The organism is Streptomyces sennicomposti (genome assembly GCF_019890635.1).
GTDB lineage: Bacteria > Actinomycetota > Actinomycetes > Streptomycetales > Streptomycetaceae > Streptomyces > Streptomyces sennicomposti.
Genome location: NZ_JAIOAB010000051.1, coordinates 1 through 52,443 on the forward strand (window position 1 = coordinate 1; position 52,443 = coordinate 52,443).

Here is a 52,443-nt window from a genome sequence, read left to right on the forward strand (position 1 = left end):
AACTGGCTGAGTGCAAAAACCATCGCGCCTTCCCCGAGAAACTGCCCCGTTACCGGGAGCGGTGATGAAGGGCGACGAGTTACGGTCCCGCCTCGACCGGCGGGGGACGGCTGAAAATCCGTGGTGAGGCCTCGGTGCGGTGCCGGCCGAGGTGATCGGGCACGTGCTCGGGTGTCGGCTGGTGACCGCCGAGTAGACGCGGGGCCCCGAACATCGGGCTCGGGTGGTTCACCCCCCCGCACCGTGGCCCCGTCAGTGTGCGGCTGGTCTTTCGTCGGGACGATGAACCGCGGGCCCGCCGGGCCTAGCAGGCCATCGAACGGCTGCGGGCGGGGAAACCGTTGATGCCCGAGGCGGAGACGCCGGCACCCCGCCCCTCCGCCCCGTCACGGGCGGCCTGACGCCCCCTCACCCCAGCGGCTTCACCAGTGTGTACTCCGTGTGGCCCGGGGGGTAGTCCGGGAGGGCGCAGATGATTTTGTAGCCGTGGCGGCGGTAGAAGGCGGGGGCCTGGAAGTCCCAGGTCTCCAGGCGGGCGCCGGTGCAGTCGCGCTGGTCGCGGGCGATGCGTTCCGCGCGGACCAGGAGGCGCGAGCCGAGGCCCGCGCCCCGGTGCCGGGCGTCCACCCACAGGTACGTCACATGCAGCCACGTCGCCCAGGTGTGGCCCACCAGGCCGCCCGCCAGCGCCCCCGCCGGGTCCAGCGCCCACACGTGCAGGGGCGCCTCGCGCTCCGCCGGGGTGCCGCGCAGCGCCGCCAGTACGGGGGAGGCCGCCGTGTTCGTCTCGCGGAGCCGGGAGCGGAGCAGATTGCGGCGCTCGTTGTCGACTCCCGCCTCGATACGGAACATGCGGCACACCCTAAACGCGACGACCGATCAGTTCTGCGAATTGTCTTCCCCTTCCGGCCGCCGTCCGTACTCTGAGGAACGGTGCCGGTGGGGGCCGGCGCCGTTCAGGGGGCGAGACGGCCGGGTAGGGCGCCCGCAGTGGGGGTAGCACTCCCGCAGGGCGGCGGCCGTGCGGTCGTACCGGCCCCGGGCGCCGTACCCGCACCCGAAGCGGCAGCGGCGGCGCCGCAGCTGCGTGATGTGCGTCTGCGACGACGGGAATCCCCTGCTCCGCCGGGAGCTGGGGGAGGGGGGTTCAGTGGTTCGAGTCCGAGTCCTGGTCGTCGACGACCACCGGATCTTCGCGGAGTCGCTCGCCGCCGCGCTGGCGGCCGAGCCGGACGTCGACGTGTCCGCGGCCGGTTCCGGACCGGCCGCGCTGCGCTGCCTGGAGCGCGCCGCCGCCGAGGGCCGCCGTTTCGACGTCCTCCTCGTCGACGCCGACCTCGGCGGGAACGTCCCCGGCGAGCGGCCCGCCGTGCCCGTCCAGGACGGCAACGCCGACGGGCTGGTGGACGGCATCTCCCTGGTGGCCGGGGTGCGCACCGCCCAGCCGGGGGTGCGGACCGTCGTGCTCGCCGAGAAGGACGACCCGCGCCGGGCCGCGCTCGCCCTCCAGGCCGGGGCCTCGGGCTGGGTGGCCAAGGACTGCTCGCTGTCCCGGCTGCTCACCGTGATCCGGGGCGTGCTGCGCGACGAGACGCATCTGCCGCCCGCCCTGCTCACCGGCGTCCTGCGCGAGCTGACCGCGGCCCGCAAGCACCGCACCGAGAGCGAGCGGCTGGTGGCGTCGCTGACCCCGCGCGAGCGGGAGGTGCTGCGCTGCATGGTCGCCGGGCTCGGCCGCAAGGCCGTCGCGGAGCGGCTGTTCCTCTCCCCGCACACCGTCCGCACCCATATGCAGAATGTGCTGGGCAAGCTCGGCGTGCACTCCACGCTGGCCGCCGTCGCCCTGGCCCGCCGCGCCGGCGTCGGCCCGGCCGAACTGGGTCCCGCCGCCGGGCGCATCGACGTCGAGGAGAGCAGCAGCGCCTGACCAGCTCCGGGCGCCGGAGGCAGGCCCGTGGCCCCTGCCTGGCCTGCCCTCGGCGGCCCGCGACGCACCAGGCAGGTCCACTGCCGGTCCGCCGCCCGCCCTCAGCCCGGGATGTTGTCGAACGGCGCCGTCAACTGCCGCAGCAGCCCGGCCAGTTCCGTGCGCTGAGCGGCGGAGAGTTCGCCGAGGATCGCTCGTTCCTGGGCCAGCAGGCCCGCGAGCGACTGGTCGGCGCGGTCGCGGCCCTCGTCCGTGAGCCGGACCAGCACCCCGCGCCGGTCGCTGGGGTCGGGCAGCCGTTCGACCAGGCCCTTCTTCGCCAGCCGGTCGATGCGGTTCGTCATCGTGCCCGAGGTGACCAGGGTCTGGGTCAGCAGTTGTCCGGGGGAGAGCTGGTACGGCGCCCCCGCGCGCCGGAGCGCGGTCAGCACGTCGAACTCCCAGGGCTCCAGACTGTGCTCGGCGAAGGCCAGCCGACGCGCCCGGTCCAGGTGCCGGGCCAGCCTGCTGACCCGGCTCAGCACCTCGAGCGGTTCCACGTCGAGGTCCGGGCGCTCCCGCCGCCACGCCGCGACCAGCCGATCGACCTCGTCCTCCATGCGATCAGTGTAGTGGTTGTGTCGATGTGAAGTCTCTTGACATCAACATTCTTGACATGGAGAGAAGTTCGGGGAGACAGTGGAACCGCTCCAGCGTGTCGCCGACGACGAGCCCGAGGAGGCCGCCATGTCCGAGTCCAGGTCCCCGTCCAGGTCCGAATCCAGCCGGTCCGAATCCAGCCGGTCCGAATCCAGCCGGTCCGGGGCCGGCCAGCCCGGGGCCGGCCAGCCCGGGGCCGGCGCCCCCGCCCCCGTCTGGGACCCCGCGCAGTACCTGCGCCACGCCGGCCACCGGGCCCGCCCGTTCGCCGACCTCCTCGCCCGCGTCCCGCCCCCGCCGACCGACGCGCCCCGCATCGCCGACCTCGGCTGCGGCCCCGGCAACGTCACCGCGCTCCTCGCCGACCGCTGGCCCGCCGCGCACATCACCGGCTACGACAACTCCCCCGAGATGCTCGACAAGGCCGTCGTGGAGCACGCGGGCCCGACCCCCGGCGGCGGCCGGCTCGACTTCGCCCCCGCCGACGTCCGCACCTGGACGCCCCCGGAGCCGTGCGACCTGATCGTCAGCAACGCCACCCTTCAGTGGGTGCCCGGGCACGCCGGCCGGTTCGCCGACTGGGTGGCGGCCCTGAAGCCGGGCGGCGCCCTCGCCTTCCAGGTGCCCGGCAACTTCGCCGCCCCCAGCCACACGATCATGCGCGCCCTGGCCGGCTCCGCCCGCTGGCGCGACCGCCTGGACGGCGTCCTGCGCCACGACGACGCCGTGCTCGGCCCCGGGGAGTACCTGGAGCGCCTGACCGCCCTCGGCTGCGCTGCGGACGTGTGGGAGACGACGTACGTCCATCTGCTCCAGGGCGAGGACCCGGTGCTGGACTGGGTCAAGGGGACCGGGCTGCGGCCCGTGCTCACCGTCCTCGCCGACGATCCCGGGGCCCGCGACGCGTTCCTCGCCGAGTACCGGACCGCCCTGCGCGAGGCCTACCCGGCCGGGCCGCACGGCACCCCGTTCCCGTTCCGCCGCATCTTCGCCGTCGCCCGCAAGGAGGCGTGACACGTGCTCACCGCCGTCGACCATGTCCAGCTCGCCGCCCCGCCCGGCTCCGAGGACGACCTCAGGGCGTACTACGCCGGTGTCCTCGGCATGACGGAGATCCCCAAGCCGCCGGTGCTCGCGGCGCGCGGCGGCTGCTGGTTCCGGGCCGGGGCCGTGCAGCTCCATTTGGGGATCGAGACCGACTTCCGGCCCGCGAGGAAGGCCCATCCCGGGCTGCGGGTGACCGGCATCGAGGCGTACGCGGCCCGCCTGGCCGAACGCGGCGCCCCGGTCACCTGGGACGACGACCTGCCGGGCCACCGCCGCTTCTACTCCGAGGACCCGGTGGGCAACCGCCTGGAGTTCCTGGAACCGACCGGGTGACCTCAGGAGGGGGTGCGGCCCAGGTGCGTGACGAGGATCTGGATGACCTCGGACTCGATGACGTACAGGACTCGGTAGTCGCCGATGCGCAGGCGGCGAAGGTCGGGCGAGCCGTACGGACTCGACCCTGCCGGGCGTGGATCGTCGGCCAACTTGTCGATGGTGTCCAGGACGACGGCGAGACCGCCGGGGTCCTCCGCCAGGAATCGGGTCGCCGCATCGAGGGCGTGCGGTTCGAAGAGGATCTCGTAGGTCACTTTTGCTCAAGCCCCAGACGCTTGCGCACCTCATCCATCGGAATGCCCGGCCCGAGCGTCCCCTCCGCCTTTCGCCGCTGGTAGTCGGCGACGGCCAAGGCGTCCTCCAGATCCTCTATCACCTGCGGTGACACCAGCAGTGCGGCCACGTGTCCGTGGTCGGTGAGGGCGATGGTCTCGCGGCTGTGGGCGGCCCTGCGGACCAGGTCGCCGAGCTGGGAACGGGCAGCGCTGATCGCGATCTCAGTCATAGGCGAATCATGCCACAAGATTAATCTTGAGCCCTCTAGGTATCACTCGATCGGGTGACGCCAACCCGATGGTCACCCGATCGAGTGCCCTCAGCTCTTGCGGTGCCCGATCAGCCGCGGCTTCGGCTCCAGGCCGTCCAGGCCGTGCCAGGCCAGGTTCACCAGGTGCGCGGCGACCTCCGCCTTCTTCGGGCGGCGTACGTCCAGCCACCACTGACCCGTCAGCGCGACCATGCCGACCAGGGCCTGCGCGTACAGCGGGGCGAGCTTCGGGTCGAAGCCGCGGGACTTGAACTCGCGGCCCAGGATGTCCTCCACCTGGGTGGCGATGTCGGAGATCAGGGAGGCGAAGGAGCCCGTGGACTGGGGGATCGGGGAGTCGCGGACCAGGATGCGGAAGCCGTCCGTGTACTCCTCGATGTAGTCCAGCAGCGCGAAGGCCGCCTGCTCGCACAGCTCCCGGGGGTGCCCGGCGGTCAGCGAGCTGGTCACCATGTCCAGCAGCCGCCGCATCTCGCGGTCCACCACCACCGCGTACAGCCCCTCCTTGCCGCCGAAGTGCTCGTACACCACCGGCTTGGAGACCCCGGCCTTGGCCGCGATCTCCTCCACCGAGGTGGCCTCGAAACCCTTCGCCGCGAACAGGGTGCGACCGATCTCCAGCAGCTGCTGGCGGCGCTCGGCACCGGTCATCCGGGTGCGGCGCGCACGCCGCGGCTTGTCATTGCTGGGGGTGCTGGAGTCGGTCGCCACGGCGTCAATCATGCCGCCTTCGCGGTCTCCCTCCGGCGGCGGGAGCCGCGTACGTCGGTGTTGCGGCGGGAATCGATACGCGAGCGTGACGGCCAGCGCACGTCATAGGCCCAGCCCAGCCGCTCGCACCAGCGGATGATCCGCGCCGAGGAGTCCAGCTGCCAGCGCTCCACACCGTGCCGCGCGGAGGTCGGGTCGGCGTGGTGCAGGTTGTGCCAGGACTCGCCGCAGGACAGGATCGCCAGCCACCACACGTTGCCCGAGCGGTCCCGCGACTTGAACGGCCGCTTGCCGACCGCGTGGCAGATCGAGTTGATCGACCAGGTCACGTGGTGCAGCAGCGCCACCCGGACGAGTGAACCCCAGAAGAACGCGGTGAACGCGCCCCACCACGACATCGTCGCCAGCCCGCCGATCAGCGGCGGCAGCCCCAGCGACACGATCGTCCACAGCACGAACTGCCGGGAGATCCGCCGCATCGCCGGGTCCCTGATCAGATCCGGCGCGTACTTGTCCTGCGGGGTCTGCTCCTCGTCGAACATCCAGCCCACATGCGCCCACCACAGGCCCTTCAGCAGCGCGGGCACGCTCTCCCCGTAGCGCCACGGCGAGTGCGGGTCCCCCTCGTGGTCGGAGAACTTGTGGTGCCGGCGGTGGTCGGCCACCCAGCGCACCAGCGGCCCCTCCACCGCCATCGACCCCGCGATCGCCAGCGCGATCTTCAGGGGCCGCTTGGCCTTGAAGGAGCCGTGGGTGAAGTGCCGGTGGAAGCCGATGGTGATGCCGTGGCAGCCCAGGAAGTAGAAGAAGACCAGCAGACCGAGGTCCAGCCAGCTCACCCCCCACCCCCACGCGAGCGGCACCGCGGCGACCAGCGCCAGGAACGGAACGGTGATGAACAGCAGCAGCGTGATCTGCTCGATCGAACGCTTCTGCTCGCCGCCCAGGGTGGCGGAGGGCGTCTGGCCGGCCGCCGCCTGAGGGGCTTCGTCGATCACATCGGAGGAGCTTGACGTCATGGGCGTCCCCTGTGGGGTCGAGGGTCGAGACAGGTGCCGGAGGCCGTTTCCGGGAGCGGCCGGCTCCCTACGGTTGCGTAACCTACGGCAACGTAAGTATGGCAGTGCGTCGCCGCGCGGCAAGAGCCCCTGGCCTGCGCGTCCCACCCGACACCTAGACTTGGTACCGGTCGGACAGCGCGGTCCGCTGAAGAAGATGACTTCCCGGATGCCCGGCCCGTATGCGGCCCACGCCGCGCGGCACCCTTCCGGGTTCCCTCCCAGACGAGCTTCAACACTGCAAGGAGCCGCACCTGTGAGCAGTGCCGACGACCAGACCACGACCAGCAGCGAGCTGCGCGCCGACATCCGCCGACTGGGCGACCTGCTAGGGGAGACCCTGGTCAGGCAGGAGGGCCCGGAACTCCTCGACCTGGTCGAGAAGGTCCGCCGCCTCACCCGCGAGGACGGCGAAGCCGCAGCCGAACTGCTGCGCGGCACCGAACTGGAGACGGCGGCCAAGCTGGTCCGCGCCTTCTCCACCTACTTCCACCTCGCCAACGTCACCGAGCAGGTGCACCGGGGCAAGGAACTGCGCGCCCGCCGCGCCGCCGAGGGCGGACTGCTCGCCCGTACGGCCGACCGGCTCAAGGACGCCGACCCCGAGCACCTGCGCCAGACCGTCCAACACCTCAACGTCCGCCCGGTGTTCACCGCGCACCCCACCGAGGCCGCCCGCCGCTCGGTGCTCAACAAGCTCCGCCGCATCGCCGCGCTGCTGGAGACCCCGGTCCTCGAGTCCGACCGCCGCCGCCTGGACACCCGGCTGGCCGAGAACATCGACCTCGTCTGGCAGACCGACGAACTGCGCGTCGTGCGTCCCGAACCCACCGACGAGGCCCGCAACGCCATCTACTACCTGGACGAACTCCACGCCGGCGCGGTCGGCGACGTCCTGGAGGACCTCACCGCGGAACTGGAACGCGTCGGCGTCAAGCTGCCCGACGACACCCGCCCGCTCACCTTCGGCACCTGGATCGGCGGCGACCGCGACGGCAACCCCAACGTCACCCCGCAGGTCACCTGGGACGTGCTGATCCTCCAGCACGAGCACGGCATCAACGACGCCCTCGACATGGTCGACGAACTGCGCGGCTTCCTGTCCAACTCGATCCGCTACACCGGCGCCACCGAGGAACTCCTCGCCTCTCTCCAGACCGACCTGGAGAACCTGCCCGAGATCAGCCCCCGCTACAAGCGGCTCAACGCCGAGGAGCCCTACCGGCTCAAGGCCACCTGCATCCGGCAGAAGCTCGTCAACACCAAGCGCCGCCTGGCCCGCTCCACCGCCCACGAGGACGGCCGCGACTACCTCGGCACCGCCGAACTCCTCGCCGACCTGCGCCTGCTCCAGGACTCGCTGCGCCAGCACCGCGGCGGCCTGTTCGCCGACGGCCGGCTCGCCCGCACCATCCGCACCCTGGCCGCCTTCGGCCTCCAGCTCGCCACCATGGACGTCCGCGAACACGCCGACGCCCACCACCAGGCCCTCGGCCAGCTGTTCGACCGGCTCGGCGAGGAGTCCTGGCGCTACGCCGACATGCCCCGCGACTACCGGGCCAAGCTGCTCGCCAAGGAACTGCGCTCCCGCCGCCCCCTCGCCCCCACCCCGGCCCCCGTGGACGCCGCCGCCGCCAAGACCCTCGGCGTCTTCGAGACCGTCAAGCGCGCCCTGAGCGTCTTCGGCCCCGAGGTCATCGAGTCGTACATCATCTCCATGTGCCAGGGCGCCGACGACGTGTTCGCCGCCGCCGTCCTCGCCCGCGAGGCCGGCCTCATCGACCTGCACGCCGGCTGGGCCAAGATCGGCATCGTGCCGCTGCTGGAGACCACCGACGAACTGAAGGCCGCCGACACCATCCTGGAGGACATGCTCTCCGACCCCTCCTACCGGCGCCTGGTCGCGCTGCGCGGAGACGTGCAGGAGGTCATGCTCGGCTACTCCGACTCCTCCAAGTTCGGCGGCATCACCACCAGCCAGTGGGAGATCCACCGCGCCCAGCGCCGGCTGCGCGACGTCGCCCACCGCTACGGCGTCAGGCTGCGCCTCTTCCACGGCCGCGGCGGCACCGTCGGCCGCGGCGGCGGCCCCTCCCACGACGCCATCCTCGCCCAGCCCTGGGGCACCCTGGAGGGCGAGATCAAGGTGACCGAACAGGGCGAGGTCATCTCCGACAAGTACCTGATCCCCTCCCTCGCCCGGGAGAACCTGGAACTGACGGTCGCCGCCACCCTCCAGGCCTCCGCCCTGCACACCGCGCCCCGCCAGTCCGACGAGGCGCTCGCCCGCTGGGACGCGGCCATGGACGTCGTCTCCGACGCCGCCCACGCCGCCTACCGACGGCTCGTCGAGGACCCCGACCTGCCGACGTACTTCCTCGCCTCCACACCGGTCGACCAGCTCGCCGAGCTGCACCTGGGCTCGCGGCCCTCCCGCCGCCCCGGCTCGGGGGTCTCGCTCGACGGCCTGCGCGCCATCCCGTGGGTGTTCGGCTGGACCCAGTCCCGGCAGATCGTGCCCGGCTGGTTCGGCGTCGGCTCCGGCCTCAAGGCACTGCGCGAGACCGGCCTGGACACCGTGCTCGGCGAGATGCACGAACAGTGGCACTTCTTCCGCAACTTCATCTCCAACGTCGAGATGACGCTCGCCAAGACCGACCTGCGCATCGCCCAGCACTACGTCGACACCCTCGTCCCCGACGAGCTGAAGCACGTCTTCGACGTCATCAAGGCCGAGCACGAACTCACCGTCGCCGAGGTACTGCGCGTCACCGGCGAGAGCGAACTCCTGGCCGCACAGCCCGTGCTGAAGCAGACCTTCGCCATCCGCGACGCCTACCTCGACCCGATCTCCTACCTCCAGGTCGCCCTGCTCAAGCGGCAGCGCGACACGGCGGCGGCCGGCCAGGAGCCCGACCCGCTGCTCGCGCGGGCCCTGCTGCTGACCGTCAACGGCGTGGCCGCCGGCCTGCGCAACACCGGCTGACCGGCACAACGCACAGGGCGCGCCCCCGGGTTCACACGAACCCGGGGGCGCGCCCGTTCGCGTCACGGCGCACGGCGGCTCACGGCGCACGGCGGCCGGAAAGCCCTGCGCGCCTCACAGCGCCAGGAACGCCCCCGTCAGCAGCGCCACCCCCGCACCGGCCAGCACCCAGGCCGCCCGGATGCGGCGCAGCCCGCCCGCCACCACCACGGAGGCCAGCAGCAGCGCGCCGCCCAGCGGCGCCCACGCGTACAGGATCCCGGCCGGACCCGTCCTGAGGACCTCGCCGCCGCCCGGCTTCACCACCACGTCGTAGGTGCGCCCCTTGCGCACCGCCGCCGAGTCGATCTCCACCCGGGCGCGCGCCGCGGACCCCGGCGTGCGCGGCGTGTACGGCCCGCTGCACGCATCCCGGGCGCACGCCGTCACCTCGACCGTGCCGCGCTCGCGCCCCTTGGTCAGCATCACGTACGGCGCGGTGCTCCAGGACGCCCAGACGCCCGCGATCAGGATCAGCACCGCGACCGCGCCCATCGAGGCGACCCGGCCGAACCGCAGCGCGGCGACCGAGGCGGTGCGGGCGGCCTCACGGGGCGGGCGGCCCTTGCCGGTGGCCGTACGGCCCCGGCGGGAACGGCGGGCGGTGGCTGCGGCGGCGGGCATGGCCGGGATCATTGGCCATACCCGCACGCCCGGTCAACTCGCGGGCGGCCGGGACCCGGACAAGTCAGGAGTTGTACGCACTCTGAGCCCGCTCCAGACCCTCGGCGAGCAGACACTCCACGGCGTCCGCCGCCCGGTCCACGAAGTAGTCCAGCTCCTTGCGCTCGGCCGAGGAGAAGTCCTTCAGCACGAAGTCCGCGACCTGCATCCGGCCCGGCGGCCGGCCGATCCCGAACCGCACCCGGTGGTAGTCGGGGCCCATCGCCTTCGTCATCGACTTCAGGCCGTTGTGCCCGTTGTCGCCGCCGCCCCGCTTCAGCCGCAGCACCCCGTAGTCGATGTCCAGCTCGTCGTGGACGGCCACCACGTGGTCGAGGGGCACTTTGTAGAAGTCGCGCAGCGCGTTCACCGGGCCGCCCGACAGGTTCATGTACGACATCGGCTTGGCCAGCACCACCCGGCGGCTCGCCGGCCCCGGCGGGCCGATCCGCCCCTCCACGACCTGCGCCTGCGCCTTGCCGGCCCGCTTGAACCGGCCCCCCATGCGGTCGGCCAGCAGATCCGCCACCATGAACCCCACGTTGTGCCGGTTCATGGCGTACTCCGGTCCGGGATTGCCGAGCCCCACGATCAGCCAGGGGTCGCTCGCGGAACTCACCGGGGTGCTCACGTCCATGTCTCCTTGATACGCGCCTGCCCACAGCGGCCGATGATGACTACCGCTGTGGGCAGGCGTTCCGCAGGGCGGAACGGGTGGGCACAGCCATACCGCCGGGTGCCCGGTAAAGGGGCGGCGGGGACAGCTGCGGTCAAACGGCCGGTCAGGCCTCCGCGGCCTCTTCGCCCTCGCCCTCTTCGCCCTCCGGGGCCTCCTCGGCCTGGGCGGCCAGGACCTGGAGGACGACCGCGTCCTCGTCGACGGCCAGCGAGACACCGCTGGGCAGGGTGATGTCCTTGGCGTGGATGGAGGCGCCGGCCTCCAGGCCCTCCACGGACACGGTGACCTGCTCGGGGATGTGCGTGGCCTCGGCCTCGACCGGCAGCGAGGACAGGACGTGCTCCAGCAGGTTGCCGCCCGGGGCCAGCTCGCCCTCGGCGACGACGGGGATCTCGACGTTGACCTTCTCGCCGCGCTTGACCAGCAGCAGGTCGACGTGCTCCAGGAAGCCCTTCAGCGGGTCGCGCTGCACGGACTTCGGGATCGCCAGCTCGTTGGACTTGCCGTCGATGTCCAGGGAGATCAGGACGTTCGGCGTGCGCAGCGCCAGCAGCAGCTCGTGGCCCGGAAGCGTAAGGTGCAGCGGGTCCGTGCCGTGCCCGTACAGAACACCGGGGACCTTGTTGTCACGGCGGATACGGCGGGCGGCGCCCTTGCCGAACTCGCTGCGCGTGGCGGCGGAGATCTTCACCTCGGACATGCTCATCACTCCTCGTAGAAGTAGGGACTGTGGTCACCCGGCCTACGAACGGCCTGCTACGAAGAGCGCGTCGATTACGGACCGCCGCGTCCGCGCAAACGGAAACGGCCTCCCTCGCCGAGCAACTGCAGCAGTCTACTCGGGGAGGGAGGCCGAACCCAAAACGATCTCGAACCGACGCCTGACGGACGCCAGAATGATCGTTACTGCTCGTCGAACAGGCTCGTGACGGAACCGTCCTGGAACACCTCGCGCACCGCGCTGGCGATCGTGGGCGCGATCGACAGCACCGTGATCTTGTCCAGCTCCAGCTCGCCCGGCGTGGGCAGCGTGTCCGTGAAGACGAACTCGCTCACCTTCGAGTTCTTCAGCCGGTCGGCGGCCGGACCCGACAGCACACCGTGCGTGGCCGTCACGATGACGTCCTCGGCGCCGTGCGCGAACAGCGCGTCGGCGGCGGCGCAGATCGTGCCGCCGGTGTCGATCATGTCGTCCACCAGCACACAGATGCGGCCCTCCACATCACCGACGACCTCGTGCACGGTGACCTGGTTCGCCACGTCCTTGTCGCGCCGCTTGTGCACGATCGCCAGCGGCGCGCCCAGACGGTCGCACCAGCGGTCGGCGACCCGCACCCGGCCGGCGTCCGGGGAGACGATCGTCAGCTTGGCGCGGTCCACCTTGCTGCCCACGTAGTCCGCCAGCAGCGGCAGCGCGAACAGGTGGTCCACCGGGCCGTCGAAGAAGCCCTGGATCTGGTCGGTGTGCAGATCCACGGCGAGGATGCGGTCCGCGCCCGCGGTCTTCATCAGATCGGCCACCAGACGCGCCGAGATGGGTTCACGGCCCCGGTGCTTCTTGTCCTGCCGCGCGTAACCGTAGAACGGCACGATCACGGTGATGGAGCGGGCCGACGCGCGCTTGAGCGCGTCGATCATGATCAGCTGCTCCATGATCCACTTGTTGATCGGGGCGGTGTGGCTCTGGATCAGGAAGCAGTCCGCGCCGCGGGCCGACTCCTGATACCGCACGTAGATCTCGCCGTTGGCGAAGTCGAACGCCTTCGTCGGGACGACCCCGACACCCAGCTCGTGGGCGATCGCCTCGGCAAGCTCGGGGTGGGCGCGGCCGGAGAAGAACATCATCTTCTTCTCGCCGGTCGTCTTGATCCCGGTCACAGCACTGTCTCCTCAGAGGGTGTTCGCAGCTGGGTGTCGAGATGACCTCGTCAACCGTGCGCGAGAGGCCGTCTCAGCTGGTGGGGTGCGGGTGTGCACTTATCACGGTACGCCGTCCCAGACGCACCTGTTTCCGGTCAGGCTTCGCCTTCCGCCTTCGGGGTGGCCGCCTCGGCCGCCTTCGCGGCCGCGCTCCCGGGACGCTTGCGCGCCACCCAACCCTCGATATTCCGCTGCTGGCCGCGGGCCACGGCCAGCGAACCCGGCGGCACGTTCTTCGTGATCACCGAGCCGGCGGCGGTGTAGGCGCCGTCCCCGATCGTGACAGGAGCCACAAACATGTTGTCCGAACCGGTACGGCAGTGCGACCCCACCGTGGTGTGGTGCTTGTCCTGCCCGTCGTAGTTCACGAACACGCTCGCCGCGCCGATGTTCGTGTACTCGCCGATCGTCGCGTCGCCCACGTACGACAGGTGCGGCACCTTCGTGCCCTCGCCGATCCGCGCGTTCTTCGTCTCGACGTACGTGCCGACCTTCGACTTCAGCCCCAGCCGGGTCCCCGGCCGCAGATAGGCGTACGGCCCCACCGACGCCTCGGGACCCACCACGGCGCCGTCGGAGACGGTGTTGTCCACCCGCGCCCCGGCGCCCACCTTCGTGTCCGTCAGCCGGCTGTTCGGGCCCACCACGGAGCCCGCCGCCAGATGCGTGGCCCCGTGCAGCTGCGTGCCCGGCAGCACCGTGACGTCCTGCTCGAACGTCACCGTCACGTCCACCCACGTCGTCGCCGGATCCACCACGGTCACCCCGGAGAGCATCGCGGCGGTCAGCAGCCGGTCGTTGAGGATGCGGCGCGCCTCGGCGAGTTGCACGCGGTTGTTGATGCCCGCGATCTCCCGGTGGTCGCCGGCCACGCTCGCGCCGACCCGGTGCCCGGCCTCGCGCAGGATGCCGAGGACGTCGGTGAGGTACTCCTCGCCCTGGCTGTTGTTCGTGCGGACCTTGCCGAGCGCGTCGGCGAGCAGCCGCCCGTCGAAGGCGAACACCCCGGAGTTGATCTCCCGGATCGCCCGCTCCGCCTCGGTGGCGTCCTTGTGCTCCACGATCGCGGTCACGGCGCCCGTCTCCGCGTCCCGCACGATCCGGCCGTACCCGGTGGCGTCGGGGACCTCGGCGGTCAGCACCGTCACGGCGTTGCCGTCCCCGGCGTGCGCGGCGGCCAGGTCGCGCAGGGTCCCGGCGGTGAGCAGCGGGGTGTCGCCGCACACCACGATGACGGTGCCCTCCACGGAGCCGCCCAGCTCCTCCAGCCCCATGCGGACGGCGTGCCCGGTGCCCTTCTGCTTCTCCTGCACGGCGGTGCGCGCCGCGGCGTCCACCTCGGCGAGGTGCGCGGTCACCTGCTCGCGGGCGTGCCCGACCACGACGACCAGGTTCTCCGGGTTCAACTCACGCGCGGCGGCCAGCACATGGCCGACCAGGGAACGGCCGCAGATCTCATGCAGGACCTTGGGTGTGGCCGACTTCATACGGGTGCCCTCACCCGCTGCGAGAACTACGACGGCTGCCGGGCGAATGGCGCTCACGGGATGCCCTTCGGCTTCTGGGTGGGGTGGACATCCGCAGGATACCGGGGCGGCCGTGGGGGGAGACGAGAGCGGGTCCCGGCTGCGACAACCAGGACCCGAACTCAGCTTGCTCCCGGGGGAGGACTCGAACCCCCATGATCAGAACCAAAATCTGACGTCTTGCCCTTAGACGACCCGGGATTGCCGTTATGTCCGATTCCCTGAGTCGGTCACCGGTGCGGCAGCCCCTACTATGCCGTACCACCAGCCCTCGATGCGACGGTACAGCTCGGCGCTTGGGAGGACGCCGATCACGAGGCAGCCGCGGTAGTCCTCGCCGACGTTCCTGCGCGTGGTCTTGGGGTTGTGCTTCTTGAGCGTGGTCCTCGGGAACTGGGAGGCGTCGGCCTCGAGCAGGTCGGACCAGTAGCGCTCGGCCCCCTCCACGTCGCCCGTCTCGTGAATCATGACGCGGTACCGCGGGCGCTCGTCTTCGATGCGGTCGTTTTCGCCGTCGTTCGATTACGCGCCGTGCTCGGCGTCGGTGCGCGAAACTCGTCGGAAAAGCCGGTGGGCGCGCCCGTAGGCTGGAGGCATGACCACGACGGGGGAAGAGCACGCCACCGCCCTGACCGGGCCGTGGTGGTGGACGCGATGGCGCAGCGCGTTGTTCGACGGAAGTCTGGCGCTGGTGTCGGCCGTGGAGTGCGGGGCGGAGGGGCGGTCCTTCGCGCGGGACGCGGGGCTGCCGCTCGTCGTGGGGGTGGTGTTCGGGCTGCTGGCCGGTTCGGTGCTGCTGGTGCGGCGCCGCTGGCCGATAGCCGTGGTGCTGGTGGCGATCGCCGTCACACCGGCCCAGATGGGTTTCCTGATGGGCATCGTCGGGCTCTACACCCTCGCCGCCTGCGAGCTGCCGCGCCGGATCATCGGGGCGCTGGCCGGGATGTCGCTGGTCGGGACGATGGTCGTGACGTTCGTGCAGGTGCAGCGGGACATGGCGCGGGGGGACTTCTCGCTGGGGAACTGGTTCGTGCCGTTCGCCGCCGTCACCACGTCGCTCGGCCTCACCGCGCCGCCGCTCCTGCTCGGTCTGTACGTGGGCGCCCGGCGGCGGCTGATGGAGTCCCTGCGCGAGCGGGCGGACAGTCTGGAGCGGGAGCTGCAGCTGCTCGCGGAGCGGGCGGAGGAGCGGGCCGAGTGGGCCCGGGGCGAGGAACGGACCCGGATCGCCCGGGAGATGCACGACGTGGTCGCGCACCGCGTGAGCCTGATGGTGGTGCACGCGGCGGCGCTGCAGGCGGTGGCGCGCAAGGACCCGGAGAAGGCCGTGAGGAACGCGGCGCTGGTGGGCGACATGGGCCGGCAGGCGCTGACCGAGCTGCGCGAGATGCTCGGGGTGCTGCGCAGCGGTGGTGAGGAGCGGCAGCGGCAGGACCGGGAGCGGGCCGCCGCCTCCGCGGCGCCGCCGCTGGTGGCGGTGGGCGCCGCGGCGGCCGCCGCCGCTTCCCGGGCCGTGGGGGAGCCGGGGGGTGCGGAGGGGCCGTGTCTGGCGGAGCTGGAGGAGCTGGTCGGGCAGTCGGCGGCGGCCGGGATGGTCGTGGACCTGTCCGTGCAGGGCGAGGCGCGGGAGTACGGCGCGGAGATCGAGCAGACCGCGTACCGCGTGGTGCAGGAGGCGCTGACCAACGTGCACAAGCACGCGGCGGGTGCGAAGACGTACGTACGGCTCGCGCACCGGGCGTCGGAGATCGCGATGCAGGTGGAGAACGAGCCGCCGCCCGAGCAGGCGTCGGCTCCGCCGGTGCGGCTGCCGTCCGGCGGCAACGGCCTGCTCGGCATGAAGGAGCGTGTCCACGCCCTGGGCGGCGTCTTCGTCTCGGGCCCGACGGACGCGGGGGGTTTCCGGGTGTCGGCGGTGATTCCGGCCACGTCGTAGCCGGGGTGGGAGGGGCCGCCCACCCCGCTGGCGGTGGTCAGCCGGCTGTCAGGCGGGCCGGTGTGATGCCGGAGACCAGGGTCGTCAGGGCCTGGTCGACGTCGGGGCCGAGGTACCAGTCGCCGGTGTGGTCGAGGGCGTAGACGCGGCCCTCGGCGTCGATGGCGAGGAGCGCCTGGCTGTCGGTCTCGGCGCCGAGCGGGCAGACTTCGGTTCCCAGCGCGCGGCCGAGGTCGCCGAGGGTGCGGGCCATGTGCAGGCCGTGCATCGGGTCGAAGTGCAGGTCCACGGGGGCGATCTGGCGGCCGGGTCCGGTCGGCGAGATCCGCAGCCCGCCGAACTCCGCCCACGCTTCCACCGCGGCCGGAAAGACGCTGTGCCGGTGGCCGGCCGGCGAGGTGTGCTCGCGCAGGGCGTCGGCCCAGATCTCGGCCTGCTTTATGTCCCAGCGGCCCGGCTGCCAGCCGGCGGCGCGCAGCGCGGCGTCCACGGGTACGGCGAAGCGGGTCGAGTTCCCCCCGTGGCCGCGCGGGGCCGGGATCTCGGGGGAGGGGTGGCGGTCGGCGTGCATCTGCCCTTCGTTCGTCGAGGCGGTGGTGCGGCCCCGTCGGGCCGGCCGGTCGTACGGGCCCGGGTCACGGGCCGGTCCGTCAGCCGTCGCCGCCCGCGGGGTCGACGATCCGCACTCCGAAGTGGGCGCTGAGCGCGGTGCAGGCGCGGCAGGGCGCGGCGAAGCTGCCGTGCAGCGGGTCGCCGTCCTCGCGGATGCGGCGGGCCGTCAGTTTGGCGTGCTTGAGGGCCTTGCGGGCCTCGCCGTTGGTCATGGGCCGGCGCGCGGCGCGCTTGCTGCGTGCGGAGTCGGCGGCGCTGATGTGCCGGGAGATGAGGATGGTCTCGGCGCAGCGGCCGGTGAACCGGTCGCGCTGGGTGCTGGTGAGGGTGTCGAGGAAGTCCTGGACGAGGGGGTGCAGCGCGGGCGGCTCCTCGCCGCGGGCGGCGGTGCCGGTGAGGGTGGCGCCGCGCACGGAGAGGGCGGCGGCGATGGCGGGCAGTATGCCGTCGCGGCGGTGCCGGAGGGCGGGGGCGTGGGGCGTCTCGCTGCTGCTCCAGCCGATCCTCGGGTCGCCGGACGTACCGGCCCGGGGGTCGCCGGGTGTGCCGGCCCGCGGTCCCGTCTGCGTCGCTTTCATGATCATCATTCCCCTCCGGAGCATCCCCCCGAAGGACACAGAGTGCCAAATCGCGTGGCCGCTGTGGAAGCTGGGGCGGCGCGACACGCCCTGTTCGGGGCGGTGCGTCACGGCGGGGTGACGGCTGGTCACGGCGGCGGCGGTGGTCCTCCGCACGGGCGGGGGGCGGCGGACCGGCCGGGGCGGGCCGGTCGCCGGGCCGGTGGGCGGTGGCCCGGTGACCGGGGTCGGCGTACCGCATAGGCTGTCGGCACGCCGGCGCGCCGCGGTGCGTGCGGCCGACGCGTGGCGAGGAAGCGCGCGTGGCAGAGAAGTAGTCGATACGGGTCTCGGCGGCGCCGGCGCACAGCCGGGCGGCCGTCGCGGGCCGTCCAGAGTGCCGCAGGGGGCAACCGCCATGACGACAGGTCGGCTCGGGCTGGGCGTTCCACCCGGCCGCCAGGCCGGAGGACAGGCCGCGCCGCCGAACGCGGCCTATGCCGGGCAGATCGTGCACTTCCCGGACCCGGTCCGGGCCGCCCGCCATCCCAGAGGCGTGCGGGTGGACGAGCGCGGTTACCCCGACTTCTCGCCGTACGCGCGGGCGGCGGTGGAGATCGCCGAGCCGCCGGAGGGCTTCGGCGTCGACGAGCTGCGGCTGACGGACTACGTCTCGGCCAACGCGGCGCTGGCCGCCGCCGGGCACGAGTTGTGGGACACGGTGCCGAACGTGGCCACCCCGCACGGCTGGACCTGGCACCACGTGGCCGGCGGCCGGCGCCTGGAGCTGGTCCCGGTCGAGGTGAAGGCGCTGCTGCGCCATCACGGCGGCATCGCGACGTCCCACGTCGACCAGGCCAAGCGCGGTACCCGCCCGTTGCAGGAGACCCGGCCGGCCCACTTCGGGCTGCCGAAGTCCGGTGTGGCGGTGACGGAGGAGCAGGTGCAGGGCGTCGAGGAGGACCTCGGCTACCGGCTGCCGGGCGCCTACCGGTCCTTCCTGAAGGCGGCGGGCGGTTGCGCGCCGGTCGGCACCGCGCTGGACGCGGAGCTGGGCCTGCTGATCGACCAGCCGTTCTTCACGGTGCGCGACGAGGCGGCCGTCAACGACCTGGTGTACGTCAACAAGTGCCTGCGCGACCACCTCACGAAGGACTATCTGGGCGTGGCGTTCGTGCAGGGCGGTCTGCTCGCCGTGAAGGTGAAGGGCGAGGGGGCCGGTTCGGTGTGGTTCTGCGCGTACGACGACGTACGGGACGTGGACCCGGCGTGGCCGCAGGCGGAGCGGGTGGAGCGGCTGCTGCTGCCGTGCGGCGCGGACTTCGACGCGTTCCTGTCCCGGCTGGCGGGTTCGCCGCCGGAGCTGGAGACGGTGGCGAACCTGATGGTGGACGGCGGGTTCGCGCGGGTCGTCCCGGTCTCTTCCGAGTCGTCGGTGGGGGAGTGAGCTGAAGAGATGGTGACGTTCGCGCAGGCGCAGGAGCGCGCCGAGGAGTGGATCAACGGTGATGTGCCCGCGTACCAGCACCGCGAGGTGCGGGTACGGGAGTTCGAACTCGGGTTCGTGGTGTGGGCCGAGGACCGCGCCGAGGGGCCGCGTTCGGACGGGGGCGCGCAGCGGCTGGTCATCGCCCGGGACAGCGGCGAGGCCACGCTGTGGCCCGCGCTGCCGGTGGGCGAGGTGATCCGCCGCTACGAGGAGGAGTACGGCCGTCCCGACACCGCCGAGGACGCCGCACCGGCGCCCGCGGCCCGGGTGGACCTCAACCAGACGTCGTTCCTGCTGACTCCGCCGGAGTGGTTGCAGGAGGCGGCGGACCGGCTGGGCATCCCGGACAACAGGGGGGCCGGCCGCGACTCGGGCGGCGACACGCGCGGTGACTCGGGTGCCGGGGCGGGTGCTGACTCGGGTGCTGGTGCTGGGGTCGGGGGCGGCTCGGGTGCTGGTGTCGGTGCCGGTACGGGTGCCGGTTCCGGCTCTGGTACGGGTACGGGCGGCTCGTTGCCCGAGACGCAGGCGGGGGTGCCGGTGGGCGCGTCCGCCACGGGTGCGCCGGGTGCGCCGGGTGCTTTCGAGGCGCCCGCGGGGGCCACCCCGTGGGCCGGTACGGACACCAACGCCGAGTCCGGCGAGGACCGTTCCGTCCCGCTGCCCGCCACCGTGTTCGCGCCGCCGCTGAGCGAGGCGGACGCGCCCCCGCCGCCCGCCGCAGCGCCGGACGCCAAGACGGCGCTGATGAGCGGCGGCAGCCAACTCCCGCGTACGGCCGTGGCGCCGGCGCTGGGCGACGACGACCCGCCGGGCCCGGCGGGCGCTTCGCACACTCCGGGTACGCCCCCGGGCGCGCCCGGCGCACCCCAGGGCACCGTCCCGCCGCCCCCGCCGGGCGGTCCGTCGTACGGCGCCCCGCAGGGCCCCGGCGCCCCGGCGGCCCCGGCGACTCCGCCGCCCCCGCCGGTCCCCGGCGGCCCGGCAACCCCGCCTCCGCCGCCCCCGCCGCCCGCGAGCGGCCCCGGCACTCCGCCCCCGCCGCCCGGCGTCCCCGGCACGCCTGTGCCGCCGCCTCCGCCGGGCGGTCCCGGTACCCCGCCGCCCGGTGGTGCGCCGTACGGCTACCCGCAGGGGCCGGGCGCGTCCGCGACCCCGCCGCCCGGCGGGCGGCCGCTGCCGCCGCACGCCAGTGACATCGCCGACGCCGCGACGAGCAAGGCGGCCCCGCCGCCGCGCCGTGGCCGGGGCGGTGCGAACACGCCTCCGCCGCCCGGCGCTCCGGGCGTGCCCGGCGCGCGGCCGTCCGGCGTCCCGGCGACGCCCCCGGCCGGTGCTCCCGGCGCGGCCGGCGGATACATCCCCACCCAGCTCGTCTCCTCCCTCGGTCCCGACGGACCCGAGGGCGCGCCCGCCCCGGGCGGTCCGCAGGCCCCGGGCGCGCCCGGCGGCACGCCTCCGGGCGGTGTCCACCACGCCGCCACGATGCTGGCCGACCCGAACCAGCCCGGCGCGCCGCAGCCCCCGGGCGCCCCGGCGGCTCCCGGCGCACCGGGCGCCCCCGGCGCGCCCGGCGCCGGACAGGGCGCCGTGCACCACGCGGCGACCATGCTGGCCGGTCCGCCGCAAGGCGCCCCCGGGGCTCCGGGCGCTCTCGGCGCCCCGAACGTGCCCCCGCCGCCGCCCCCGCCGGGCGGCCCGGGCGTACCGCCCCCGCCCCCGCCGGGCGGACCCGGCGGTCCGGGCGTTCCCCCTCCGCCCCCGCACGCCGGCTCCGGCGGTCCCGGCGGTCCCGGTGGTCCGGGCGTACCGCCCCCGCCCCCGCCGGGCGGACCCGGCGTGCCTCCGGGTGCGCCTCCCGGTGCGCCGCAGCCCATGCCGCCCGCGCCGGGCGCGATGCCGCCGCCCGTCGCCGGGCCGCCGCCGGCGTACGGCTACCCCCCGCAGGGGCAGCCGACGGTCGGCCCCGGCTACCAGGCGGTGCTGCGCTACCGCGCGCAGGACGGCTCCGAGCAGCAGCTGATCCGGCGTTCCGCGCCGGGCACCCCGCACCCGGAGTGGCAGATCTTCCACGAGCTGCGCGCCATGAACGTGCCGCCGGACCAGGTGCTGGAGCTGCACACCGAGCTGGAGTCGTGCCGGCTGCCGGGCGCGTACTGCGCGCGGATGATCGCCGAGCAGTGGCCGCAGGCGCGGATCACCTCGATCGCGCCGTACGGCGCCGACCACGCGAGCCGTCAGCAGGGCATGCAGCAACTCCTGGCGCATCAGGGCGAGTTGCACCAGGTGGCGGACGGCCCGGCGCGGCCGGCGCCGGTGCGCGCGCCGCTGCCGCCGGTGCAGCCCGTGCCGCCGATCCCGCCGGAGGGCATCGCGCAGGAACTGGCCGCGGCCTTCGGGCCGGGGATCTTCCGGTTCGAGCAGGCGGCGGTCTCCCGGCAGGGCGTGCCGCCGGTCGTCGCGCACACGCTGGTGGTGGCGGGGCTGCCGCTGGACATGGGCCCGTTCTTCTGGGCGCAGGCGCAGCCGGGCCGGCCGGTGCCGACGCTGGCGGAGCTGGCCGCCGAGCGCGGGGTGCAGCCGGCTCCGGACGCGGGCTCGTACCTGGTGATGGGCAGCGACTTCGGCAAGGCGATCTGCGTGCAGTACGGCACGGCCCACATCGTGGCGGTGCCGGTGGAGGCGGGGCCGGGCGGCGCGTCGGCGCCGCCGCAGTTCGTCAACACCGGGCTGCCGGAGTTCGCGCGCTGCCTGGCGCTGCTCGGCCGGATGTGGCGGCTGCGCTACGGCCTGAACCAGGAGCAGGCGGGCCGCTGGACCGTCGACTTCCAGGCGCAGCTCGCCGCCCTCGACCCGGCGGCGCTCGGCTCGCCGGAGAGCTGGTGGTCGGTGCTGCTGGAGCAGATGTGGGACGGACTGCTCTGAGCGGGTGAACACCTGACGGAGCGAAGGGCCGGGCCCGGTCGTGCGACCGGGCCCGGCCCTTTCGCGTGCCCGGCGTCCGCCCGCCGCCCGCCCGCCGGTCACTCGTCCGGAGTGTCGCGTTATGAAGATTTCCGTCCTATACATCAAGATGTCCGCGCAATCATCGTGATGCATCCATATGTGTCCGCCCGGACGCGGGATGCGTCCGGCTGGTCGGATTCGGCGGAGAGGGTTCGGGATGAGCAGCGCCTCCAGGTCATCGACGTCGTCCGCGTCGTCCGGGTCGTCGGCAGCGGCCCCGGTCCACGGCTTCGTCGTCGTACGGGGGCGCGGCTACCGGCCCGACCAGGTGGACGCGTACGCGGACGCGCTCTCCGCGGACCGGGACGCGGCCTGGGAGCGCGCCGCCCGGCTGACGGTCCTGGCCAAGCACATGGAGGCGGAGGCCGAGGCGCTGCGGGAGGCGGTCGCCCAGCTCGGCGAGCAGACCTACGAGTCGCTGGGACAGGGCGCCCGGCGGCTGTACGAGCTGGGGCGGCAGGAGGCCGACGCCGTACGGGACCGGGCCCGGCGGGAGGCGCGGCGCACGACGGAGGGGGCGCGCACGGGCGCCGAGGCCGTGCTCCAGGAGGCGCGGGCGTACGCCGACGCGGTGCGCGCGCAGGCCGAGGAGTGGGCGCGGCGCCGGCTGCGCGCGGCCCAGGCGGAGGCCGAGGAGGTGCGGATCGCGGTACGGCACGAGGTGCGCGAGTGCCGCAGCGAGGCGCTGAAGGCGCTGCGCGAGGCGCGCCGCGCCACCTCCCGGATGCTGACCGAGCAGAGCCGCGAGCACGAGGAGCGGCTGATCGCGACCGAGCGCGAACTGTCCGGCCGGCAGGCCGCGCTGGAGGCGGAGCAGGCCGTACGGCTGGCCGCCGTCGAGGCGGCGCTGAGCGAGGCGGAGCAGTCGCTCGCCGACGCGCGGGAGGCGGCGCGGCGCGGTCCCGAGCAGGCGCGGGCGCGGGCGGCGGAGGTGCTGGCCGAGGCGCGGCGGCAGGCGGAGCGGACCGCCCGGGAGACCGAGCGGGTCCTGCGCGCGCACGGCGAGATGTGGGACGACATGCGCGCCCAGATGGACACCGTCCAGGACAGCATCACGACCCTGACCGGACGGGCGGCCTGGGCGCCGCAGTGACTCCGGCGACGGCCGGGTCCCGGTGGGCCGGGCCCCGGGTCCGGGGGTGGAGACGACCCTGAGAGACCCTCCACCCGGCGGTGGACACCCCCTAGGGGTTGCTCCGTACACGGGGTGGGGACGGCTTCGTCCCCTCGGAGGACGAGAAGGCCCACGCCCCGTCCTTAACCTGGCTTTACGCCGCTGGGGGGTGGCCGGCCGCACCGAGGGGGGTGGGGGTTTCCCCCGTGGAAGACGGTGCCGGGCACCAGCGCGCCGACGGCCCGCACCGGACAGACTCTTCGACGTACCGAAGGCGCACCCAGGACGTACCGAGGACGTACCGAGGACGTACCGAGGACGTACCGAGGACGTGCCGAAGGCGCACCGAGGACGGGCACGGGCCGGAAAGGGCCGTCCTGACGCACCGTCACCCGGGCGCGGTCCCACCGCATCCGCGTCCGCACCCGCTTCCGCACGCACCGCGCACCACGCACGCACGTGCACCAAGCACGCGCCGCGAGCCCGCGCGCTTCACACCTGACCGACATAGGAGACGTACCGTGACATCGGCTGTGACCATTCCCAGGCACGGGGGTACTGGAGGGACTACGGCCGTTGCCGCGCGAGCGCGGCAGGTCGTGAAGGCGTACGGGGCCGGGGAGACGCGCGTCGTCGCCCTCGACCACGTCGACGTGGACATCGCCCGCGGCCGGTTCACCGCGATCATGGGCCCCTCCGGGTCCGGGAAGTCCACCCTGATGCACTGCCTGGCCGGGCTCGACACCGTGACGAGCGGGCGGATACACCTGGCCGACACCGAGATAACCGGACTGAAGGACAAGAAGCTCACGCGACTGCGCCGGGACCGGATCGGCTTCATCTTCCAGGCGTTCAACCTGCTGCCGACGCTGAGCGCGCTCGAGAACATCACGCTGCCCATGGACATCGCCGGCCGGAAGCCGGACCGGCAGTGGCTGGACCGGGTGGTGGAGACCGTCGGCCTGGCCGGCCGCCTCAAGCACCGGCCGGGCCAGCTCTCCGGCGGCCAGCAGCAGCGCGTCGCCGTGGCCCGGGCGCTGGCCGCCCGGCCCGAGATCATCTTCGGCGACGAGCCGACCGGCAACCTCGACTCGCGGGCCGGCGCCGAGGTCCTCGGCTTCCTGCGCCGCTCGGTGGACGAGCTGGGCCAGACCATCGTGATGGTCACCCACGACCCGGTCGCCGCCTCCTACGCCGACCGCGTGCTCTACCTCGCCGACGGCCGGATCGTGGACGAGATGCACCGGCCGACCGCCGAGGCCGTCCTGGACCGGATGAAGGACTTCGACGCGCGGGGGCGTACGTCATGACCGTGCTGAAGACCTCGCTGCGCAACTTCCTCGCGCACAAGGGGCGGATGGCGCTGTCGGCGGTGGCGGTGCTGCTCTCGGTGGCGTTCGTCTGCGGGACCCTGGTGTTCACCGACACGATGAACACCACGTTCGACAAGCTGTTCGCGGCCACCGCCTCCGATGTGACGGTCAGCGCCAAGGGCGCCTCCGACACCGGCGAGACCACCTCCGGCAACGGCAAGCCGCCGGTCATGCCGGCCTCCGTGCTCGACACGGTGCGCCGCACGCCCGGGGTGAAGTCGGCCGAGGGCGCGGTGTCGTCCACCTCGGTGACCGTCGTGGACGCCGCCAAGGACAGCCTGTCGCCGAGCAACGGCGGCCCCACCATCGTCACCAGCTGGGGCGCGGGCGACGCCCGCACCATGAAGATCACCTCCGGCGCCGCGCCCAAGGGCCCCGGCCAGGTCATGGTGGACGAGGACACCGCCGACAAGCACCACCTGAAGCTCGGTGACCGGATCGCCGTGATCAGCGCGGTCGGCACCCATCCGGCGAAGGTCTCCGGCATCGCCGCCTTCACCGTCACCAACCCCGGCGCCGCGCTCTTCTACCTGGACACGAAGACCGCCCAGCAGACCCTGGTCGGCCGGACCGGGGTCTACACGAACGTCAACGTCACCGCGGCGGCCGGCGTCAGCGACCCGCAGCTCAAGCAGAAGGTGACGGCCGCGCTCGGCGGCGGCTACAAGGTGCAGACCGCCAAGGAGGTCGCCGACGCCAACCGCAAGGAACTCGGCAGCTTCCTGGACGTGATGAAGTACGCGATGCTCGGCTTCGCCGGGATCGCCTTCCTCGTCGGCATCTTCCTGATCATCAACACCTTCTCCATGCTGGTCACCCAGCGCACCCGCGAGATCGGCCTGATGCGCGCCATCGGCTCCTCCCGCAAGCAGGTCAACCGCTCGGTGCTGGCCGAGGCGCTGCTGCTCGGCGTGACCGGCTCGGTCCTCGGCGTCGGCGCGGGCGTCGGCATCGCCGTCGGGCTGATGAAGCTCATGGGCAGCATGGGGATGAACCTGTCCACCGACGACCTGACCGTCGCCTGGACGACGCCGGTGCTCGGCCTGGCGCTCGGCGTCGTCGTCACCGTGGTCGCCGCCTATCTGCCGGCCCGCCGCGCCGGCCGGATCTCGCCGATGGCCGCGCTGCGCGACGCCGGCGCCCCCGCCGACGCCCGCGCCGGACGCGTCCGGGCCGCGCTCGGACTGCTCCTCACCGGCGCCGGCGGCGCGTCGCTGTACGCGGCGGCCCAGGCCTCCGAGGCGAGCGAGGGCTCGCTGTGGCTCGGCCTCGGCGTGGTGCTGTCGCTGATCGGCTTCGTGGTGGTCGGCCCGCTGCTGGCCGGCGCAGTGGTCCGGGTGCTGGGCGCGGTGCTGCTGCGGGTCTTCGGCCCGGTCGGCCGGATGGCCGAGCGCAACGCGCTGCGCAACCCGCGCCGCACCGGCGCCACCGGTGCCGCCCTGATGATCGGCCTGGCCCTGGTGGCCTGCCTGTCGGTGGTCGGCTCCTCCATGGTGGCCTCGGCCACCGACCAGCTCGACAAGACCGTCGGCACGGACTTCATCATCCAGTCCGACCGCGGCCAGCTGATCACCCCGCAGGCCGTGCAGGCCGTGAAGTCGGTGCCGCAGCTGGAGCGCGTCACCGAGTACCGGCTGCTCGACGTCGCCCTGACCACGCCCGACGGCAAGGTGTCCCGCAAGGAGACGCTCAACGCCGCCGACGCCTCGTACGCCGAGGACCTGCGCACCAAGACCGTGGCCGGGAATCTCGCCGACGCCTACCGCGCCGACTCGATGTCCGTCTTCGAGGGCTTCGCCGAGGACCACGGGCTGAGGATCGGCTCCAAGGTCTCCGTCGACTTCGCGGACGGCCGTACGGCGCGGCTCACCGTGCGCGCCATCACCAGCGACGACGTCGTGGTGGACAAGGGCGCGATGTACGCCTCCATCGCCACCGTCGCCCGGTACGTGCCCGCCGACCGGATGCCGCTGGACGTGCTGGTCTTCGGCACCGCCAAGGACGGGCAGCAGGACGCCGCCTACCGGGCGCTCAAGACGAAGCTGCACGACTACCCGCAGTACACCGTGCGCGACCAGAGCGACTACAAGCAGGCGCTGAAGGACCAGATCGGGCAGCTGCTCAACCTGATCTACGGCCTGCTCGCCCTCGCGATCATCGTGGCGGTGCTCGGCGTGGTGAACACCCTGGCGCTGTCGGTGGTGGAGCGCACCCGGGAGATCGGCCTGATGCGGGCCATCGGCCTCTCCCGGCGGCAGCTGCGCCGGATGATCCGCCTGGAGTCGGTGGTGATCGCCCTGTTCGGCGCGCTGCTCGGCCTCGGTCTCGGCATGGGCTGGGGCGCCACCGCGCAGAAGCTCCTCGCCCTGGAGGGCCTGCACGTCCTGGACATCCCCTGGCCCACCATCATCGGCGTCTTCGTCGGCTCGGCCTTCGTGGGCCTGTTCGCCGCCCTGGTCCCGGCGTTCCGGGCGGGCCGGATGAACGTCCTGAACGCGATCGCCACGGAGTAGCGGACCGCCGGGACGCCGTGCGCCACGGGGGTGCGCACGGGGTCCCGGCGGGGGAGGCCCGGCCCGGGGCCGGGACGTCACGGCGACGTCCCGGCCCCGGGCCGGCCGCGGCGGTGCTACGCGACCGGGGCGGACTCCGATGCCGGCGCCGGCGCCTCGGATTCGGTGGCCCGGCCCTTCGTGGCGGCCGCCGAGAGCAGCAGGCCGACGACGGCGATGGCGGCGCAGACGACCATGAGCAGGTCCATGCCGCTCACGAAGGCCGACTGGACGTGATGGAGCACTAAGGTGTCACCGATCGCGTCGGCGTAGGCGACGCCGGAGCCGACACCGTCGGAGACCGGCTCGTGGTTCAGCGAGCCCAGCTCGGAGTGGTACCGGGTGGAGAGCACGGTGCCGAGCACGGCCACGCCGGTGGTGCCGGCCGCCTGCCGCAGGGCCGACAGCAGGGCCGAACCGGCGCCCGCCCGCTCCGGGGTGAGCGCGCCCACGGCCAGGGCCATGGAGGTGGGCAGTACCAGGCCGATCCCGAGGCCGACGACGACCATCCACGCGGCGACGTACCCGTAGGAGGTGTCGACGCCGGTCAGCGCGCCGAGACCCATGCCGACGGCGAGCACCCCGAAGCCGATCATCAAGGTCGGCTTCAGGCCGATCCTGTCGCGCAGGCCCTCCAGGAAGTTCGAGGCCACCAGCAGGCCGCCGATCATCGGGAGCATGCGCAGACCGCTGCCGAGCGAGTCGACGCCGAGCACCGACTGGAAGTACAGCGGGATGGTGAAGAACAGGCCGAACATCGCGAAGGCGTTGATCAGCTGGAAGAACGTTCCCATGCGGAAGCCGCGGTCGCCGAAAAGGCCGAGGTCCGCGAGGGCGTGCTGCCGGGTGCGCTCCCAGGCGACGAAGCCCACGATCAGGACGAGTCCCGCCGCGAAGGTCGCCCACGCCGTGCCGTCGCCCCAGCCCTTGTCGCCGAACCGGATCAGACCGTAGGTGAGGCCGACCAGGCCGGCCGCCGAGAGCAGGACGCTGACCGGATCGATGGGCCGGCGGGTCCGGCTGCGGGTCTCGGGCACCAGCAGGCCCACCGCGAGCGCGCCGATCACGACGGTCGGGATGTTCACCAGGAACACCGAGCCCCACCAGAAGTGGTCGAGCAGGAGGCCGCCGACGATCGGGCCGAGGGGCATGCCGAGGGTGACGGCCGTGATCCACACCGTGGTGGCCCGCCCGCGCTCGGCCGGGTCCGGGAAGAGGACCGGGATCATCCCCATCGACAGGGACATCAGTACGGACGCCGCCACGCCGAGCACCACGCGGGCGAGGATCAGCTCGCCGGACGACGAGGCGAACGCGCACCAGATCGAGGCCGCGCCGAACACGACGAGGGCGCCGAACACGAACTTCTTCCGTCCGAACCGGTCCCCGAGCGCACCCGCCGGGAGCATCACGCCCGCCAGCGTCAGCGTGTAGGCGGTGCTGAACCACTGGAGGGCCGACGTGCCGGCGTGCAGGTCCCGGGCGAGCGTCGGCAGGGCGATGTTGAGCACCGTCATGTCCAGCCCGACGGTCAGCATCGCCAGGGAGAGTGCGCCGAGGGCCAGCCATCGGCGCACGGGTGTCGGTCGCACGCGCACGGGTGTCGGTCGCATGAGCGCCCCCAAAATTCGTAGTGACTACGAATTCAGAGTCAATACGAGTTTTGGGCCGGCGTCAACGGCGAGGCGGCCGGTCGCCGTGTCCGGCCCGGTACGCTCCCCAGCGGACGAAGCGGAACATCACCTACGGCGAAGGGCGCCCGAGTTGCCGGGACTGCGAGAGCGGAAGAAGGCCCAGACGCGCAAGCGCCTGGCGGACACGGCGTTCGCCCTGTTCCGTGAGCGCGGGTTCGAGAACGTGACCGTGGCGGAGATCGCCGAGGCCGCGGACGTCGCCGTGAGCACGCTGTTCGCGTACTTCCCCTGCAAGGAGGCGCTGGTCTTCGACGCCGAGGACGAGTACGAGCGCGCGCTGACGGCCGCGGTCCGCGACCGCGGGCCCGGCGTCTCGATGCTCGACGCGCTGGAGGCGCACCTGGTGCCCGACGCCCCGCCCCCGGCGGCGGACGGGCCCTCCGGCCGGGATTTCGTCGAACTCGTCAGGTCCACCCCGGAGCTGCTGGAGTACGCCGGCCGGGCGCGGCGCCACTGGGAGGCCAGTCTCGCCGCCACCCTGGCGCGCGAGGCCGGGGTCCCGGAGAACGACCTGGTGGCCAGGACCCTCGCCCGCTTCGTGCTCGACGCCGACTTCCTCGCCACGTACGGCGACTACTCCCCGGACGACCTCAGGGCGGTCTTCGCGCGCCTGCGCCACGGCTGGTCCGACTTCGGCGCCGAGTGAAGTGACGGGTACGACCGCCGGTCCCGTCCGGCGGGGCGGCGCGTCCCCGCCGCCGTACGCCCGCCGCCCGCGCCCCCGCGCCCCCGCGCCCCGCGCGTACCGCCGTACCAGCGGTCGGCCAGGCGCCGTCCCGGCGCGCGTCCACAGCCGCCCGTCGGCCCCGTCCCCGGCGTCGTACGCTGAAGGAGCCCCGGCCCGTCGCACGAGTCGGGCTCTTCGCGTTGTCCACATCACCCTGTCACCCCGGACGGAAGCCCCCGCCATGAGCCTGCACGGTCTGCTCGACGCCGTCGTCAAGGATGCCGCCCTCGCGGAAGCGATCGCCGCCGCGGCCGACGGCAACCGCATGCACGTCGACGTGGTGGGGCCGCCCGCTGCCCGCCCCTTCGCCATCGCCGCCCTGGCCCGCGAGACCGGCCGGACCGTGCTCGCGGTGACCGCGACCGGGCGGGAGGCCGAGGACCTGGCCGCCGCCCTGCGCTCGCTGCTGCCGGCCGAGGGCGTCGTGGAGTACCCCTCCTGGGAGACCCTGCCGCACGAACGGCTCAGCCCGCGCAGCGACACCGTCGGCCGCCGCCTCGCCGTGCTGCGCCGCCTGGCGCACCCGCGCGCCGACGACCCGGAGACCGGCCCCGTCTCCGTCGTCGTCTCCCCCGTGCGCTCCGTGCTCCAGCCGCAGGTCAAGGGCCTCGGCGACCTGGAGCCGGTGGCCCTGCGCACCGGGCAGAGCGCCGACCTGAACCAGGTGGTGGAGGCCCTGGCCGCCGCCGCGTACGCGCGCGTGGAGCTGGTGGAGAAGCGCGGCGAGTTCGCCGTGCGCGGCGGCATCCTCGACGTGTTCCCGCCCACCGAGGAACACCCCCTGCGCGTCGAGTTCTGGGGCGACGACGTCGAGGAGATCCGCTACTTCAAGGTCGCCGACCAGCGCTCCCTGGAGGTCGCCGAGCACGGCCTGTGGGCGCCGCCCTGCCGTGAGCTGCTGCTCACCGACGAGGTGCGCGAGCGGGCCCGCGCCCTGGCGGAAGAGCACCCGGAGCTGGGCGAACTGCTCGGCAAGATCGCCGAGGGCATCGCCGTGGAGGGCATGGAGTCCCTGGCGCCCGTCCTGGTGGACGACATGGAACTGCTGCTCGACGTGCTGCCCAAGGGCGCGATGGCCGTCGTCTGCGACCCCGAGCGGGTGCGCACCCGCGCCGCCGACCTGGTCGCCACCTCCCAGGAGTTCCTCCAGGCGTCCTGGGCCGCGACCGCCGGCGGCGGCGAGGCGCCCATCGACGTGGACGCCGCCTCCCTGTGGTCCATCGCCGACGTGCGCGAGCGGGCGCGCGAGCTGGACATGATGTGGTGGTCGGTCTCGCCCTTCGCCGCCGAGGAGAGCGCCTTTGACGGCGACACCCTCAAGCTCGGCATGCACGCCCCCGACACCTACCGGGGCGACACCGCCAAGGCGCTCGCCGACACCAAGGGCTGGCTCGCCGACGGCTGGCGCACCGTCTACGTCACCGAGGGCCACGGCCCGGCCGCCCGCACGGTCGAGGTGCTCGGCGCGGAGGGCATCGCCGCCCGCCTCGCCGTCACCGACGGCCGCACCGGCGACCTCGGCGAGCTGTCCCCGTCGGTGGTGCACGTGGCGTGCGGCTGCATCGACACCGGCTTCGTCGACCCCGCCCTGAAGCTGGCCGTGCTCACCGAGACCGACCTGTCCGGCCAGCGCACCGCGAGCCGCGACGGCGCCCGGATGCCGGCCCGCCGCCGCAAGACCATCGACCCGCTCACCCTGGAGGCGGGCGATTACATCGTCCACGAGCAGCACGGCGTGGGCCGCTACATCGAGATGGTCCAGCGCACCGTGCAGGGCGCCACCCGCGAGTACCTCGTCGTGGAGTACGCCCCCGCCAAGCGCGGCCAGCCCGGCGACCGCCTCTACATCCCCACCGACCAGCTGGAGCAGATCACCAAGTACGTCGGCGGCGAGGCGCCCACCCTGCACCGGCTCGGCGGCGCCGACTGGACCAAGACCAAGGCGCGCGCCAAGAAGGCGGTCAAGGAGATCGCCGCCGACCTCATCAAGCTGTACTCGGCCCGGATGGCCGCCCCCGGCCACGCCTTCGGCGCCGACACCCCCTGGCAGCGCGAGCTGGAGGACGCCTTCCCGTACGCGGAGACGCCCGACCAGCTCACCACCATCGCCGAGGTCAAGGAGGACATGGAGAAGTCGGTCCCGATGGACCGGCTGATCTGCGGCGACGTCGGCTACGGCAAGACCGAGATCGCGGTGCGCGCCGCCTTCAAGGCCGTCCAGGACGGCAAGCAGGTCGCCGTCCTCGTCCCCACCACGCTGCTGGTGCAGCAGCACTTCGGCACCTTCTCCGAGCGCTACGCGCAGTTCCCGGTGAACGTGAGGGCGCTCTCCCGCTTCCAGACCGACACCGAGGCCAAGGCCGTCCTGGAGGGCCTGCGCGAGGGCTTGGTGGACGTCGTGATCGGCACCCACCGCCTGTTCTCCTCCGAGACCAAGTTCAAGGACCTGGGCCTGGTCATCGTGGACGAGGAGCAGCGCTTCGGCGTCGAGCACAAGGAGCAGCTGAAGAAGCTGCGCGCCAACGTGGACGTGCTCACCATGTCCGCCACCCCGATCCCCAGAACCCTGGAGATGGCGGTCACCGGCATCCGCGAGATGTCCACGATCACCACCCCGCCCGAGGAGCGCCACCCGGTGCTCACCTTCGTCGGGCCGTACGAGGAGAAGCAGATCGGCGCGGCCGTCCGCCGCGAACTGCTGCGCGAGGGCCAGGTCTTCTACATCCACAACCGGGTGGAGTCCATCGACCGGGCCGCCGCCCGGCTGCGCGAGATCGTGCCCGAGGCGCGGATCGCCACCGCCCACGGCCAGATGTCCGAACAGGCCCTGGAGCAGGTGGTGGTGGACTTCTGGGAGAAGAAGTTCGACGTGCTGGTGTCGACCACGATCGTGGAGTCCGGCATCGACATCTCCAACGCCAACACCCTCATCGTGGAGCGCGGCGACAACTTCGGCCTCTCCCAGCTGCACCAGCTGCGCGGCCGGGTCGGCCGGGGCCGCGAGCGCGGCTACGCCTACTTCCTCTACCCGCCGGAGAAGCCGCTCACCGAGACCGCCCACGAGCGCCTGGCCACCATCGCCCAGCACACCGAGATGGGCGCGGGCATGTACGTGGCGATGAAGGACCTGGAGATCCGCGGCGCGGGCAACCTGCTCGGCGGCGAGCAGTCCGGGCACATCGCGGGCGTCGGCTTCGACCTGTACGTCCGGATGGTCGGCGAGGCCGTCGCCGACTACCGGCGGCAGCTGGAGTCGGGCGGCGTGGAGGAGGAGCCGCCGCTGGAGGTCAAGATCGAGCTGCCCGTCGACGCGCACGTCCCGCACGACTACGCGCCCGGCGAACGGCTGCGCCTCCAGGCCTACCGGTCCATCGCGGCCGCCAACTCCGAGGACGACGTCAAGGCGGTCCGCGAGGAACTCACCGACCGCTACGGCAAGTTGCCCGAGCCGGTGGAGAACCTGCTGCTGGTGGCCGGGCTGCGGATGCTGGCCCGGGCGTGCGGGGTCGGCGAGATCGTCCTGCAGGGCAACAACATCCGTTTCGCGCCGGTGGAGTTGCGCGAGTCGCAGGAGCTGCGCCTCAAGCGCCTGTACCCGGGCACGGTCGTCAAGCCGGCCGCCCACCAGATCCTCGTGCCCCGCCCGAAGACGGCGAGGGTCGGCGGCAAGCCGCTGGTCGGCCGCGAACTGCTGGGCTGGGTCGGCGAGTTCCTGGCGTCGGTGCTGGGCTCGTAGCGCGGCGACGGGGTGCGGGCGGCGGCCCGCCCGCACCCCGGGGGTGTGGTACGCGACACCGGCCGAATACACCCCATCCGCTCCTTTTGCCTCTTCGCGCCCCAAGTGGGGCGTACTTGCGCCTGGTTACGGTGGGCACAGGTAAGACAGGCCCGCGCGCACCAGGGGCGGGGCCGAAGAGGCGAGGGAGGGTTCATGGGCGCACAGGTGTGTCATGGTCGCGAGGAACATGCGGGGCGTCGCGGGATGCGGCGCCCCCTCGCACGCACCGGGCTCGCGGTGTGCGCCGCGGTGGCCCTGGTCGCCGGCTGCAAGGGCGGGGTGGACAAGGCCGACGGCGCCGACGGCGCCAAGGGCGGCGCGGCGAGCGGCCGGGCGCCGGCCTCGGACGGGCACGCCGTCAGCCCGCTGAAGAACCCGGACGGCACCAAGCCGGGCCTGGCCCCGCTGACCAGCGACGCCGACCGGGCCGCGGCCCGCAAGATCATCGCCACCGTCACGACGAAGGGGCGCGGCCCGAAGACGGGCTACGACCGGGACGAGTTCGGCTACGCGTGGATGGACAGCGTCGACGGCGTGCCGTACGCGCACAACGGCTGCGACACCCGCAACGACCTGCTCAAGCGCGACGGCCAGAAGGTCGCCTTCCGCAAGGGCTCCGACTGCGTGGTCACCTCGATGACGCTGGCCGACCCGTACACGGGCCGCACCATCCAGTGGACCAAGGCGCACGCGACGACCGTCCAGATCGACCATGTGATGCCGCTGTCCTACGACTGGCAGATGGGCGCCGCGCACTGGACCAAGGAGAAGCGCGAGCAGATCGCCAACGACCCGCTCAACCTGATCCCCGTGGACGGCCCCGCCAACGGCGCCAAGAGCGACTCGGGCCCGGCGACCTGGCTGCCGCCGAGCAAGGACATCCGGTGCGCGTACAGCGTGCGCTTCGCCCAGGTCTCGCTGAAGTACAAGCTGCCGGTGACGACGGCGGACAAGCAGATGATGCTGAAGCAGTGCGGCGGCTGACAGCGACGTCCTCCAGACCCCGACCGGCATGACGACCGGGGTCGCGCGATTGCCTTTCAGGAAGCAAGGATCTCGGAGTTCCTCGGCGGTTGATCAGGGGGGCTCGTCTATTCGGCGAGCGACCGGCTGGGGCTGCCCGCACCACGGGCCGCCCTTGCCGGTTCTCTTACGAGGCCGCCGTCCGGGCCGCTGCTGCGGACCGAGCCCGGTCGATCGGTCACCCTGTACGGCCGGCCGGTGCTGCCCTTCGCTTCTACCGTCCGTACGGAGATCCGTACGGAGACCCGTACGGCGGGCCGGGTGCGGGCTGCGGGGTGCCGTATGCCAGGGATGCCGGACGGTGTGGGTCGAAGAGCGCGAAGAGCAGCAGACCCGTCGCCGTCAGCAGGCACAGCACCGCCACGGCGCCCAGGATGGGGTCGCCCGGGCCGCTGGAGGTGATGATCGCCCACGGCAGGGTCACGATTTCGTACAGCGCGAAAGCCGCGAACGCGCCCCAGTCGGAGACCCGTCCCCGGCGGAACGCCACGTACAGGAACGGCACCCAGATCAGCAGGCCCAGCGACCCACACGCCAGGACCGACCAGGCGACCCGCTGGAACCAGCCGGCCTCCAGCCGCTTTTCCATCTCTACCCCCCAAGGCAGTGCAGGGGGCAAGGTTAAGGCACAGGGCGACGCACGTGGGCGGCTCGGCGAAGAGACGTCAGGAAGCCGCATCCGCATCGGACTTCGACGCCCGCGACGACTCCGACGCCCCCGACTCCTTCAGGGAGAGACGTCCGTCGCGTCGTCGCCGGAGGCGCGGCCCCGTCCGTCACCCCCGACACCGTTGTTTTTGCCGTTGCTTGGGGGAATCATGTGGCGAGGCAGGGGCTCCGTTTCCCATTCCCGGGATTCCGGTCGGTTACGGTGCGATCCGCCCCGCGTGCCCGGAGATCGTCGCAGACGGACCCGCACGCGGCAGCAGGGGGGGCCAGAACGTTTTCCAGCGGATGTACGCCGTCGGACCGTCGTACGCGTACGCCGCTCCGACACGCATGCATACGCGCGTGCGCGCCGACAACAGACAGGGTGGGGATGGCCGAGCACCGGCAGTCGAAGAAGCGCAGATACATCACATGGGGGGCGGCCGGGGCCGCAGTCCTCGCGGGCGCGGGGTTCGCGGCGCAGACCTCGATGGCCGCGACCACCTGGCCCGCCCAGAAGACGTACACGGGCCGCGCCTTCGACACCTGCACCGCGCCCTCGCTCAATGCCATGAAGGCCTGGCGCGCCGACAAGTACTACGGAGCGGCGGCCGTCTACGTCGGCGGCAAGAACCGCGGCTGCAACCAGCCCAACCTCACCGCCTCCTGGGTGAAGTCGGTCAGCGCGCAGGGCTGGAAGCTCATCCCGATCTACGTCGGCGCCCAGCCGCCGTGCCAGACCGGCTCCAACCCGGAGAAGCTCACCGCCGCCACCGCCGTCTCCCTCGGCACCGCCGACGCCAAGGACGCCGTGGCCAAGGCCGCCGCGCTCGGCATGAAGACCGGCAGCGCGCTCTACCTCGACATGGAGCCGTACGACACGGCGAACAAGGCGTGCAACGACGCCGTGCTGGCCTACGTCCGCTCCTTCGACAAGGAGCTGCGCGCCAAGACCTACCGCGCCGGCTACTACGGCTTCACCAGCTCCAGCGCCAAGGCCGTCGCCACCGCGAGCAACAAGACCGACCTGCCGGGCAACCTCTGGTACGCCCTGTGGGACGGCAAGGAGACCGTCACCTCCGACTGGCCCTGGGGCGCCACCCAGTTCACGAACCACAGCCGCGCCCACCAGTACAAGGTGAACAGCAAGGAGACCCGCGGCGGCTACACCCTCACCGTCGACCGCGACTGGTGGGACGCCCCCGTCGCCATCACCGGCTGACCGGCGGACACCCGCGCGAGTACGCACAGCGAGCACGCACCACCACGCACAAGCACAGGGCAAGGACAGGGAAAGGGCAAGGGAATGGGAGGGCGGAACGGATGAGACTCGCCTCGATCGGCAGGACCGTCGTGCTGCGGCCGTACGGGAAGCTGCGCCCGTACACCGTGCGGGCCGGGCTCGCCGCGCTGCCTCTTCTGAGCCTCGGTCTGCTGTGCCCCGTGCCGTCCCTGGTGATGGCGCTGCGGGGGCGCGGCGGAGCCGGCTGGTGGCCCTTCGCGGTGTTCAGCGGGGTACTGGCGGCTTGGGTGGCCGAGGTGGCCCTGACCCCTGAGGACACCCACGGGGCGCTGTTCGCGGTGGACCTGCTGTTGATCTCGCTGTCGACGGCCGGTGCCTCGGCGCACGCGTGGATGGCGTGGCCGCGGCGCACCGACCGCCCCTGAGACGGGGAGACGGCGGGAGGCGGAGCCCCGGCGCCGGCCACGGCGGGAACCGCCGTCGCGGCGCCCCCACCCGCCACTGCCGCCCACGCGACGGGTACCCTACGGCCTCGCTTCCGTATTCGCGCATGCGTACGCACATCCCGAGAGCAGAGGTACATCGCCGTGAAGCCTGACGTGGGCGCCGTGAGCGCCGTGGGCGTGGCCGGTTCGCGCATCCGCATCGTGCGGGCGTCGCGATGAAGGTCCGGCGTACGTGGCGCCGGAGCGGGCGCGACGGCAAGAACGACAAGGGCGTCCGCCGGCGGCGGGCGTACGCCGTCGCGACGGCCGCCGTGGCCGCCTCGCTGCGCGGCCCCCGGGGCTGGGCGGCGGCCGGCCTGGTGGCGGTCGTCGCCCTCGCCCTGGTCGGCGTACGGCTCTTCGGCGGCGAGGAGAGTTCCCCGCCCGACCCCCGGGCCCGGCAGTACACCGAGACCGACGCCTGTCTGCTGACCGGCGAGAAGGGCGTCCTGGCGGGCACGACCGCCGCGACCGTGTGGCAGGGCATGCAGCAGGCGTCTCTGGACACCCGGGCCCGGGTCACCTACCTCCCCGTCATGGGTCCGCAGACGGCGGACAACGCCCGCCCGTTCCTCAACAGCCTGGTGCAGCGTCAGTGCGAGATCGTGCTGGCCGTCGGCGCCCCCCAGGTCGAGGTGGCGCGAGCCGATGCCGCACGGCACCCGAAGGTGCGGTTCGTCGTGGTGGACGGCGAGGCGCAGGCCACCGGCAACATCGCGGTGGCGAAGCCGGATGTGAAGCTGAAGGACACGGTCGCGGATGCCGTCCGGCAGGCCGTGCGCCAGGTCAAGACGTGACAAAACCGCAGATGAGGCACCGTCTTTGGTAAAGATCAACTAACAAATTCGATCTTATGTGGAACTTATGTGAGCACTGAGGCAGGCTTCCGAAGCTTCTTTTGACGCTTCTCAAGTAAAGGCTTGCCCGTGCGTGTTCGCTGGGTGCGCGGCCCTCGCTTGTTCCCTCCGGGTGGTTCCGGACGGCGCAGGGCGAGGGCTACCGCACTTACTGTTCTCGTGTCCCTGTCGTTGATGCTCACCACGGAGACGGCGGAGGCCACCGGTGCCACCCTTTCGGCACCAAGAATGCCCGAGATGTCCCTTTCGGGTCTGTGGAAGTGGGTGAGTGAACCCGACGAACCGGATACCCCGGACCAGGAGGGAGGCACCGCCCGCGGCAAGAGCCACCACGCCTCCGCCGACGCCACCGACGCCGACCGCGGCGTCGGCCGCGCACCCGGCAAGGGCAAGGGTGAACTCGACGCCTACCAGAGGCCCGTGGAGGCCCCCGAGCAGGCCACGACCGGCCCGGCCCGGGGCACCGGCAAGAGCTTCGACCCGGCCACCAGCGAGCGTGACGCGAAGAAGTCGACGGCCACCTCGGACTACTACGTCAACGAGGACGGCTCCACGACGATCCGTCACTACACCGGTCGCACCAACTTCAAGGCGGACGACGGCACCTGGCAGCCGATCGACACCACCCTCGTCAAGGACGAGGAAGGCCGCTTCGAGCAGAAGGCCAACTCCCTCGACGTCGACTTCGCCCCGAACGGCGCCGACGAAGAGCTGGCCTCCGTCGGCCTCGGCTCCGGCCGGGCTCTCGCCTACGAGCTGAGCGGCGCGGCCGAGGTGGCCGCGACCAAGGGCGCCGACGGCACGGTCGTCTACCCGGGCGTGCTACCCGACACGGACGTGCAGCTCGTGCCGATCGCCGACGGGTTCAAGGAGAACATCGTCCTGCGCTCGCCCGACGCGGCGGACTCCTGGGTCTTCAAACTGAACACCCAGGGCCTGACCCCACGTCTGGCCGAGGACGGCGACGTGGAGTTCGTGGGCGCCGACGGCAAGGTCGCCGCCACCGTCCCGCACGCCTACATGGAGGACGCCCGCACAGACCGGCGCTCCGGTGAGGGGGCGCGCTCCGCGAAGGTCTCCTACGAGCTGACCACCGTGGACGGCGAGCCGGCGCTGCGGATGACCGCCGACAGGGCCTGGCTGGACGACCCCGAGCGGGTCTACCCGGTCACGGTCGACCCCACGACGGTGCTCGCGAGCGAGGCGACCTACGTCCAGACCGACTACGCCGCCAACCGCTCCGCCGAGACGCAGATCAAGGTCGGTTCCTACGACAGCGGCACCACCAAGGCCAACTCGTTCCTGCAGTTCTCCAACCTGGGGACGACGCTCGCCGGCCAGAGGGTGTCCGCCGCCACCCTGAACGTCTGGGCGCTGTGGTCATCGACCTGCACGCCGGAGGCGTTCTCGGTCTACCCGGTGACCAAGTCGTGGTCGCCGACGACGACCACCACCTACCCCGGCCCGTCCTACGGCGCCGCCATCGGCACCACCACGCCGAACCCCGGCGCCTCCTGCACCAACGACACCGGCAGCGCCGGTGTCGGCGTCAAGATGCCGGTGACGCTGTCGACCTCGTGGTTCACCCAGGTCGCCACCGGCGGCGCCAACTACGGCCTGGCCATGGCCGCGCCGACCGGCGACGCCCTGCACTGGAAGAAGTTCCACTCCGACGACTCGGCCACCGCCGCCTGGCGCCCCTCGCTGGACCTGACCTACGCGCCGAACACCGCGCCGCAGGTCAACGCCCAGTACCCGCCGGAGAACTTCCAGTCCAACACCCTCCAGCCGGAGCTGCTGGTCTACGCGAGCGACGCGGACAAGTGGCCGAACGCGAGCCTGACGTACACCTTCGAGGTGTACGACGCCGACTCCACCAGCACCACGCCGGTGGCCACCTCGGGCGCGATCGCCAAGAGCAGCTGGAAGATCCCCGCGGGCAAGCTGACCTGGTCCAAGAACTACGCCTGGTACGTGGGGGTCAGCGACGGGTACGCGGAGACGACCTACTCCAGCCGCTTCACCACCGCGGTGCCGCAGCCGCCGGTGACCTCGGGCCTGGCCCAGAACACCGACGGCCACGAGTTCGACCCGTCCGAGGCGAACTACACCACCGAGGACAGCGACGCGGACGTCGAGGTCGTCGGCCCCTCGCTGGAGATCGAGCGCGCGTACAACAGCATCGACCCGCGCATCGACAACGCCTTCGGCGCCGGCTGGTCGACGGTCGCCGACATGAAGGCCGCCGAGGTCAAGAACCCCTCCGGGACGGTCACCAGCGTCATCGTCACCTACCCGGGCGGCGAGCAGGTCGCGTTCGGCCGCAACAGCGACGGAACGTTCCAGCCCCCGCTGGGCCGTTACGCGCGTCTGCAGTCGGTGACCGGCGGCTACACGCTGACGGACAAGGACTTCACCGAGTACGCCTTCAAACAGGCGACCGCGAAGGCGGGCGTCTACGCGATCTCCGGCATCAAGGACTACGCGGGCCGCACCGAGACGTTCGCGTACAACACGTCCAAGCAGCTCACGAAGATCACCAACGAGACGTCGAAGCGCTCGCTGACGCTGGCGTGGCAGACCCCGGCCGGAGCCGCCACCGCGCACGTCGCCACCGTGGCCACCGACCCGTCCACCGCGGGCGACTCCGGCACCGCGCAGACCTGGCAGTACAGCTACAGCGGCGACCAGCTGACCAAGGTCTGCCCACCCGCCGACTGGACGCACTGCACGTCGTACTCGTACGTCACCGGCAACCACTACCGCACCACGGTGCTGGACGCCGACCCGTACGCGTACTGGCGCCTCGGCGAGGCGGCGGGTGCGACCGTCGCCAAGGACACGGTCGCCCTCAACCAGGGCCGCTACAACGGTCTCTACCACAATGTGACCCTGGGCGGCTCGACGGTCCTCGCGGGCTCGACGCAGACCACGGCCACGTTCAACGGCACCAGCTCCTATGTGGAGATGCCCTCCGCGCCGGGCGCGACGCCGTCGTACACGTCGGTCTCGCTGTGGTTCAGGACGACCACGGCCGGCGGCGTGCTCTTCTACTACGGCGACAAGCCGCTCAGCGACGCCGACCCGGTGAACAACACGACGAAGAACACCCCCGCGGTGTACGTCGGCACCGACGGCAAGCTGCGCGGCTGCCTGGCCATGTCCCCGGGCTGCAGCCCGAACATCGCCTCCACCGCGACCGTCACCGACGGCCAGTGGCACAACGCGGTCCTCACCGGCCAGGCCACCAGCCAGACGCTCTACCTGGACGGCGTCGCGCAGGGCTCCCTGTCGGGCACGATCAACGACTGGAACCAGCCGTACATATCGCTCGGCGCGGGGGTGAACACACAGGGCTGGCCGGCGATGAACCCCAACGACAAACTGGGGCACTACACCGGCCAGATGGCCGAGGTCGCCATCTACTCCGAACCGCTCGACCCGTCCGTGATCAGCGCGCAGTACCAGGCCGCGAAGCGGTCCGCCGGTCTGCTCAGCAAGATCACCACGCCGGGCGGCAAGACGCAGGCGGCGGTCGTCTACGGCCCCACCGACGACCTGGTCACCCAGGCCACGGACGGCGACGGCGGCACCTGGAAGCTCAACCCGCCGACCGTCACCGGCTCCTCGCAGGTGTACCGCTCCGCCGTGATGGGTTCCGCCCCGACCGGCTACTGGCGGCTGGCCGACACGAACGGCGCCGCGCAGGCGGCCAACGAGATCCACACCGGTTTCGGCACCTACAACACCGTCACGCAGGGTGTGGCGGGTCCGTTCGGCACGGGTGACGTGACGGCGGCGTCCTTCGACGGCACGTCGTCGTACGCCGAGATCCCGTACACGCCGTGGCACTCCTCCGCCGACCGCGCGGTGGAGCTATGGTTCAAGACGGCGAAGCCGGGCGTGATCCTGTCCGACCAGTCGACGGCTCCGACCGGCACCACCGCGTCCGGCAGCTACAGCCCGGTCCTCTACGTGGGCGCCGACGGCAAGCTCCACGGTCACTGGTGGTCCGCCACGGGCTCGGGGAACACCGCCTTCGGCACCACCGGCACCGTCACCGACAACCAGTGGCACCACGCGGTCCTGTCCGCCTCGGGCACGACCCAGACCCTGTACCTCGACGGCGTCAAGGCGGCCGACTACACCGGCCAGGCCGCCGACCAGTCGGACACCCGCACCTTCGTCGGTGCGGGCTACGCCAAGGGCTGGTACCAGACGCCGGGCGAGGTCAGCCACTTCACCGGGTCCGTCGCCGAGGTCGCGGCCTATGGCCACGCCCTGGACGAGGACGAGGTAGAGCGGCACTGGTCGGCGTACAAGGCGTCCTCCGGCGTCGCGCCGGTCAAGACGGTCACGCTGACCGATCCGACGGACAAGACGCTGACGTACGTGTACGACGCGGAGATGGGCGACCGGCTGCTCGCCGCGATCGACACCGAGGGCAAGCGGACGACGTACGGCTACGACACGGGCGGCTTCCTGCACACCGTGACCGACGCCAACGGCAACCGCAGCATCACCGGTCACGACGTGCGCGGCAACACGGTCTCGCAGACCGACTGCCAGGACACGGCGGCGAACAAGTGCGCGTCGGAGTACTACACGTACTACCCCGACGCCACGACCGCGTTCCCGCCGATGGACCCGCGCAACGACCTGCTCCTCACCGAGCGGGACGCGCGTTCGGCGTCCGCGACGGACAACACGTACCTGACCAGCTACACCTATGACACCGGCGGCAACCTGCTGTCGGTGACCACCCCCCCGGTACCCGGCCACCCCAACGGCCGCACCGCCACCACCACGTACACCACGTCCACGACCCCAGCGGCCGAGGGCGCAACGGCGGTGGCCCCCGCGGGCCTGGTCGACACGGTCACCACGCCGGGCGGCAAGAAGACGAAGAACGTCTACTACGCCAACGGCGACCTGGCCTCGGTCACGGACGCCAACGGCGCGGTGGTGACGTACACGTACGACAACCTGGGCCGGAAGATCTCCCAGAAGGAGGTGTCCGACTCCCAGCCGAACGGCCTGACCACCACCTGGACGTACGACAAGGACGACCAGGTCACCACGGAGACCACCCCGGCGGTCACCAACCGCGTCACCGGCGCGGTGCACCAGGCGAAGACGACCACCGGCTACGACTACGACGGCAACGTCACCTCGCAGACCGTCGCCGACCTCACCGGCGGCGACGCCTCGCGGACGACGTCGATGACGTACGACGCCTACAACCGTCTCGCCGCGCGCACGGACCCGGGCGGCGACACGACGTCGTTCGAGTACGACGTCTACGGCAACAAGGTGAAGGAGACCGACCCCGCGGGGAACGTCAACACCTACACCTTCGACGGCGAGGGCCGCCCGCTCACGACGAACCTGCTCGACTACACCGGCGACCCGAACAACCCGTCGGCGCCGACCACGCTGGTGCAGGAGTCCCGGGCCTACGACCCGGCCGGCCGCCTCGCGTCCGTCACGGACGCCATGGGCTGGGTGACGGCGTACACCTACACCGACGACGGCCTGACGGCCACGGTCACCCGCAAGGACCCGGCGAACGGCAAGCAGTTCGTCGAGGAGTCCAACACCTACGACATGGCCGGGAACCTGATCAAGCAGGTGACCAACGACGGCCGCACCACGACCACGTTCACCGTGGACGCGGACGACCGGGTCATGTCGTCGGCCCTGGACCCGACGGGGGTCAACCGCACCACCAAGGTGTCGTACGACCCGGACGACAATGTGGTCAGCGAGACGGAGACGGACCCGGCCACGGGTGACGTCGACACCACCGACACGCTGTACGACAACCTCGGCAACGTCACGGGGACCATCGAGCACGACGGGACCACCGCTCCGGTGGCCCGCTGGAAGCTGTCGGAGACCAGTGGCTCCAGGGCCGGCGACTCCTCCGGCGGCAACCGCGAGGTGACCCTCGGCAGCGGCGTGACCCGCTCGACGGACAAGGGCGGCTCGGCTGTCTTCAACGGCACCACCAGCGCCTACGGGCAGGCCGCCGGCCCGGCGGTCAACACCGGCGGCAGCTTCACCGTCTCGGCGTGGGTCAAGCTCGCCTCCACGAGCGCCAACAGCACCTTCCTCGGGCAGGACGGCCAGGCGGCCAGCGGCTTCCAGCTGTACTACTCGACGGCGTACGGCTGGGCGTTCAACCGGCACGGCTCGGACACCACGGGCGCCGCCATCGTCCGGACCTACTCCGGCACGTCGGCGGTGACCACCGGCACCTGGACGCTGCTGACGGGCGTCTACGACCAGGCCACCGCGTCTCTGAAGCTGTACGTCAACGGCAGCCAGTCGGGGACGACGGCCGCGTTCACCTCGCCCTGGTCGGCGAACGGCCCGCTGCAGATCGGACGGCGTCTCTACAACGGGACGTACGCCGAGAACGCCAACGGCTCGATCGCGGACGTCCAGGTCTACGGTGAGGCGCTGACCCCCGCTCAGGTGTCGTCGCTGTACAACGGCACACTGCCGGCGAGCGACAGCTCGGTCCGGTCCACCACGTACAAGCTGGACCAGCGGGGCCTGCCGCTGTCGATGACCGACGCGAACGGCAACACCACCGACTACGGTTATGACGAGGCCGCCCAGCAGACCACCGTCACCGAGCCTGTCGTGAACGCCGAGACGAACGGCGGCACGGCCACGTCCGTCCGGCCGGTCACGATGACCGGGTACAACACGTTCGGCGAGCCGACCGAGGTGTCCGACCCGAACGGCAACGTCACGGTCACCGCCTACGACGCCGAGGGCCAGGAGACCTCGACGAAGCTGCCGGACTACACCCCGCCGGGATCCTCGACGCCGATCACGGCCATGTCCTGGAACGAGTACAACGACCTGGGGCAGGTCACAGCCGAGGTCGACCCGCTGGGCAACCGCACGGCGTACACGTACACGCAGCTCGGCGACGTGGCCTCGGTCACGGAACCCGGCGGCGACAGGTCGACGTACGTCTACGACACCAACGGCGACCTGCTGTCGACGACCCGCCCGAACGGCGCCCGTGAGGAGTCCACCTGGGACTACCTCGGCAACGAGCTGACCAGCACGGAGATCGTGCGCCAGCCGACGGAGCGGGCCTACACGGCGATCAACGAGTACAACGCGCCCGGCGGCGATCTCTCCCGGGAGATCAGCCCGACGGGTGTGAGCCAGTCGTACAAGTACAACGCGCTCGGCGAGGTCACCGAGGTGACTGACCCCGCGGGCAACGTGTCGACGTACACGTACACCATGGACGGCGGCGTCCTGGTCTCCAAGGACCCGGACGGCACCAGCACGAAGAACACCTACGACGGGTTCGGCAACCTGGTCGCCACCCAGGACCTGGACGCGCTGGGCAACGTGCTGCGCACCGCCCGCTCCACGTACGACCGGGCGGGCAACCCGCTGTCGGTGACCGACTACCGCGGCCACACGACCACGTTCACCGTGGACCCGACGGGCCTGGTCACCAAGGCGGTCGAGCCGGTCTCGGCGACCGAGTCGATCACCACGACCTACGGCTACGACGCGGCGGGCAACCGCACCCGCTTCACCGACGGCCGTGGCAACCCGTTCCTGACCACCTACAACACCTGGGGGCTTCCCGAGTCCCAGATCGAGCCGTCCACCCCGGCCCAGCCCGACCTGGCCGACCGCACCTTCACCACGGTGTACGACGCCAACGGCCGGGTGAAGGAGCAGCGTTCTCCGGGCGGTGTGGTCGTCACGAACGAGTACGACGCCAAGAGCCGGCTGACGAGGACGTCCGGCACGGGCGCGGAGGCCGCCACGGTCGACCACACCTACGCCTACGACTCCGACGACCGTGTCACGGCCGTCGCCGGAGCGGACGCCGACCGGGACACCTTCAGCTACGACGACCGCGGTCTGCTGCTGTCCACGTCCGGCCCGTCGGGTTCCTCCTCCTTCGCCTACAACGGCGACGGGGCGATGACGTCCCGCACGGACGCCTCCGGCACGACGACCTTCGGGTACGACACGGCCGGCCGGCTCAAGACGGTCGACGACGGCGCCACCGGCTCGACGCTGACCTACGCCTACGACGTCAACAGCAACGTCAAGCAGATCGACTACGGCGCCGGCAAGTCCAAGCGCGAGTTCTCCTACGACTCCCTGGAGCGCATCACCGACGACAGACTGACCTCGCCCACAGGCAAGGTCCTCGCCTCCGTCGCCTATGGCTGGGACGAGAACGACAACCTGACGTCGAAGACGACGGCAGGGGTCAGCGGCGCCTCGTCGAACACGTACGCCTACGACTGGGCCAACCGCCTCACGTCGTGGAACAACGGCACGACGACGGAGGTCTACGGCTACGACGCCTCGGGCAACCGCACCCGCGTCGGCGGCGACACGTACACGTACGACGCCCGCAACCGGCTCACGTCGGACGGGCACAACTCGTACACGTACACTCCGCGCGGCACGCTGAAGACGATCACGGACGAGAGCGGGACGCAGACCCTGCTCAGGGCCGACGCCTTCAACCGGGTGATCAACGAGGGCGACCGGACGTACACCTACGACGGTCTGGACCGCGTCCTGTCCGCCAGGGACGGTACGGGCGCCGAGGACTTCTCCTTCAAGTACAGCGGCGTCGGCAACGACGTGGCGTCGGACGGTTACGCGTCCTACAGCCGCGACGCGAACGGCGCCCTGCTCGGCGTGAAGACGGCTCTCGCCTCGCGTCTGGTGATGACGGACATCCACGACGACGTGGTGGCCCAGTTCACCGACGCGGCCGAGGCGCTGACCGGTTCGACGACGTACACGCCGTTCGGCAAGACGTCCTCGACCACCGGCATGCTGGGCAACCTGGGCTACCAGTCCGGGTGGACCGACCCGCAGACGGCCAAGGTCAACATGGCCGCACGCTGGTACTCGCCGCAGACCGGCCAGTTCAACAGCCGTGACACGGTGAGCAACGAGCCGCTGCCCTCGTCGGCGAACGCCAATCAGTACGCGTACGCCAACGACAACCCGATGACGGCCACCGACCCGACGGGCCACTGGCCGAGCTTCATCGACAAGGCCGTCAAGAAGGTCACGAAGAAGGTCAAGAAGGTCGCCAAGTCGGCCTGGAAGAAGACCAAGAGCACCGTCAAGAAGGCCGCGAAGACGGTCCGCAAGGCCGCCAAGAAGATCAAGAAGGCGGCCAAGAAGGTGGTCCGCAAGGCCCGCCGGGCGGTCCGGAAGGTCGTGCACTATGTGCACGACAGCGTCAAAAAGGTCAAGAGATACGTCAAACGAACATACAAACGCGTCAAGAGATACGCCCATAAGGTCGTCCAGCACGTCAAGAAGACCGTCCACAAGGTCGCCAAGGCGGTCAAACACGGTGTCGCGAAGGCGGTCAAGGCGGCGAAGAAGGCCGTCAAGAAGATCGGCAGAGGCGTCAAGAAGGCGGCCAAGGCCACAGCTCACTATGTGAAGGAGCACGCCGCGACCATCGCCTCCGTGGCGACGGGCATCGCCGTCTTCACGGGCTGCACGGCGGCGAGCTGGGGCGTCGGCGCGGTGGGGTGCGCCGCCCTCGCGGGTGCCGCGGCCAACGCCGTCGGCTACATGATGAGCGACGGCCCCAAGTCCGTCGGCGGCTTCGTCGGCGCGGTCGCCATCGGCGGTGCCGTCGGCGCCCTCGGTGGCGCGGCCGGTGGAGCGGTGGGTGGCGCGGTCGGCCGCCTGCTCGCCGGCGCCGGCGGCAGGCTGGCGCAGGGCGCCGCCGTGGGCGCCGCGGGCGGAGCCGCGGAAGGCGCGGTCGGCTACGGCGTCACCTGCGGGATGAGCGAGGAAGGCTGCAGCGCCAGCGGCGCGGCGAAGGCGACGGCCATCGGCGCCGCCACGGGCGGCGTCTTCGGCGCGGCGGCCAGCAAGTACGGCCCGAAGGGCAGGTCGCGTCCGGAGGCGGACGGAGAGACCTCCGGGCCCAGCTGCCGGGTGCCGCACAGCTTCACCGGCCTGACCGGTGTGCTGATGGCCAACGGCACGGTCAAGCCGATCTCCGAGGTCAAGGCCGGGGACTGGGTCCTGACGGCCGAGCCCGGCAAGAAGAAGAAGGAGAAGCACAAGGTCAAGGAAGCGATCGTCACCAAGACCGACCGTGACTACGTCGATGTCGTCGTGGCCACGAAGTCGGGTCCGAAGACGATCCAGACCACCAAGCACCACCAGTTCTACGAGGTCAGCCACAACACCTGGACCCAGGCGGGCGACCTCAAGGCGGGCCAGAAGCTCCAGAACGGAGACGGTGCGGCGAGCACGATCGTCAACGTCAGGTCGTACACGGCGCAGCATGTGACCTACGACCTGAGCATTGACGGCCTGCACACGTACTATGTGGTGGCGGGCGCCACGCCGGTCCTTGTTCATAACTGCGGTGACGCTCAAGCCTTGGCCGACCGTGCATCCGCGATTCACGGTCAAGCGGGCAGCGAAATAGCTATGAGCAAGTCAACTGTTGCCGTAGTCAGTGCGCAAACCCCGAAGGGTGTCGTTCACGTGGTTGCTGGCAGTGGCCGTGGCTTGAACAGGGCACAGAAAGGCATGCTTAGCGGAGTAGAGGTTCCGGCTCGAAACATCCCGGGAACTCACGCGGAGCAGAATGCGCTCCTATTCATCAACGAAATGGGGTGGTCCCCGATCGCTGGAGGCGCCTCAAGGAGTGTGTGCAGTGAAGTCTGCGCGCCGCTTATTCGGGCGGGCGGTGGTCGCATAACTGGCCGCGTCTACCAGAACGAATCAGGTACAAAGATTAGGACTTTCGAGTGGTAAGCATCGAGTCGACGATCCGTGAGTTCTCGGAGAGTGCGAGTCCAGGCCAGATGGGGATCTTTGTCGCCTCGTGCGCAGAGCGAATGGCCCAACTCTTCACTGGCCTGGTAGGCGCCAACGCTGAGCGATCTCAGGATGTCGAGTTGGCGATCCGCTGCATGGATCTGCTTTGGCAATCCCAGCCCCAGATCTCTTGGGATGAGATCGTCGAGAGTTTCAGCTCGCTGCCAGAGCTGGCGGGTGACGAGGAGCCGCCTGGCTTGCTTGCGTACGCCTACGACGCAGCCGCCACGTTGTATTACGCGGCAAGGTATAGAGCGACTGGGAATCTGGTGGATGTGACCAGCTGCTCAAACCATGCACTCAACTCGGCTGAATACATCTCGGAAGAGCTGGATGACGGGGTGGATAGGTACGAAATCGAGCTTCAAAATCAAGTGGCTGACATCGCTTCGCTGTCCCAGATCGGCAACCCTGATGACCACGATTTCATTCAGCTGATGAGAGGTCGTGCGCGAGAATTTGCACGCGCAAGACTGACTGAACTGACTTCAGTGTAATTGGGTGTTGTTTTCACCCCTGCCCTTCCTCGCGGGAGGGTTCCTGACTCGAAAATGATAGAAACTACGGATGCCCCACCGATGAAATCGGTGGGGCATCCGTAGCGTTTGACGGCAGTAGTTGACGGCAACGTCAGCGGACAAGGACGGCGCAGGGTGGCGATTCGTCGCCGTCGGAGCGTGCTGCCCTGGTGTTCTCCGGGCTGCCGAGTTCGGTGCTGAGAGCGTCGATGGCGTCGCGCTGGAGGCGGAGCCGGACGTGGGCGTAGACGGTGGCGCTGACGCCGATGTGGGCGTGGCCGAGGAGTTCCTTGATCACGACGAGGTCGATGCCCTGTTCCAGGAGCAGGGTGGCGGTCGAGTGCCGTAGGCCGTGAAACCGGATGCGGCGAAGTCCTGCGCGGTTGAGGAGTCGGCCGAAGCTGCGGGTGAGATGGGCGGGTTCGAGAGGGCTGCCGGTGCGGGTGCGCTGGAGGGAGCGGTGGATGCCGGCGATGCCGCTCTTGAGGTCGAGGTGTTCCCAGTGCAGGCCGAGGAGTTCGCCCTTGCGGAGGCCGGTACGAAGGGCAAGTTCGTACAGGGCGTGGAGCCGGTCGCTGCTGGCTGCGTGGAGGAACTGCCGGGCCTCGCTCGCGGTGAAGGGCTTGAAGCCGTTCGATCTGCTGCTGCGCACGGTCGAAGTCGGGCTGGTTGACCAGGTGGAGCAGGCCCCGCACGGCGGGGCTTGCCACGTGGCGCAGGTCCGGGGTGACCATTCGGGGCGTGTCCCTTCTGTTCGGGTGGGTGGCCACGAGCAGCAACCAGGCGGGCTGAGAGGCGTGTTGGTGCTGCTCGGGGCATGACGAACCAGGCCCATCGGGTGGGCGTGGGTCTCAGGGAGGGGTGATCCGGCTGGTTGCCGGGGTGGCTCAGATCTGAGCGAGTGCGGCGGTGGCAGGCGCCTTGGCGGCGGCCGGGGCGGGGGCGGAGTCGGGAACCTCGATCACGGGAGGCGCTTCGGCCGGAGGCGGCGCAGGTGTCGCGGCGGAGACCGGCTCAGGGGCCGGGGCTGCCGTTTCGGGAGCGGGCGCCGAAGTGGACAGCGGCTCAGCGATGGGCGCGGGGGCCGGGGTAGCTGCGGTGGCGTCCTCCTGGTGTGCGGTGGTGTGGAAGTGGGCGAGGAAGGCGGGGCCGACGTGGCCCCAGCCCAGGAGCAGGAGCGGGGCGATGGTGTTCAGGCAGGCCCGTCCGTAGCGTCCAGTCAGCAGGGGCTCGGCGGTGTTCAGGGCGAGGGTGAGCTGCCCGCACAGGTGCAGCAGCCGGGTGCCGGCCTTCAGGTCGTGCTCGGGGACGCCGCGCAGGGTCAGGTACCGGAGCGCGATCAGGAGCTCGACGACGGACAGGTCCACCATGGGGGCGATCAGCGGGGCGATGGGGCGGGGGCGCCGAGCCGCAGGGCGAGCGCCCAGACGTTGCCGAAGGCCGGCTGGGCAGGTCGGTCGAAGGGCGTGATGAGAGGGATCTATGACGCAGCAGCCAAGAATTGACGGGCGTAAGTGGATCGAGACGGAGGGCGGTCCGGTGCCTCTGAGCCCGGTATCGCGGATCACGTCTTGGACGGATACAACGGTGACTACGACCTCGTCATCGAAATGACGGATGCCGGTCACTCCGAGTGCTACGACCTGCCCGGCAAGGGCGTGGTCGTGCTCGGAGACGAGCCTTTGGCGACCACAGTCATCGAGTCCCGGTCGCTGGTGGTCCAGTGGATCCACGGTGACTCCGAGGAAGAAATGCGCAGGTATGCCTCGGAAGTCGATCCCGACACCGTCGCATGGCGTCAAGGTCCCGTTGTGAAGTCCGATGGGAACCTAGCGTTGATCGACTCGGCTACACCCGGTGACGAAGCGACCGAAGAGGACATGCTCGTGGTCTCGCTGGGGGCCGGCGCCTATCGCATCGACAGTGCGGAGGTGCCACTCGCTCCGCATCACGCAGCGAAACTGCACCACTTGGTTCCGCTGACGAGCTAGGCTGCCCCGGCCGGTACGCCCGATGGGCCCGCAGCTCAGGCTGCGGGCCCATCTGTTTTCCTGTTCTCGAGAGGCCCTGCCGGCGGGGAAAGGGTCTCAGTGCGTAACCGATCGGCCTGGATAATGAGGCGTTGTTCGTCCACCTGCCGATCTGAGAGCGCCGCACGGCCATGCCACCCCTCCTCCAGTACACCGCCATCGCCATAGGCCTCCCCGTCCTCGCCTGGGCCCTGTGGAGCAGCGTCCGTCTGGCCCGGGCCAACCGGAAGGGCACGGCGGGCATGGACGTCGCCGCGTACGGTCTGCTGCCGCGCGAGGAGCTGGACGCCACGCAGTACGGCCCGACCGTCCCCGAGGTCGCCGACGCCACTCTCGCCGTACGGCAGGGCGACTGGCGTCCGGGCGCGGCCCTGCTCGCCGCTGCGGGCCAGGACTGGGACCGGCGTTGGTACCGACTGACCACCCTCGCCCGGGTCGCCGCCGAGGAGGAGGCCTGGCTGCACGCATGGCGCACCGAGCGCCCTGACGACCCCGACGCGGCCGCCGTCCACGCCCAGACCTTGCTCTACCGCGCTTGGCACGCGCGCGGCGAGGGCTATGCCAAGGACACCTCCGCCGACCGGCTGGCCCGCTTCCGGCAACTGCTCCAGGCGGCCTTCGAGGCAGCCCGGACGGCCGCCTCTCTGGCCCCGCACGACCCGTCCCCCTGGGTCACCATGGTCACCGCGGCACGCGGCCTCGTCCTTCCCCACGAGGAGTTCCGCCGCATGTGGGGCGAGCTGACGGCCCGCGCCCCCCACCACTTCTACGGTCACCTCAACGCCCTTCAGTACTGGTGCGCCAAGTGGTGCGGCTCGGACCGCCTGGCGCACCGCTTCGCCCGGGAGGCCTCGGCCTCGGCCCCACCGCAGTCGCTCCTCGCCGTGCTTCCGCTGGAGGCCGCCTTCGAGCGTGCCCTTCAGGGCCCCGGCCCGGTCCCGCTCGCCGGTCGCCACACCAAGTCCGAACTGGACGCCGTCCGCGCCGCGCTGGCCGCCGTACCCGCCGACGACCCTCGCGTCCCGCTGGTCCGCCACCGCCTCGCCGCGGCCCTGACCCTGGCCGGGAAGGGTGCCGAGGCCCTGGAACACTTCCGTCTCCTGGAGCCGTGGGTGGGCGCCGAGCCCTGGACCTTCCACGGGAACCCGGTCGCCGCGTACGACCGAGCCCGCGCCCTGGCCATCGAGAAGGCGGGTCGCGGCGCCCGGCGGCAGGGCACCCCCGTGGGCGCCCTTGGAGGGCGAGGGTGAGGAAACTCTGGTCAGGCCCTGCGGAGTTCTCCCTCCGCACCTGGGACCAACCGAAGGAACGCCCACGCTTGGTTCGATCTCGCGCGGCTGTGCTGGGACAGGCGCGAACCCGGTGCCGTCGCCGGGCTCGCCGCCCCCCAGGGCGGTCGTGCTCTACCCGCAGTACGGGGAGCCGTACGGCGGGCAGGGCTGCGGGGCCGGGGCGGTGGCGTACGGCGGGCGCGGGGTCTTCCCGTCGAACTCGGCGAACAGCAGCAGGAGCGTCCCGGTGATCATCGCGACGAAGACGACCAGGCCCAGCAGGGTCCTGTCGCCCCCGCCGGGCAGGACCGACGACCAGATGAGGCACACCGCCTCGTAGAGGACGAAGGACGCCAACGCCCCCAGCCTGCAGCTCTGTTGCGGCGGATCGCGATGCAGAGGAACGGCACCCGCATCAGGAACCCCAGGGAGAGCCAGACCACGGCCACCCATGCGAGCCGCTGCCACCAGTCGGCCTCAAGACGCCTGCCCATGCCGTCGTCCCCCTCTCCCACGCTCCCCGCGCCGTCGCGGCTGACAAGTCGTGGCTGCCCACGGGGAGCGCGGAAGCAGC

General features: G+C 71.7%; 37 protein-coding genes, 1 tRNA gene and 2 pseudogenes. 20 read left to right on the plus strand and 20 right to left on the minus strand.

What is annotated here, in order from left to right; genetic code table 11:
• Positions 1-408: 408 nt before the first annotated feature.
• Entirely contained in the window at positions 409-852 is a 444-nt protein-coding gene (locus tag K7787_RS23965) for a GNAT family N-acetyltransferase (RefSeq protein WP_019986052.1), read from the minus strand.
• Between the two features lie 298 nt (positions 853-1,150).
• Between K7787_RS23965 and K7787_RS23970 the strand changes: the two genes are divergently transcribed.
• A complete protein-coding gene (locus tag K7787_RS23970; RefSeq protein WP_019986053.1) occupies positions 1,151-1,927 on the plus strand; it encodes a LuxR C-terminal-related transcriptional regulator in 777 nt (258 codons plus the stop codon).
• A 101-nt stretch (positions 1,928-2,028) separates the two neighbouring features.
• Here the strand turns inward: K7787_RS23970 and tamR are convergent, their stop codons facing one another.
• Positions 2,029-2,526, minus strand: a complete 498-nt coding sequence (tamR, locus tag K7787_RS23975) for a MarR family transcriptional regulator TamR (RefSeq protein ID WP_009189059.1) — start codon at positions 2,524-2,526, stop codon at positions 2,029-2,031.
• A 127-nt stretch (positions 2,527-2,653) separates the two neighbouring features.
• Here tamR and K7787_RS23980 point away from each other — a divergent pair, with 127 nt between their 5' ends.
• Positions 2,654-3,580, plus strand: a complete 927-nt coding sequence (locus tag K7787_RS23980) for a trans-aconitate 2-methyltransferase (RefSeq protein WP_223002905.1) — start codon at positions 2,654-2,656, stop codon at positions 3,578-3,580.
• 3 nt (positions 3,581-3,583) lie between these two features.
• The gene (locus tag K7787_RS23985; protein ID WP_009189057.1) at positions 3,584-3,946 is read left to right on the plus strand and encodes a VOC family protein; all 363 of its coding nucleotides are present in this window, start codon (positions 3,584-3,586) and stop codon (positions 3,944-3,946) included.
• A gap of 2 nt (positions 3,947-3,948) precedes the next feature.
• On the opposite strand, the gene K7787_RS23990 is transcribed toward K7787_RS23985, so the two are convergent.
• From K7787_RS23990 to K7787_RS24005, 4 genes are all read right to left on the minus strand, one after another.
• Positions 3,949-4,203 carry a type II toxin-antitoxin system RelE family toxin gene (locus K7787_RS23990; protein ID WP_019986056.1) on the minus strand — a complete coding sequence of 85 codons (255 nt, stop codon included), beginning with the start codon at positions 4,201-4,203 and terminating at the stop codon, positions 3,949-3,951.
• Positions 4,200-4,454: a type II toxin-antitoxin system Phd/YefM family antitoxin gene (locus tag K7787_RS23995; protein WP_019986057.1), complete on the minus strand. Its 255-nt coding sequence runs from the start codon at positions 4,452-4,454 to the stop codon at positions 4,200-4,202. The genes K7787_RS23990 and K7787_RS23995 overlap by 4 nt, the downstream gene beginning before the upstream one ends.
• A gap of 90 nt (positions 4,455-4,544) precedes the next feature.
• Positions 4,545-5,219, minus strand: coding sequence for a TetR/AcrR family transcriptional regulator (locus tag K7787_RS24000; RefSeq protein WP_009189054.1), 675 nt, complete (start codon positions 5,217-5,219; stop codon positions 4,545-4,547).
• Positions 5,216-6,226: an acyl-CoA desaturase gene (locus K7787_RS24005; protein ID WP_009189053.1), complete on the minus strand. Its 1,011-nt coding sequence runs from the start codon at positions 6,224-6,226 to the stop codon at positions 5,216-5,218. The genes K7787_RS24000 and K7787_RS24005 overlap by 4 nt, the downstream gene beginning before the upstream one ends.
• A 295-nt stretch (positions 6,227-6,521) precedes the next feature.
• Here K7787_RS24005 and ppc point away from each other — a divergent pair, with 295 nt between their 5' ends.
• Positions 6,522-9,251, plus strand: a complete 2,730-nt coding sequence (ppc, locus tag K7787_RS24010; RefSeq protein WP_223002906.1) for a phosphoenolpyruvate carboxylase — start codon at positions 6,522-6,524, stop codon at positions 9,249-9,251.
• A gap of 114 nt (positions 9,252-9,365) precedes the next feature.
• Here ppc and K7787_RS24015 read toward each other — a convergent pair whose 3' ends face one another.
• From K7787_RS24015 to K7787_RS24045, 7 genes and pseudogenes are all read right to left on the minus strand, one after another.
• A complete protein-coding gene (locus K7787_RS24015; RefSeq protein WP_223002907.1) occupies positions 9,366-9,926 on the minus strand; it encodes a hypothetical protein in 561 nt (186 codons plus the stop codon).
• Between the two features lie 52 nt (positions 9,927-9,978).
• On the minus strand, positions 9,979-10,590 hold the full coding sequence (gene pth / locus K7787_RS24020) for an aminoacyl-tRNA hydrolase (protein ID WP_009189050.1): 612 nt from the start codon (positions 10,588-10,590) through the stop codon (positions 9,979-9,981).
• A gap of 145 nt (positions 10,591-10,735) precedes the next feature.
• Positions 10,736-11,332, minus strand: a complete 597-nt coding sequence (locus K7787_RS24025; protein WP_009189049.1) for a 50S ribosomal protein L25/general stress protein Ctc — start codon at positions 11,330-11,332, stop codon at positions 10,736-10,738.
• A 203-nt stretch (positions 11,333-11,535) separates the two neighbouring features.
• Positions 11,536-12,510 carry a ribose-phosphate diphosphokinase gene (locus K7787_RS24030; protein WP_009189048.1) on the minus strand — a complete coding sequence of 325 codons (975 nt, stop codon included), beginning with the start codon at positions 12,508-12,510 and terminating at the stop codon, positions 11,536-11,538.
• 137 nt (positions 12,511-12,647) lie between these two features.
• The gene (gene glmU, locus K7787_RS24035; protein WP_009189047.1) at positions 12,648-14,096 is read right to left on the minus strand and encodes a bifunctional UDP-N-acetylglucosamine diphosphorylase/glucosamine-1-phosphate N-acetyltransferase GlmU; all 1,449 of its coding nucleotides are present in this window, start codon (positions 14,094-14,096) and stop codon (positions 12,648-12,650) included.
• A 112-nt stretch (positions 14,097-14,208) separates the two neighbouring features.
• Positions 14,209-14,279 (minus strand) — tRNA-Gln (locus K7787_RS24040).
• A 6-nt stretch (positions 14,280-14,285) separates the two neighbouring features.
• Positions 14,286-14,576, minus strand: a pseudogene (locus K7787_RS24045) (hypothetical protein); the annotation flags it as partial.
• 97 nt (positions 14,577-14,673) lie between these two features.
• Between K7787_RS24045 and K7787_RS24050 the strand changes: the two are divergent.
• Complete coding sequence (locus K7787_RS24050; RefSeq protein ID WP_223002908.1) at positions 14,674-16,014, plus strand: sensor histidine kinase; 1,341 nt, start codon at positions 14,674-14,676, stop codon at positions 16,012-16,014.
• 37 nt (positions 16,015-16,051) lie between these two features.
• Here the strand turns inward: K7787_RS24050 and K7787_RS24055 are convergent, their stop codons facing one another.
• Entirely contained in the window at positions 16,052-16,585 is a 534-nt protein-coding gene (locus tag K7787_RS24055) for an SUKH-3 domain-containing protein (RefSeq protein ID WP_223002909.1), read from the minus strand.
• A 79-nt stretch (positions 16,586-16,664) separates the two neighbouring features.
• A complete protein-coding gene (locus tag K7787_RS24060; RefSeq protein ID WP_043260928.1) occupies positions 16,665-17,213 on the minus strand; it encodes a YwqJ-related putative deaminase in 549 nt (182 codons plus the stop codon).
• Positions 17,214-17,601: 388 nt separating this feature from the next.
• Here K7787_RS24060 and K7787_RS24065 point away from each other — a divergent pair, with 388 nt between their 5' ends.
• The 5 genes from K7787_RS24065 (at position 17,602) to K7787_RS24085 (ending at position 26,678) form a co-directional block, all read left to right on the plus strand.
• Positions 17,602-18,630: an SMI1/KNR4 family protein gene (locus tag K7787_RS24065; RefSeq protein ID WP_027758820.1), complete on the plus strand. Its 1,029-nt coding sequence runs from the start codon at positions 17,602-17,604 to the stop codon at positions 18,628-18,630.
• A 9-nt stretch (positions 18,631-18,639) separates the two neighbouring features.
• Positions 18,640-21,597, plus strand: a complete 2,958-nt coding sequence (locus K7787_RS24070; RefSeq protein ID WP_223002910.1) for an SUKH-4 family immunity protein — start codon at positions 18,640-18,642, stop codon at positions 21,595-21,597.
• Between the two features lie 238 nt (positions 21,598-21,835).
• Entirely contained in the window at positions 21,836-22,771 is a 936-nt protein-coding gene (locus K7787_RS24075) for a coiled-coil domain-containing protein (RefSeq protein ID WP_223002911.1), read from the plus strand.
• Positions 22,772-23,313: 542 nt separating this feature from the next.
• The gene (locus K7787_RS24080; protein ID WP_169439096.1) at positions 23,314-24,102 is read left to right on the plus strand and encodes an ABC transporter ATP-binding protein; all 789 of its coding nucleotides are present in this window, start codon (positions 23,314-23,316) and stop codon (positions 24,100-24,102) included.
• A complete protein-coding gene (locus K7787_RS24085) occupies positions 24,099-26,678 on the plus strand; it encodes an ABC transporter permease (RefSeq protein WP_223002912.1) in 2,580 nt (859 codons plus the stop codon). Before K7787_RS24080 ends, K7787_RS24085 begins: the two co-directional genes overlap by 4 nt.
• A 116-nt stretch (positions 26,679-26,794) precedes the next feature.
• On the opposite strand, the gene K7787_RS24090 is transcribed toward K7787_RS24085, so the two are convergent.
• Positions 26,795-28,309: an MFS transporter gene (locus K7787_RS24090; RefSeq protein WP_308036457.1), complete on the minus strand. Its 1,515-nt coding sequence runs from the start codon at positions 28,307-28,309 to the stop codon at positions 26,795-26,797.
• Between the two features lie 172 nt (positions 28,310-28,481).
• Between K7787_RS24090 and K7787_RS24095 the strand changes: the two genes are divergently transcribed.
• The 3 genes from K7787_RS24095 to K7787_RS24105 all read left to right on the plus strand — a co-directional run bounded on the left by K7787_RS24095 (position 28,482) and on the right by K7787_RS24105 (position 33,900).
• Positions 28,482-29,057, plus strand: coding sequence for a TetR family transcriptional regulator (locus K7787_RS24095; RefSeq protein ID WP_009189036.1), 576 nt, complete (start codon positions 28,482-28,484; stop codon positions 29,055-29,057).
• Positions 29,058-29,319: 262 nt separating this feature from the next.
• Entirely contained in the window at positions 29,320-32,874 is a 3,555-nt protein-coding gene (gene mfd, locus K7787_RS24100; RefSeq protein WP_223002914.1) for a transcription-repair coupling factor, read from the plus strand.
• A gap of 246 nt (positions 32,875-33,120) precedes the next feature.
• Positions 33,121-33,900 (plus strand): HNH endonuclease family protein, encoded by a 780-nt coding sequence (locus K7787_RS24105; protein ID WP_223002915.1) that lies wholly within the window; start codon positions 33,121-33,123, stop codon positions 33,898-33,900.
• A gap of 253 nt (positions 33,901-34,153) precedes the next feature.
• Here the strand turns inward: K7787_RS24105 and K7787_RS24110 are convergent, their stop codons facing one another.
• On the minus strand, positions 34,154-34,528 hold the full coding sequence (locus K7787_RS24110; RefSeq protein WP_019984895.1) for a hypothetical protein: 375 nt from the start codon (positions 34,526-34,528) through the stop codon (positions 34,154-34,156).
• Between the two features lie 450 nt (positions 34,529-34,978).
• Between K7787_RS24110 and K7787_RS24115 the strand changes: the two genes are divergently transcribed.
• The 5 genes from K7787_RS24115 (at position 34,979) to K7787_RS24135 (ending at position 48,547) form a co-directional block, all read left to right on the plus strand.
• On the plus strand, positions 34,979-35,809 hold the full coding sequence (locus K7787_RS24115) for a glycoside hydrolase domain-containing protein (protein ID WP_223002916.1): 831 nt from the start codon (positions 34,979-34,981) through the stop codon (positions 35,807-35,809).
• Between the two features lie 101 nt (positions 35,810-35,910).
• The gene (locus K7787_RS24120; RefSeq protein WP_223002917.1) at positions 35,911-36,255 is read left to right on the plus strand and encodes a hypothetical protein; all 345 of its coding nucleotides are present in this window, start codon (positions 35,911-35,913) and stop codon (positions 36,253-36,255) included.
• A 236-nt stretch (positions 36,256-36,491) separates the two neighbouring features.
• Complete coding sequence (locus K7787_RS24125) at positions 36,492-37,112, plus strand: type 1 periplasmic-binding domain-containing protein (RefSeq protein ID WP_223002918.1); 621 nt, start codon at positions 36,492-36,494, stop codon at positions 37,110-37,112.
• Positions 37,113-37,409: 297 nt separating this feature from the next.
• Complete coding sequence (locus K7787_RS24130) at positions 37,410-47,987, plus strand: LamG-like jellyroll fold domain-containing protein (RefSeq protein ID WP_247721239.1); 10,578 nt, start codon at positions 37,410-37,412, stop codon at positions 47,985-47,987.
• A complete protein-coding gene (locus K7787_RS24135) occupies positions 47,981-48,547 on the plus strand; it encodes a hypothetical protein (protein WP_223002919.1) in 567 nt (188 codons plus the stop codon). The genes K7787_RS24130 and K7787_RS24135 overlap by 7 nt, the downstream gene beginning before the upstream one ends.
• A gap of 133 nt (positions 48,548-48,680) precedes the next feature.
• On the opposite strand, the pseudogene K7787_RS24140 reads toward K7787_RS24135, so the two are convergent.
• Positions 48,681-49,208, minus strand: a pseudogene (locus K7787_RS24140) (site-specific integrase); the annotation flags it as partial.
• A gap of 247 nt (positions 49,209-49,455) precedes the next feature.
• Entirely contained in the window at positions 49,456-49,938 is a 483-nt protein-coding gene (locus tag K7787_RS24145) for a hypothetical protein (protein ID WP_308036458.1), read from the minus strand.
• A 201-nt stretch (positions 49,939-50,139) separates the two neighbouring features.
• Between K7787_RS24145 and K7787_RS24150 the strand changes: the two genes are divergently transcribed.
• Both K7787_RS24150 and K7787_RS24155 read left to right on the plus strand, forming a co-directional pair.
• Positions 50,140-50,559, plus strand: coding sequence for an Imm21 family immunity protein (locus K7787_RS24150; RefSeq protein WP_223002920.1), 420 nt, complete (start codon positions 50,140-50,142; stop codon positions 50,557-50,559).
• A gap of 170 nt (positions 50,560-50,729) precedes the next feature.
• Positions 50,730-51,848, plus strand: coding sequence for a hypothetical protein (locus tag K7787_RS24155; protein WP_223002921.1), 1,119 nt, complete (start codon positions 50,730-50,732; stop codon positions 51,846-51,848).
• A 153-nt stretch (positions 51,849-52,001) separates the two neighbouring features.
• Here the strand turns inward: K7787_RS24155 and K7787_RS31935 are convergent, their stop codons facing one another.
• The gene (locus K7787_RS31935; RefSeq protein WP_247721240.1) at positions 52,002-52,226 is read right to left on the minus strand and encodes a hypothetical protein; all 225 of its coding nucleotides are present in this window, start codon (positions 52,224-52,226) and stop codon (positions 52,002-52,004) included.
• Positions 52,227-52,443 lie beyond the last annotated feature (217 nt).

Bases quoted from the DNA above. Each gene is read 5' to 3' on its own strand.
- K7787_RS23965 (WP_019986052.1), bottom strand. From the start codon at position 852: ATGTTCCGTATCGAGGCGGGAGTCGACAACGAGCGCCGCAATCTGCTC.
- tamR (WP_009189059.1), bottom strand. From the start codon at position 2,526: ATGGAGGACGAGGTCGATCGGCTGGTCGCGGCGTGGCGGCGGGAGCGC.
- K7787_RS23980 (WP_223002905.1), top strand. From the start codon at position 2,654: ATGTCCGAGTCCAGGTCCCCGTCCAGGTCCGAATCCAGCCGGTCCGAA.
- K7787_RS23995 (WP_019986057.1), bottom strand. From the start codon at position 4,454: ATGACTGAGATCGCGATCAGCGCTGCCCGTTCCCAGCTCGGCGACCTG.
- K7787_RS24000 (WP_009189054.1), bottom strand. From the start codon at position 5,219: ATGATTGACGCCGTGGCGACCGACTCCAGCACCCCCAGCAATGACAAG.
- K7787_RS24005 (WP_009189053.1), bottom strand. From the start codon at position 6,226: ATGACGTCAAGCTCCTCCGATGTGATCGACGAAGCCCCTCAGGCGGCG.
- K7787_RS24015 (WP_223002907.1), bottom strand. From the start codon at position 9,926: ATGATCCCGGCCATGCCCGCCGCCGCAGCCACCGCCCGCCGTTCCCGC.
- pth (WP_009189050.1), bottom strand. From the start codon at position 10,590: ATGGACGTGAGCACCCCGGTGAGTTCCGCGAGCGACCCCTGGCTGATC.
- K7787_RS24025 (WP_009189049.1), bottom strand. From the start codon at position 11,332: ATGTCCGAGGTGAAGATCTCCGCCGCCACGCGCAGCGAGTTCGGCAAG.
- K7787_RS24050 (WP_223002908.1), top strand. From the start codon at position 14,674: ATGACCACGACGGGGGAAGAGCACGCCACCGCCCTGACCGGGCCGTGG.
- K7787_RS24055 (WP_223002909.1), bottom strand. From the start codon at position 16,585: ATGCACGCCGACCGCCACCCCTCCCCCGAGATCCCGGCCCCGCGCGGC.
- K7787_RS24060 (WP_043260928.1), bottom strand. From the start codon at position 17,213: ATGATGATCATGAAAGCGACGCAGACGGGACCGCGGGCCGGCACACCC.
- K7787_RS24065 (WP_027758820.1), top strand. From the start codon at position 17,602: ATGACGACAGGTCGGCTCGGGCTGGGCGTTCCACCCGGCCGCCAGGCC.
- K7787_RS24070 (WP_223002910.1), top strand. From the start codon at position 18,640: ATGGTGACGTTCGCGCAGGCGCAGGAGCGCGCCGAGGAGTGGATCAAC.
- K7787_RS24075 (WP_223002911.1), top strand. From the start codon at position 21,836: ATGAGCAGCGCCTCCAGGTCATCGACGTCGTCCGCGTCGTCCGGGTCG.
- K7787_RS24085 (WP_223002912.1), top strand. From the start codon at position 24,099: ATGACCGTGCTGAAGACCTCGCTGCGCAACTTCCTCGCGCACAAGGGG.
- mfd (WP_223002914.1), top strand. From the start codon at position 29,320: ATGAGCCTGCACGGTCTGCTCGACGCCGTCGTCAAGGATGCCGCCCTC.
- K7787_RS24105 (WP_223002915.1), top strand. From the start codon at position 33,121: ATGCGGCGCCCCCTCGCACGCACCGGGCTCGCGGTGTGCGCCGCGGTG.
- K7787_RS24110 (WP_019984895.1), bottom strand. From the start codon at position 34,528: ATGGAAAAGCGGCTGGAGGCCGGCTGGTTCCAGCGGGTCGCCTGGTCG.
- K7787_RS24115 (WP_223002916.1), top strand. From the start codon at position 34,979: ATGGCCGAGCACCGGCAGTCGAAGAAGCGCAGATACATCACATGGGGG.
- K7787_RS24120 (WP_223002917.1), top strand. From the start codon at position 35,911: ATGAGACTCGCCTCGATCGGCAGGACCGTCGTGCTGCGGCCGTACGGG.
- K7787_RS24125 (WP_223002918.1), top strand. From the start codon at position 36,492: ATGAAGGTCCGGCGTACGTGGCGCCGGAGCGGGCGCGACGGCAAGAAC.
- K7787_RS24130 (WP_247721239.1), top strand. From the start codon at position 37,410: ATGTCCCTTTCGGGTCTGTGGAAGTGGGTGAGTGAACCCGACGAACCG.
- K7787_RS24145 (WP_308036458.1), bottom strand. From the start codon at position 49,938: ATGGTGGACCTGTCCGTCGTCGAGCTCCTGATCGCGCTCCGGTACCTG.
- K7787_RS24155 (WP_223002921.1), top strand. From the start codon at position 50,730: ATGCCACCCCTCCTCCAGTACACCGCCATCGCCATAGGCCTCCCCGTC.